Here is a 57671-nt window from a genome sequence, read left to right as displayed (position 1 = left end):
CCTGCACTTCGGGCCGCTCGCTGCTGCGCGGGCCTTGCAGCAGCCAGTACGACAGGGGCGAGGCCAGGCGACGCTCGGGCAATACCTCGATCAGGGTGCCGGCCGCCAGTGCATCGGCCACCAGCGGCAGACGCGCGATGGCCAGACCCTGGCCCGCCAGCGCGGCCTGCACGATCTGGTGGGCGTAGTTGAAGTACAGCCAGCGCGGCGGCTGCAGCTGGTCGCAGCCGTTGGCGGCAAACCAGCGCTGCCAGCTCAGCCACTCCAGCTGGGGCATGCGGTGCACGTCGCCGGTTTCAATCAAGGTGTAGCGGGCCGCATCGGCGGGGCTGTGCACGGCGGGGCCGCTCCTGAGCAGGGCTGGGCTTGCGACCAGCACCAGTTCTTCGCCAAACAGGGCCTTTGCCGAAGCATCGGCGACGCCGGCGCTGTAGCGTATGGCCAGGTCCACATCGGTGGTCTCCAGATCCACCACGGCGTCGCCCGTGTCTATGCGAATGTCGATATCGGGATAGGCGCGCTGGAAAGCCTCCAGACGCGGAATCAGCCACATGGCGGCAAAGCTGGCCCAGGTGGTGATGGCCACGCTCTTGCGGCCCACGGTCTGGCGGATCTGGCGCACGGTGGCGTCGATCGACTCCAATGCAGGCTGCACGGCATGCAGCAGCTGGGCGCCGGCACCCGTCAATTCCACGGCGCGCGAATGGCGCAGAAACAGCGGGATGCCCACCTCGTCTTCCAGCGACTGGATCTGGCGGCTGACGGCAGACTGGGTCAGTGCCAGCTCGTCCGCCGCGGCTCGAAAGTTCAGGTGCCGGGCCACGGCCAGAAAGGCGCGCAGATGGCCGGCACCGATGGCGCGGGTGCGAAGCAGCGGAGTGGGGCTGGTGGTGGCATGAGGCATGGCAGGGCAAGCATAAGGTGTTTGCGGCGACTGTTGCCTGCGCTTGCAGTTGCCGACCGCGGCTATGGGTCGATAATCAGGCGGTTTTCATCCTATAAATCAATATGACTGCACCTCTGGACATCGTCGTCATGGCTGCCGGCAAAGGCACCCGCATGAAAAGCCGCCATCCCAAGGTGCTGCAAAAGCTGGCCGGTCGTGCCCTGTTGCAGCATGTGCTGGATACCGCTGCGCAACTCAAGGCGCGCTCGGCCGTGGTGGTGACGGGTCATGGCGCAGCGGAAGTGGAAGCGGCCATCGCCGCTGCCAATGGCGCAGATGGCGCGGATGGCACCCATGGTGCAATGGACCTGAAGTTTGTGCGCCAGGAGCCCCAGCTGGGAACCGGCCATGCCGTGCAGCAGGCCGTGCCTGCGCTCAAGGAAGATGGCTTGGTCGTGGTGCTGTCGGGTGATGTGCCGCTGACCCAGGCCGACACGCTGCAAGGTCTGCTCGATGCCGCAGGCAGCGACAAGATGGCGCTGCTGACCGTGACCATGCCCGATCCCACGGGCTATGGCCGCATCGTGCGAAACGATGCAGGCACGGTGCAGCGCATCGTCGAGCAGAAAGATGCCAGCGAGGCCGAGCGCGCCATCACCGAGATCTACAGCGGCATCATGGCCGTGCCAGCCAGGCATCTGACGGCCTGGCTTGCCAAGCTCGACAACAACAATGCCCAGGGCGAGTACTACCTGACCGATATCGTCGCCATGGCCGTGGCCGACGGCGTGCCCGTGGTGGGCCACCGCATTGCCGATGTCCTGCAGGTGGCGGGCGTCAACAGCCCGCTGCAACTGGCAGAGCTGGAGCGCGCTCACCAGTTGCGCCAGGCGCGCGAGTTGATGGAGCAGGGCGTGCGCATGGCCGATCCTGCGCGCTTCGACCTGCGTGACGATGCGCGCGGCACCAAGGCCAGCCTGAGCTGCGGCCAGGATGTGGAAATCGACGTGAACTGCATCTTTGCCGGCAAGGTGACGATTGGCGCCGGCGCGAGGATCGGGGCCAACTGCCATCTCAGCAATGTGAGCATTGCCGAAGATGCCGTGATCCACCCCTTCACGCACATCGATGGCGAGAAGGCCGGCGTGGAAGTGGGCCAGGGCGCGCTGGTCGGCCCGTTTGCCCGCCTGCGCCCCGGCGCCAAGCTGGGCCGCGAAGTGCATATCGGCAACTTCGTGGAAGTGAAGAACTCCGTCCTGGCCGATGGCGCCAAGGCCAATCACCTGGCCTATCTGGGCGATGCCACGGTGGGTGAGCGCGTGAACTATGGTGCAGGCAGCATCACTGCCAACTATGACGGCGTGAACAAGCACCGTACCGTGATCGAGGCCGATGTGCATATCGGCAGCAACTGCGTGCTGGTGGCTCCGGTGACGATTGCCGCCGGCGGCACCGTGGGCGGTGGCTCCACCGTGACCAAGAATACGGAGGCTGGTGCCTTGACGGTAGGACGTGGCAGGCAGGTCAGCATCAGCAACTGGAAGCGCCCTGAAAAGCTGCCAAAAGCCTGATGGAACAAGCGCAGCAAGCTTTGGAGAGCATGGCGCCTCAGTCCCTGGGCGAAGCGCTGGCGCTGCTGGCCAGGCGCGAGGCCGAACTGTCCGCTTTGCGCACGGCCCAGCAGGAATGGATGCATGCCGTCTCGCATGATTTGCGGGCGCCGCTGCGCCATCTGCTGGCTTTCAATCCGCTGGTTGCCGAGCTGCTGCAGTCCGCCAGTCCCGGTGCCGAAGACCTGGAGGAAGCACGCAGCTTCCTCCAGACCATGGATCAGTCCGCCCAGCGCATGGCGGCCATGTTCGACGGCTTGCTGAAGCTGAATCGGGCCCAGAGCCATGTGCTGAAGCCGCAGCCCGTGGACTTGCTGGCCTTGCTGGGAAGTCTGAGCCAGCGTCTGCAGGCAGGCGCGCAAGGCCGACGCATAGAGTGGTGTCTGCCTGCCGCAGCCCCCATGCTGCAGGCGGATCCGCATCTGCTGGAGCAGGCTTTGGATGCAGCTCTCGCCAATGCCGTCAAGTTCACGCGGGCCGTGCCGCTGGCGCGCATCCAGGTCGATGTGCAGCGTGACGGGCAGGGGGGCTGCTTCATCACCGTGGCCGACAACGGCGCCGGCTTCGAGCAGGCGCGGTCAGGCAAGCTGTTTGGCGTCTTTCAGCGCATGCATCGCGAGGCCGAGTTCGAGGGCCTAGGCATCGGCTTGGCGCTGGTGCGCGATATCTGCCGCCGCCATGGCGGCGAGGCGGAAATCCAGGCCCAGCTCAATGCAGGATGCCAGTTGCAGATGCATTGGCCCACCTGCCTGCCCTGAGTGCTCAGACCACGTTGCGGTCCAGGCTTTCCTGCTCGGCGCTCGCCGGGCTGATTCGCGTGGATTCCGGTCGCATGGGCATGGTCGATGGACTGTGCTGCCGCTCGGGTTGCTGCGTGGCATCCATCACCTGGTCGCGCCCGCCGCTCTTGGCGCTGTAAAGCGCACTGTCGGCTGCTTTTATCCACTCGGACACCGAGCCAAAACCTTCATCGGCTGCAGCAACGCCGATACTCGCACTGATGTGCAGCTGTGGATATTCGCGAATGCGTATCTGAGCAATTTTTTCGCAAATACGCATGGCGACCGAATATGCCTCCTTGGCCGTGGTGTGCTTGCAAAGCACGGTGAATTCATCACCGCCGTAGCGCCCAGCAATATCGTTGCTGCGCAGGCTGTTTCTAATCGCCAGCCCGATCATTTTCAAAACATCGTCGCCCACAATATGGCCGTACAGATCATTCACGCTTTTGAAACGGTCAATGTCAATCACCAGCAGGCAGGTCTGCTCCTTGACGGTGCGGTGCTGATGCAGCGCGGCACGGGCTTTTTTCCACCAGTAATCGCGGCTGTATACCGTGGTCAGAGGGTCAATGCGTCCCAGTAACTTGAGCTGCAGGTTCTGCCTGGCCAGAGTCTTGAGCATTCGGCTGTTGGACCAGCTTGCATAGGCGCTGTGCAGGATGATCAGCGGCAGCAGGCTGAGCTGTACCGCCAGTGGCGCGCCCCATTGCGGGGTGGGCGTTATGGCGATGCTCATGAAAAGCATGCCGCACAGCAGCGCGATCAGGGAGGGCAGCCAGCGGCGCTTCAAACCGGTATAGAAGCGGTCCGCCACGCCGATGGCCAGAATGCAGATGCTGGGCAGCAGGCTCCAGTGCATCAGAGAAATCCAGCAGCCGACGATCAGCGCATCTATCAGAGAATTGAAATACTCCGCATGGAACTGATCCTGTTGCCGGCTTGAATGCAAAAAAGCAATATGCGGCCATACCAGCGCACTGACCGTCGTGAATGCCCACCAGGCGAGATTGGTCGGGAGATATGACAGGCTCGCAGCCACCACCGCTCCGCCCAGTGCCATATAAGAGGCGCGCAGAGGGTAGGTCCGGCGGTGAATATCTCGATGCAAGGGCATCTGGTGGAATTGGCTTAAGTCAAGGTTGCGAGAATAATCTAATTAATACAATTTGTATCAAATACTGAGGGGCTTGCGCGGCATCCGCACCACACATGGCGGTTCAAAAATAAAGGCGTGCAAGTCCCTAATGATTGGGGGCTGGCAAGGGCAGTTCGGTACTGAATTTGGCGCGCTTGATGCTGAAGAAGGCTTTGACATTGCGCACATTGGCATCCTGAGTGAACAGCTTCTGGCTCAATGCCAGGTAGGCAGGCATATCGATGGTGGCAATGACGAGGATGAAGTCGGGGCCGGGAGAGACGCGCCAGCATTGCTGCACGCCGGGTTCGGCCACGGCTTTGTGCTCGAATTGCAGCAGTGAGCTGCTGTCCTGCCGGTCCAGCGAGACTTCCACAATGGCCTGCAGGCCATGGCCGGTGAGGCGGGCGATGTGTTCGCTGCTCAGGATGGCGACTTGTTTCTCGATCAGACCCAGCTCCTGCAGGCGTTTGACACGACGCAGGCAGGTAGGGGCAGATAGCTCGAGATGCCGGGCCAGGGCCTGGTTGCTCAGGCTGGCATCCAGCTGCAATTGCTGCAGCAGTTGCAAGTCGGTGTTATCCAGATTGATGGAATTTTCATTCATTTATATGAATTTTATTGAATAAATAATCAATATTCCGATTCGATGAAATTTTCAGTCATTTAGTTGTTTTTATTGATTGAAAATTTTTTATTGCAACCGTTAGCATGCTCGCTCAAACAACCTAAGGTGTACCTCTATGTGTGGCATTGTTGCTGCGGTGTCTCATCGCAATATCGTTCCGGTTCTGGTCCAGGGTCTGCAGCGACTGGAGTATCGCGGCTATGACTCCTGTGGTGTGGCTGTACAGGCCGCGGATGCCAGCGGCTTGAGCCTGGGATTGCAGCGTGCGCGCTCTACAGCCCGCGTGGCCGAGCTGATGGAGCAGGTCAAGACCGAGCATGTGGAAGGTTTCACCGGTATTGCCCATACCCGCTGGGCCACTCACGGCGAGCCAGCCGTACGCAATGCCCATCCCCACTTCAGCCATGGTCCTGGCATCTCGCCCGTGGCCGATGCCGATGCGCCGGCCCGCGTGGCCCTGGTGCACAACGGCATCATCGAGAACTACGAAGCCCTGCGTGCCGAGCTGCAGGCCAAGGGCTATGTATTTGCCAGCCAGACCGACACCGAGGTCATTGCTCACCTGGTGGACAGCCTCTACAACGGCGATCTTTTCGAAGCCGTGCAAGCCGCGACGGCTCGCCTGCATGGCGCCTACGCGATTGGCGTGATGCACCGGGATGAACCTCGCCGTGTGGTGGGCGCTCGTGCTGGCTCGCCACTGATTCTGGGTGTGGGCAAGGACGGCGCGGAACATTTCCTGGCCAGCGATGCAATGGCGCTGGCGGGTGTGACCGACCAGATCGTGTACCTGGAAGAGGGCGATCTGATCGATCTGCAGCCGGGACGCTACTGGGTCATCAGCAAGAGCGGCGAGCGCCTGACAGAGCAGCAGCGCCCGGTCAAAACCGTGATGGCGCACAGCGGCGCAGCCGAACTGGGCCCTTATCGCCACTACATGCAAAAGGAAATCTTCGAGCAGCCGCGCGCTTTGGGCGATACGCTGGAAGGCCTGAAGAACATTGCCCCCGAGCTGTTTGACGGGGTCACTTCGGAAGGCAAGACCGGCGCGGCGGCCTGGCGAGTATTCAAGGAGATCGACCGGGTCCTGATCCTGGCCTGCGGCACCAGCTATTACAGCGGCTGCACGGCCAAGTACTGGATAGAGGCGATTGCCGGCATCCCCTGCAATGTGGAGGTGGCCAGCGAGTACCGCTATCGCACCAGCGTGCCCGATCCCAAGACACTGATTGTGACCATCAGCCAGTCGGGCGAGACGGCCGATACATTGGCGGCCCTGCGCCATGCCCAGAGCCTGGGCATGAAGCACAGCCTGACCATCTGCAATGTGGCCACCAGCGCCATGGTGCGCGAGTGCGAGCTGGCCTATATCACGCGCGCCGGCGTGGAAATCGGCGTGGCATCGACCAAGGCCTTCACGACGCAGCTTGCGGGTCTGTTCCTGCTGACGCTGGCGCTGGCTCAGTCCAAGGGATGTCTCACGGAAGAGAAGGAGCAGCAATATCTGACAGCCATGCGCCACCTTCCCGTGGCCCTGCAATCCGTGCTGGCGCTGGAGCCGCAGATCATCAGCTGGGCCGAAGACTTTGCGAAGAAGGAAAACGCACTGTTCCTGGGTCGCGGCATTCACTATCCCATCGCACTGGAAGGTGCACTCAAGCTCAAGGAGATCAGCTACATCCACGCAGAGGCCTATCCTGCCGGCGAGCTCAAGCATGGCCCGCTGGCGCTGGTGGACAGCCAGATGCCTGTGGTCACCGTGGCGCCCAACGACGAACTGCTGGAAAAGCTCAAGAGCAATATGCAGGAAGTGCGTGCCCGCGGCGGCGTCCTTTATGTGCTGGCCGATGCCAAGACCAATATCGAAAGCAGCGAAGGCATGCATGTGATTCGCATGCCCGAGAACTATGGTGCCCTGAGCCCCATCCTGCACGTGGTGCCGCTGCAGCTGCTGGCCTATCACACGGCGGTGGCACGCGGCACCGATGTGGACAAGCCGCGCAACCTGGCCAAGTCGGTCACAGTGGAATAAGCCGGTTGCTTCGTGCCACGAAAAAGCGCTCCATGTGAGCGCTTTTTCGTTTTTGGCATGGCAGGTGGATGGCTGGCTTCAGCGCTGGCTAGACTCCTGCCGCTTTGAAGACCCGGCGCAGTACCTGCATGGGCAGAAACTTCACGCGGCGGCGTTTGAGTTCATGTCGGTAGAGGCGCTCCCTCTCAATGAAGTTGATTTTTTCTTTCATTGCGATGTGTCTGGATGGCTAACCCGACTAATCTAACAGTGTAGTGAGCATTTTTCGTAACACCCTGTCAGATGGATGCGGCATCAACATCCCGGCGTTGAAGCCCGCATGTCCTGGCATGCATGCAGCCATCTTGGCTCGCCTATGAAAAACGCCCCTTGCGGGGCGTTCGAGCAGAGCGATTTTGCTTACATATTATTGGGCAGCACGGTCACGATCTGCGGGAAGAACCACAGTATGACCAGTGCCAGCACCATCAGCAGGAAGTACGGTGCGCAGACGCGGGCCAAATAGGTGATCTGCTTGCCCGTCATGCCCTGCAGCACGAACAGGTTGAAGCCCACCGGTGGCGTGATCTGAGCGGTCTCCACCGTGATCACGAGGAAGATGCCGAACCACAGGGGGTCTATGCCTGCGGCCTGGATGATGGGCAGAACCACGCCGGAGGTCAGCACAATGGTGGAGATACCGTCCAGAAAACAGCCGATGAGAATGTAGAACAGGCCCAGCACCGCAATCAGCATGGCGGGCGACAGGTTCAGGCTGCCCACGTATTCAGCCAGCTGGCGTGGCAGTCCGATATAGCCCATGGACAAGGTCATGAAGGCTGCACCGGCGAGGATCAGCGCAATCATGCAGTAAAGCCGGGTGGCTCCGAACAGCGATTCCTTGAAGTTCTTCCAGCTCAGTGCACCTTGCAGGGCCGACAGAATCAGCGCTCCCATCACGCCTATGCCGGCAGCTTCGGTCGCCGTGGCAATGCCGCTGTAGATGCTGGCAATCACGCCCGAGATCAGCAGCACGACGGGGATCAGGTGGCGCGACTCGTAGACTTTCTGCTTGAAGCTCATGGTGCTGTCGGCCTTGGGCACCTTGTCCGGGTTCATCAGGGCCCAGACCACGATCCAGCCGCTGAACATCAGTGCCAGCATGATGCCTGGCAGCACGCCTGCCATGAAGAGCTTGGAAATCGACAGCTCGGCAGATACGCCGTAGACGATCAAGATGATGGAGGGCGGGATCAGGAGGCCCAGTGTGGCGGGGCCACCCAGCGAGCCGATCACCATGTTCTCGGGATAGCCGCGTTTGCGCAGCTCGGGCACATTCATCTTGCCCACGGTGGCGCAGGTGGCGGCCGAGGAGCCGGACACTGCCGCAAAAATCGTGCAGCCTATGACATTGGTGTGCAGCAGGCGGCCCGGCAGCGCATTGACCCAGGGCGCCAGACCACGAAACATGCTCTCGGACAGATTGGTGCGGTAGAGAATCTCGCCCATCCAGACAAACAGGGGCAAGGCCGTCAAGGTCCAGCTGCTGGCAGAGCCCCAGATGGTTATGGCCATGGCATCGCCTGCTGCGCGCGCGGTGAAGAATTCCATGCCGAACCAGGCAACGCCTGCCAGCGTCAGACCGACCCAGACACCGCCACCAAGCAGGGCCAGCAGCACCACGATCAGTGCAATGCTTGCGGTGATTTCATTCATGAGGGGTTCCCTCCTTCTCTACCGCCTTGCGTTTGCCCAGCAGCTCCAGCACCAGCTCGTCGCAGAACGCGATGAAGAAAACAATCGTGCCCAGAGCCATGAAGATCTGAGGAATCCACAGCGGTGTGGCGTCTATGCCCACGGAGATGTCTTCGATCTCCCAGGACTGCCAGACCAGGCGCGTGGAATAGAAAGCCAGAAAGGCCGAAAGAATGGTGGCGATGCCCAGGGCGGTCAGTTCCAGGGCCTTGTAGGCCTTGCCCTTGAGCGCACCCAGCAGCAGGGTGACGCGGATATGTTCACCTTTCTTCAAGGTGCTGGCCAGGGCCATGAAGCCGGCGCCCGCCATGGCGTAGCCTGCGTAGGCATCGGTGCCCGGGGCGCTGAAGCCAAAGAGTCTGCTGGTGATGGTCAGCAGCACCATCGCCAGCACGCCGATCATGGCGATGCCGGCAAGCCAGGCACTGCCGTCATAGAGGCCGTTGAGTAACTTGCGCATGCTTGTCTTCCTGAGAGGATGAGGTCATCGGCCACCCGCCCCGAATGACGGGGTCGGGCGAGTCGATGCAATCTGCGCCTTACTTGCCAGCCTTGTAGCCGTCGAGAATGGCCTGGCCGTCAGCGCCGGCCTTGTCCGTCCATTCCTTGATCACGGTCGCGCCGATCTTGCCCAGGTCTGCCTTGAGCTGGGCGGAGGGCTGCTCGACCTGCATGCCGCCTTGCTTGAGGGCGGCAATCGAGCGTGCATCCACTTCCCTGGACTCTTTCCAGCCGCGCTGCTCGGCAGCGGCGGCGGCCTTGAGCACGGCCTCCTGCGTGCTCTTGTCCAGCGCGCCAAAGGCCTTCTTGCTCACGGTCACGGCATTCTTGGGAATCCAGGCCTGCACGTTGTAGTAGTACTTCAGGCTTTCAAACAGCTTGTTGTCGGCACCGGTTGCGCTGGAGGTGATCAGGCCATCCACCACGCCGGTCGCCAGAGCCTGGGACAGCTCGGCCTCCTGCACGGTCACGGGCTGGGCGCCAATCAGTTCGCCAATGCGGGCGGTAGTGGGGGAGTACACGCGCCACTTCATGCCCTTGAGGTCGGCCGCGGAATTGACGGGCTTTTTGGTGTAGATCCCCTGGGGAGGCCAGGCCACGGAATACAGCAGCACCTGTCCCTGCTTGTCCAGCAGCTTTTGCAGCGCGGGTTTCTGAGCCTGATAGAGCTTGTAGGCCTCGTCATAGTTGCTCACGAGGAACGGGAGCCCGTCGGCGCCGAAGATCTGCGACTCGTTCTGGAAGCTCACCAGAAAGAATTCGCCCATCTGTGCATTGCCGGTCTGCACGGCACGCTTGATTTCGGGCATCTTGAACAGCGACGCACCAAAGTGCGGCGTGATCTTGAGCTTGCCGCCCGTGGCGGCATCCACATCCTTCACGAACAGTTCGTTGTTCTTGGAGTGAAAGTTTCCAGGCCCGTATGCGGTGGCGAAATCCCACTTGGTTTGTGCCATGGCATGACCGGCAATGCCGATGCCGGCGAGCAAGGTTGCTGTGGCGCAGAAAATGCGACGCTTCATGAGAACTCCTCGGATAAGAGATGCAGACGAATGAACTCAGGCAAGAGTTGTGCCAAAAGTAGCATTTGTCTCAACAAACATCCATGAGGGATTTCAACGAGTTTCAAAAAAACGTAGGGTGTTTTATTGCTTTGTTTCTATTGAAAATGGCATTTTGTTGAACAAGATCCCTCAAGGGGCCTTGATCCCTGCCTCTGCCAGACGCCGGGCATAGGCGGCCAGAATGATGCGCTCGGAATGCACCAGGTAGGCACTGAGCTCCTGTGCCGCCTCCGCAGGCCTGCCGGCTTCGAAGATCTGCAGAATCTTCAGGTTCATGCCCACATAGGGTGCATGCAGAAAATGCGGGTCGCGCAGCAGGCCGAAGGCCAGACGCAGCTCCGCCAGCAGATGCGAGAACATCTCGTTGAGGCGTTCGCTGTCGGCCAGGGCCACGATGGCTTTGTGAAACGCCATATTGGCTGTGCCCACCTCGGACCAGTCCTCCGCCTCGCTGTGTCGCTGGCCGCTTTCCACGGCCTCGCGCATCCGCGTCAGTGCAGGGTGCATGGGGTAAGCCTGTGCAAGGGCCTGGCACTCGATCATGCGCCGCACGCGATAGATGTCGATGATGGACGCCATGCTGGGCACGGCCACCGATACGCCCTTGTTGGGCTCGTGTACCAGCAGACCTTCCTTGGTCAGCATGCGGAACACCTCGCGCAAGGTGTTGCGCGAAATATCCAGCGCTTCGCTGAGTGCCGCTTCGGATAGTCGCTGGCCCGGGCTCAGCACGCCCTTGACCAGCTGGCTGCGTATTTCCTCGGCGATGCGTTCGGTCAGGTTCTGGACCTCTGCTGCGACTTTCATGGCGTTCCCTTTTGGCTGTCGCCAGAGTGTAGCCATCGTTCTGTTGACTCAGAGAAGTCCAAAAGAGTGGTGCGACCTAGGGTTTGCTCTATTACAAAGTCTATTTGTTCTGCAAACAATTTCATTTGTGGAATCAATCTAAATAGATTGTTCAACAATTTGAGGAATGAAGCAGATCTGAAACAGAGCTGATCAGCCTTCTTCAAAAGAGCTGGGCGGGGTTGCCGATAGCGTTCCCGTCTTTGGTAGAGCCCGCCGCGCAGCGGATCAGGGCGTGATTTCCGGAGGCTTCCATGCCTGTAGACGTAAACCTGTGGCCGCTGATCGGCGTGCTCATCATCATTGCCGGCTTCGCGCTGCGCTTTAATCCCATGCTGGTGGTCATCGTGACCGCCATCGGCACAGCCTTTGCGGCGGGCTTTCCGCTGGACAAGGTTCTGGCCGCCATCGGGACCGGCTTCATCAAGACCCGCAACCTGCCGCTCATCATCTTGCTGCCGCTGGCCGTGATCGGCCTGCTGGAGCGCCATGGCCTGCGTCAGCACGCACAGAACTGGATCAGCTCCATCAAGTCGGCCACAGCCGGCCGCCTGCTGATCGTCTACCTGGCCGCGCGTCAGCTCACGGCAGCCATCGGCCTGACCAGCCTCGGTGGGCATCCCCAGATGGTGCGTCCGCTGCTGGCTCCCATGGCCGAAGGCGCGACGGAAAACCGCTACGGCAAGCTGTCGGGCAAGGTGCGCGAGAAGCTGCGCGCCATGTCTGCTGCCACGGACAACGTGGGCCTGTTCTTTGGTGAAGACATCTTCGTGGCCTTCGGTGCGATCGTGCTGATGACCACCTTCCTGAAGGAGGCGGGTATCGAGGTCGAGCCGATTCATGTCGCGCTGTGGGGCATTCCTACGGCCATCTCGGCCTTTGCCATCCATGCCTTCCGCCTGCATCGCCTGGACAAGCAGCTGGCGCGTGAAATTGCTGCGGAAAAGAAAGTTGCCCAGGGAGAGTCGGCATGACCATCACCATTCAATACCTGTACTACCTCGTCGGCCTGGTGCTGGCGGTGACGGCCGTGATGACGCTGCGCGACGGCAGCAACCCGCGCCGTTTCTCGGCGGGCCTGTTCTGGGCGCTGTATGCGCTGGTGTTCCTCGTCGGTGATCTGCTGCCGCCCGTATGGGTGGGAGCGGTCGCGGTCGTCATGGCCCTGATTGCGGGCTTCGGCGGCGTGATGGGCGGCAAGCATCAGCCACGCACCGATGCGCAATACCTGGAAAGTGCCAAGCGCCTGGGCAACAGACTGTTCGTGCCGGCGCTGGCCATTCCGCTGATCACCATGGTGGGCACGCTGTCGGCCAAGCATCTGGTCTTTGGCGGCACTCCCTTGATCGACCCCAAGAACAGCACGCTGGTCAGTCTGGGCATAGGCTGCGTGATTGCGCTGGTGCTGGCCTGCAAGATGACACGCGAGACTCCCGTGCAGGGCCTGCGCGAGTCGCACCGCCTGATCGACGCACTGGGCTGGGCCCTGGTGCTGCCCCAGATGCTGGGCATGCTGGGTCTGGTGTTCTCGGATGCCGGCGTGGGCAAGGCCGTGGCCTATGTGACCACCACCTACATCAACATGGATGTGCGCTTTGTGGCCGTGGCAGTGTACGTGATCGGCATGGCGCTGTTCACGGTCATCATGGGCAATGGCTTTGCAGCCTTTCCGGTGATGACGGGCGGTGTGGGCGTGCCCGTGCTGGTTGGCGTCTACCATGGTGATCCGGCAGTGATGGCGGCAGTCGGCATGCTGTCGGGCTACTGCGGCACCTTGCTCACGCCCATGGCGGCCAACTTCAACCTGGTGCCCGCAGCACTGCTGGAAATTGACAAAAATGCCGTCATCCGTGCGCAGGTTCCCACGGCCATCACCTTGCTGATCGTGAATGTGTTCCTGCTCAACTTCCTGATGTTCCGTTAAGAGAGAGTTGCCATGACTGAGGCTGCCCACCGAATCCTGCTGACCGGCTTCGAGCCCTTCGACAAAGACAGCGTCAACCCCTCGTGGGAAGTGGCGCGCGCGCTGGACGGCGAGCTGATTGCGGACGGTGTGGTGCATGCCGTGCAACTGCCCTGCGTGTTCGGCGCGGCCATGGTGGTGCTCGACGAGGCGCTGGCCCGGCTGCAGCCCTCGCTCATCATCAGCCTGGGGCTGGCTGGCGGGCGCAGCGAAATCACGCCGGAGCGCGTGGCCATCAATATCGACGATGCCCGCATTCCCGACAACGCGGGCCATCAGCCCGTCGATCAGTCCGTGGTGCGCGATGCGCCCGCGGCCTACTTCTCGACCCTGCCCATCAAGGCCATGGTGCGCCATCTGCGCGATGCGGGCATTCCTGCTTCGGTATCGAACACGGCGGGTACTTTTGTCTGCAACCATGTGTTCTATGCCCTGATGCACAGGCTGTCTCGCCGTGCGGGCCCCGGCGTGCGCGGCGGCTTTATTCACATACCCGCGCTGCCGCAGCAGGCGGCACGCCAGCCTGGCATGGCCAGCATGGCGCTGGAAACGCAGATTCAGGGCATACGCACAGCCATTCATACGGCCATGACGGTGCAGCAGGATTTGCAGGAACACGCAGGTCAGCTGCATTGAGGCTGACCGGGAGACGAATGATGAAAATGGATTTGAACAGCGATCTGGGCGAGAGCTTCGGCGCCTGGCGCATGGGCGACGATGCAGCCATGCTGGACATCGTCAGCAGCGCCAATGTGGCTTGCGGCTTTCATGCCGGCGACCCGGCCGGGATGCTGGCCACGCTCAGGGCTGCCAAGGCGCGCGGCGTGGTCGTCGGCGCACATGTGGCCTACCGCGACCTGTCGGGTTTCGGGCGTCGCAACATGGATGTGGCCAGCGGCGATCTGGTGGCCGACGTGATCTACCAGATCGGCGCCCTGCAAGGTCTGGCGCAGGCGGCCGGCACCAGCGTCCAGTATGTCAAGCCGCACGGCGCGCTCTACAACACCATTGCCCAGGACAAGCGCCAGGCCATGGATGTGATCAATGCCATCAAGGCCATCAATCCCAAGCTGGTGCTGATGGCTCTGGCAGGTGCGCCCCTGATAGCCTGGGCCCGCGATGCGGGCCTCTGCGTGGTGGCCGAGGCCTTTGCCGATCGCGGCTATACGCCCGACGGCGCCCTGGTCTCGCGCCGCGAACCCGGTGCCGTGCTGCACGACGAAAACCTGATCGCCCAGCGCATGCTGACCCTGGTGCGCGAGGGCGTGATTGAGGCCGTGGACGGCAGCCTGGTGCGCGTGGAGGCAGACTCCATCTGTGTGCACGGCGACAGTCCCGGTGCCGTGGCCATTGCGCGCAACATCCGCCAGCGTTTCGAGCAGGAGGGTGTGCAGATCGCTTCCTTTGTGGAAACAGCACCATGAGTTCCATGCGCTTTTTGCCCGTTAACCGCCAGGCCATTCTGGTGGAGCTGGCCGACCTGCAGCAGACGCTGGTGCTGCTGGGTGCCTTGCAGGCCCAGCCCATAGAAGGCGTGCAGGAGCTGGTGCCTGCCGCGCGTACCATTCTTGTGCAGTTTGCGCCCCATATCATCGGCGCGGCGCAACTGGTGAGGCGCATTGCCGACTGCGATCTCAGCGGCAGCGTGCAGCGCTCGGATGTGCTGGTGCAGATTCCCGTGCGCTATGACGGCGAAGATCTGGCCGAAGTCGCGCAGATACTGGGCATCACGGCCGAGGAAGTGGTGCGCCGCCACACCGGCAGCGAATGGTCGGTGGCCTTTACCGGCTTCGCGCCGGGCTTTGCCTATCTGAGCGGCGGTGACCCCGTCTTCAACGTGCCACGCCGTGCCACGCCGCGAACCAAGGTTCCGGCCGGTGCGGTGGCGCTGGCCGGCAGCTTCAGCGCAGTCTATCCACAGGCCAGCCCGGGCGGCTGGCAGATCATTGGCGTCACCGATGCCGCGATGTGGGATCTGGCGCGCGATCTGCCGGCTTTGCTGCAGCCCGGCTACCGCGTGCAGTTTGTCGATGCTGCTACTCAAAAAGTAGCTGCTGGCGATTTATCTGGTTCGATTTCAGATAGAAAAGTATCTGAGATCAAGAGCGAACAGGCGCAAGCAGCTACGAGTTTCAATGGCTGCGCCTTGCGTGTGCGCGCCACGGGTCTGCTCACGCTGTTCCAGGACATGGGTCGCCACGGCCAGGCCGGGCAGGGCGTTTCTGCCTCCGGTGCCATGGATCAGGCCGCGTTCAAGATGGCCAACCGGCTTGTCGGCAATGCCAGCCAGCTGCCGGTGCTGGAGACAGTAGGTGGCGGCCTGTCGCTGCAAAGCGTGGGCGAGAACGTCGTTGCAGTGACGGGCGCGGATGCGCCCATCAGCATCACCACGGCCGACGGACGCCGCTGGTCTGCGCCACGCCATGCCGCGATTGCACTGGCCGATGGCGACACGCTGAGCCTTGGCCAGCCCGTGGCCGGTGCCCGCTGCTATGTGGCGGTGCGCGGCGGCTATGAGGTGGCGCCCGTGCTGGGCAGCGCTTCGACGGACACCCTGGCCCATGTCGGCCCGCCTGCTCTGCACAGCGGCCAGTTGCTGGCGGTGCAGCCGGCACGCCATGCCGTGGTGGCCGAGCTGGCCCTGCCTGCGCAGGATCTGCCAGCCCCGGACGGTGAGGTGGTGCTGGATGTCGAACTGGGCCCGCGCACCGACTGGTTCACGCCCGAAGCCGTGGCCTTGCTGGCGGCCCAGCGCTGGCAGGTCACGCCCCAGTCCAATCGCGTGGGCTTGCGCCTTGCCGGCGAGCAGGCGCTGACGCGCGCCGTGACCAGCGAGCTGCCCAGCGAAGGCACGCCGCTGGGGGCCATCCAGGTTCCCGCCAGCGGCCAACCCGTGCTGTTTCTGGCCGACCACCCCTTGACCGGCGGCTATCCCGTCATCGGTTGCGTGGCACCCCATCATCTGGATCTTGCGGGGCAGATTCCCGTAGGTGCCTGGATTCGTTTTAACCCCATCCGCGCCTTTGCAGAGCTGGTGCCTGCAAGCGCGCAATGAGGAGTGAGTTGATGAAAAAAGTTCTGATTGCCAACCGTGGAGAGATCGCCGTGCGCATCGCGCGAGCCTGCGCGGATTACGGAGTGAAGTCCGTCGCCGTCTATGCCGATGCCGATATCGATGCCCTGCATGTGCGCCGCGCCGATGAAGCCTACGGCCTCGATGGCGACAAGCCCGCCGACACCTATCTGAACATCGCCAAGCTGATTGCGATCGCCAGGCGTTCGGGTGCCGACGCCGTCCATCCCGGCTATGGCTTTCTGTCCGAGAGCGAAGCCTTTGCACAGGCCGTGCTGGATGCGGGTCTGATCTGGATCGGCCCGCGCCCCGACACCATTGCCAAGCTGGGCGACAAGGTCGAGGCGCGCAAGATTGCGCTGCAGGTCGGAGCGCCGCTGGTGGCTGGCACGCCGGATCCCGTCAAGGATGCCGACGAAGTGCTGGCCTTTGCCCAGCAGCATGGCCTGCCCATCATCATCAAGGCTGCTTTTGGTGGCGGTGGCCGTGGCATGAAGATCGCCTGGCGCATGGACGAAGTGGCCGAGCTGTATGCCTCTGCCGTGCGCGAGGCCGTGACGGCTTTCGGCCGTGGCGAATGCTTTGTGGAGCAGTTCCTCGACAAGCCGCGCCATATCGAGGCGCAGGTGATTGCCGACACGCATGGCAATGTGGTGGTGCTGGGCACGCGCGACTGTTCGCTGCAGCGCCGCAACCAGAAGCTGGTGGAAGAAGCGCCCGCACCCTTCATCACCGAGGCGCAACGTGAACGCATTCACAGCGCAGCCAGAGCCATCTGTGCGCAGGCAGGCTATATCAGCGCCGGAACCGTGGAATTCCTGCTCAGCGGCAATGGCGCCATCTCCTTCCTTGAGGTCAATACCCGCTTGCAGGTCGAGCACACCGTGACCGAGGAAACCACGGGCATCGATCTGGTGCAAGAACAGCTGCGTGTGGCCGACGGCTTGCCGCTGTCTTTCACGCAGACTCCGGCACCACGGGCCCATTCCATCGAGTTCCGCATCAATGCCGAAGATGTGGGGCGCGGCTTTCTGCCCACACCGGGTCTGATCACGCGCTTTGCCCCTCCTTCGGGGCCGGGCGTGCGACTCGATTCGGGCGTCGAAACCGGCTCGGTGATCCCCGGCACGTTCGACTCCATGATGGCCAAGCTCATCGTCACCGGGGCCACGCGTGAGCAGGCCCTGGCCCGTGCTCGACGTGCGCTGGCCGAGTTCCGCATCGAGGGCGTGGCTTCGGTGCTGCCTTTCCACAAGGCCGTGCTGAATCAGGCCGACTTTGTGGGGACTGCGGGCTTCAATGTCCACACCCGCTGGATCGAGACCGAGTTTGCCGAGCCGCTGGCAGCGGCTGCTCGCGCCGAACCTGTGGCTGATACCAGCCTGCTGCGCACGGCCATCGAGATCGACGGCCGCCGCGTGCAGCTGGGCCTGCCCGCCATGCTGCTGCAAGGTCTGTCCGCGCCGACGACTGGCGTGTCTCAGGCAGCCGCGCAGCAAAGCGTGGACCCTGAGGCGGTCATCTCGCCGATTGCCGGCAATCTGCATGCCTGGAAGGTCGCCGATGGCGACGAGGTCAAGGAAGGCGATGTGATCGCCGTGATGGAAGCCATGAAAATGGAAATGCAGGTCTCGGCCCACAAGAGCGGTCGTGTCACATTGGCCGCGCAGGCAGGCTCTGCACAGACCTTGGGCGCCGTGATCGCGCATATCCGATAGGCATAGCCAGCCCCGCTCGAAGCGCGACCTCTGTGTCGCGCTTTGTTTTTCTAGCCTCGCTTCACGCAGCTCATGGCCATGGCCACCAGTGCGTCGAGAAACTCGGGTGAGCGGGCCTGCTGCGGCACATCGTGCACGGCACTGTGAATGATCTCGCGCAGGCCCTGGCCCAGCAGATAGGCAGCCAGTGGCAGGTTGTCGGTCTGTACCTGCGAGCCATGCATCTGCAGCAGTGGCAGCCAGGTGGTGTTGATGAATTCCTCCCGGCTGGCCTGCGGTGCATGCCACAGGCCCAGATGCAAGGCCGTGCGATAGCGCGTGTGGAAAGCATGGCTGAGCTGATGCAGGCGCTGCTCGACCCGAATCATGTTCGCAAAGACCTGGCGCAATATGGCTTCGAGCGACAGGCCCTGCAACTGCTCGCGCATCTGGAAAAGCTGCTCGGATTCCTGATCGAGCAGGCGTTCATACACTGCCGCAATCATGGACTCCTTGTTGGGAAAGTATTGGTAGATGGAGCCCACGGCAGCACCCGACACCTCTGCAATGCGATTGACCGTGAGAGCGTCCTCGCCCTCTTTTTCGAGAAGGCGCAGACAGGCTTCGGCAATGGCATCGACCAGCGCTCTGGAGCGTGCCTGCACAGGCTGTTTGCGCGGTTGCGGCAACTGGTCCTTGGGGCGTGGGGTGGTGGGCGCTTCCATGAAATGCAAGTCCTGTCTTCGGTTTATCTGTTGGCGCTGATTTTTTCTTTTTCTATCAATGACTTGCGACGTCTTTGAGGGGGCTGGAATGCGAGTGGAAAAACGCACTCCCTCTGCCTAGACTTTGTACCAGGCAGCTCACCATCCTAGCGCTAATGAGCGGCCCGACAGAGCCTGAGGCAGACGCGGTGGAGGAGACAGAAGCGCTGCACTCGGGCAAGACATTGCATAGAGGAGAAAGCCCATGTCATCCCCCATCTCGGTTCGGATTCTCGGCCCGCGCATCGGTGCCGAAGTGCTGAAGCTGGACCTGGCAGACCCGTTGTCTGCGCAAACCTTGCAGGAGTTGGAAGCCGCCCTGCTCAGACATGAAGCACTGGTGCTGCATGTGCCCGATATGACGCCCGACCAGCATCTGGCGATTGCCCGGCATTTTGGCGAGGCCGAAGTCCATACCTTCTATCCCAATCTGGGCCAGGGCTATGAGCAGATCACAGTCATAGACTCCAAGCTCGGCGACCGCGCCGATATGTGGCACCACGACGAAAGCTTTCTGCCCAGTCCGCCCATCGTCACCATGACCCATGCGCGCATCCTGCCGCCCACGGGTGGAGATACCTGCTGGATCAGCATGACCAGTGCCTACGATGCGCTGTCGCCGCAGATGAAGCAGTACCTCGATGGTCTGAGTGCCTGGCATGACATGAACAGCCCCATGACGGCGGCGCTGCAGCATGGAATCTGCACGCATGAGCGCTATGTGGAAGTGGTCGCGCAAAACCGTCGCCAGTTGCACCCCATGGTGAGCGTGCATCCGCTCACGGGGCGCAAGGCGCTCTACGTCAGCCCCACCTATGTCACGCATATAGATGGTCTGCCACAGGCTGAAAGCCGTGCCATCCTGGCCTATCTGCATGCGCACTGCATGCAGGTGGAGTTCCTGTTCAAGCACCGCTGGGTACTGGGAGATATGGTGATCTGGGACAACCGCAGCGTGGTGCACAACGCCATCATGGACTATGCGCCGCACCAGCGTCGCATGCACCGTGCATCGGTGTTTGCACGCCAGGGCGCTGCCGCCCAGAAGCACAACGAACAGGAGGCAGCATGCGCCACGACGGACTGAACCGGGAACTGCTGTCCAGATACGCGCCGCGCCCGGGCCGCAAGCCGCTGCTGCCCTCGCTCGGTGATCGCCAGCAGCTTGCGCTGCTGTGCCGCGTGCTCTCGCGCGAAGGCTATAACGACCATATCGCGGGCCACATCACGCTGCGCCTGGATAACGGCAGCTATCTGGCCAATCCCTGGGAGCTGACCTGGAGCGAGCTGACGGCATCGGACATCCTGCGGCTGGATGCACAAGGCCAGGTGATCGAGGGCGACTGGAACATCACTCCGGCCATCCGGCTGCACATGGACGTGCATGAAAAGCGCCACGATGTGCGCGTGGTCATCCACAACCATCCCGAATGGAGCTCGGTCTGGTCGGCCACGGGCAAGGTGCCGCCGGTGTATGACCAGACCTCGGCCCTGGTCGATACCGACCCCGTGGTCTATGACGAATACCGGGGCACGGTGGAGCAGCGTGAGCTGGGCAATGCCGTGGCCAGCGCACTGGGCCAGAGTAAATGGGCGCTGCTGGCCAATCATGGTGCGCTGGTGGTGGGCGAGAGCATTCGACAGGCGCATCTGCGTGCCATCACGCTGGAGTGGCGCTGCCGCCTGGCCTGGCGGGTGCAGGCGCTCGGTGGCGGCACCCCCTTGAGCGATGCCGTGATCCAGGCGACCGGAGCGCGCACCGACCTCAACGGCTTTCCCTTCCTCTGGGAAGCCATGTGCCGCGAGGAAATCCGCCGAGACCCCCGCGTGCTGGACTAAGCCCGCTCTGGCTTCCCGCTCGCTGAGAGTGGGAAGCCAGGACTGCATCGATCTGCCGAAAGCTCTCTTATGTCCATTCATGAATCACCGCTCCCGCAGCGTCCCCGGCTGCTGCTGCACACGGCGCTGACGCCAGCCATGCGCGAGAGACTGCAGCTGCAGTTCGAGCTGCTTGACGCGGCTGCGCTTGATAGCTCCCGCAGCAGCTCGCTGTCTGGCCAGGTGCGCGCAATGCTGTGCAATGCGCAGTCCGTCATCGGCAGCGAGCAGTTGCTGCAGTGGCCTGCACTGGAGCTGATCGTGATCATTGGCGTGGGCATGGACGGCATCGATCTCGACGCCGCAGAGCAGATGGGCATCCAGGTGCGCAACACGCCAGCTATCTCTGCCGAAGATATCGCCGATCACACGCTGGCTTTGCTGCTGGCTGCCACGCGCGAGATTGTGCAGGCCAATGAGTTTGTGCGGCACGGTCGCTGGTTGCGGGGACGGTATCCACCCACCTTGCGTTTTTCGGGGCAGCGCATGGGCATCGTTGGCCTGGGGCGCATCGGCCGTGCTGTGGCCAGGCGGTCGCAGGCCTTTGATATGTCGATTGCCTATACGGGGCGTGCTCCCAAGAACGATGTGCCGTACCGCTGGTGCGGCAGTGTGCTGGAGCTGGCCGCAGATGTGGATTTTCTCGTGCTGTGCGCCAGCGGCGGGCCTGCAACCCGGGGGCTGATCGATGCCGAAGTGCTGCAGGCCCTGGGCCCGCAAGGCGTGCTGGTGAATGTGGGGCGTGGCTCCATCGTGGATGAAAAGGCGCTTCGGCAGGCGTTGCAGGAACGCACGATTGCGGCTGCGGCGCTCGATGTGTTCGTGCATGAGCCGCAAGTGCCCGAAGCCTTGATGGATCTGCCCAATACGGTGCTGACGCCGCACATGGCAAGTTCCACACGGCATGGCCTGCAGGCCATGCTTGCGCAGGCCGAGGTATGCCTGCTGCAGCACTTCGGACTGCCCGAAATCACAGATTGAACCGCCGCATGTTTGCACCCTGCGGGTAGAGGTTTTTGCCGGGGGGGTTGACCTTTACATGATGTCAATCTCTACAGTGGCCTTCAACGTGAATGGAGAACGCGATGAATGCACTGACCAAAAGCGGAGCCTTTGAGCTGTCTGTCGAAGGAATGACCTGCGCATCCTGCGTGGGCCGGGTGGAGCGGGCGCTCAAGAAAGTGCCCGGTGTGCAGGAGGCCGTGGTGAATCTGGCCACGGAAAAAGCCAGCCTCACCATGGCCGATCCGGCGCAGGCTGTGGCCATCCTGCCGCAGGCCGTGGCGGCGATTGAAAAAGCAGGTTATGCGGTACCCGCGCAAAGCGTGGACTTGCAGGTGGGCGGCATGACCTGCGCGTCCTGTGTGGGCCGCGTGGAGCGGGCGCTCAAGAAAGTGCCCGGAGTGCAGGATGCGGTGGTGAATCTTGCGACCGAGCGAGCCAGCGTGCAGCTGCAGGGCAGCGTGGATGTGAGCAGCTTGATTGCAGCGATAGAAAAGGCCGGCTATGAAGCCCAACCCGTGCTGCACAACGTTGCCGCAACCGGGGAGGACGCCGCAGCCCAGCGCCAGGCGCAGGAGCGCGAGTCGCTCAAGCGCTCGCTGATCTTTGCGACCGTGTTCGCACTGCCCGTGTTTCTGCTGGAAATGGGCGGTCACATGGTGCCCGCATTCCACCACTGGATTGCGGGCAGCATCGGCACACAGAACAGCTGGTACATCCAGTTTGCGCTGACGGCCGTGGTGCTGTTCGGGCCGGGTCGGCGCTTCTTCGATAAAGGCGTGCCCGCCCTGCTGCGCGCTGCGCCCGATATGAATTCGCTGGTCGCCGTGGGCACCTCGGCGGCGTTTGCCTATTCGGTGGTCGCGACCTTTGTGCCGCAATGGCTGCCCGCAGGCACCGTGAATGTGTACTTCGAAGCCGCGGCCGTTATCGTGGCGCTGATCCTGCTGGGCCGCTTCCTGGAGGCGCGTGCCAAGGGCAATACCTCGGAGGCCATTCGCCGTCTGGTGCAGTTGCAGGCCAAGACCGCGCGCGTGCGCCGCGATGGCCAGGTCCAGGAAGTCGATATCGCCCAGGTGCGTGCCGGCGATCTGATCGAAGTGCGCCCCGGCGAGCGTATTCCCGTCGATGGCGAGGTCATCGAAGGCCGCAGCTTTGTCGACGAATCCATGATCAGCGGCGAGCCCGTTCCGGTCGAGAAGGCGGAAGGCGCCGAAGTGGTGGGCGGCACGGTCAATCAGAATGGCGCGTTGGCTTTCAGAGCCACCAAGGTGGGCGCCGATACGCTGCTGGCGCAGATCATCCGCATGGTGGAGCAGGCCCAGGGCAGCAAGCTGCCGATCCAGGCGCTGGTGGACAAGATCACCATGTGGTTTGTGCCGGCCGTCATGGCGGCGGCCCTGCTGACTTTTGTGATCTGGCTGATCTGGGGCCCCGATCCCGCGCTGAGCTTTGCCCTGGTCAATGCCGTGGCCGTGCTCATCATTGCCTGCCCCTGCGCCATGGGGCTGGCCACGCCGACTTCCATCATGGTGGGAACCGGGCGTGCCGCGCAAATGGGAGTGTTGCTGCGCAAGGGCGAGGCACTGCAGCAACTCAAGGATGCCAGGGTGGTGGCGGTGGACAAGACCGGCACGCTGACCCGTGGCCGTCCCGAGCTGACCGACCTGGTGCTGGCCGATGGCTTTGAGCGCGGCGCGGTGCTGGCGCAGGTGGCTGCCGTGGAGGATCGCAGCGAGCACCCGATTGCGCGTGCCATTGTCGATGCGGCCAAAGCCGAGGGGCTGGAGGTTCCGGCCATCAGCGACTTCGCATCGGTGACCGGTTTCGGCGTGCGTGCCCTGGTGCTTGGCGACCAGGTGGAGATCGGTGCAGACCGCTTCATGCGCGAACTCGGCCTGAGCGTTGAGGGCTTTGCGGCCGAGGCCGAGCGCCTGGGCAGCGAAGGCAAGACGCCGCTGTATGCCGCCATCGGCGGCAAGGTGGCAGCCATGATTGCCGTAGCCGATCCCATCAAGCCCAGCACCAAGCCCGCGATCGATGCCCTGCACGCACTGGGCCTGAAGGTGGCCATGATTACCGGCGACAACCGCCACACGGCCGAGGCGATTGCCCGGCAGCTGGGCATTGACGAGGTGGTGGCCGAGGTCCTGCCAGGCGGCAAGGTCGAGAGCGTGAAGCGCCTCAAGGCCGAACATGGCACGCTGGCCTATGTGGGCGACGGCATCAACGACGCGCCGGCCCTGGCCGAGGCCGATGTGGGCATCGCCATAGGCACGGGCACCGATATCGCGATCGAGGCGGCCGATGTGGTGCTGATGTCGGGCGATCTTTCGGGCGTGCCGAATGCGATTGCGCTGTCCAAGGCCACCATGAAGAACATCGGCGAGAACCTGTTCTGGGCCTTTGCCTACAACGTGGCGCTGATACCGGTGGCGGCAGGTCTGCTCTATCCGTTCAACGGCATGTTGCTGTCGCCGGTGTTTGCGGCCGGAGCCATGGCGCTTTCGAGCGTATTCGTGCTCTCCAACGCGCTGCGGCTCAAGCGCTTCAAACCGGCTCTCTGAAAAGAGGGCATGGGGTGGGCGCCGGAAGATATTCTGACGCTTGCCCCTGACCCGGGGCTATTGCTTGGGCAGTTGCGGCACGTCCACGAAATCGTCGAGGCTCAGGCCTTTTTCCTGCAGCAGGGCTTCGAGCACGGGCTTGAGCCGGCCCAGGCTGGCTTCCACGGTTTCGCGCACGGTATCGACCACCACCTGGGTGCTGCGCTCGATCTCGATATTGACCAGATCGCCGACCTTTTTGTCGCCGAACACCGTCATGCGCAGGGTTTCGGGAATCAGCCAGACCTCGAACCAGCCCTCCTTGCGATTCACCTCGGCCACCGTCAGGCTGGCGCCGTTGACGGCGATATAGCCCTTGGCAAACACATAGGGGCGGAAGGCCTCGGGAATGCCGAAGCGGATCTTGTGATTGGTCTCGGTCTGCATCAGCTCCAGCAGCGGCGCCGTGAAGTCCACATGGCCCGACAGGGGGTGGCCGCCAATCTCGGCGCCATCCCTGGCGGCGCGCTCCACGTTGAGCGTGTCGCCGGCCTTGTAGCTGCCCAGCGTTGTGATGTTCAGGCTTTGCAGCATCACGTCAAAGCTGGCGCTGGTGGGCGAGAGGTTTTCGGTCACCGTCAGGCAGACGCCGTCGTGCGAGACGCTGGCACCAATGGCCAGATCCTGGCAGAAGCCTTCGGGAAACTCCATGATGAAGGTGCGCAGGCCGTCCTGGTCGCGCAGCGCGGCAATCTTTGCCACGGCCTGAATGATGCCGGTAAACACGGGGCAGACTCTCTTATCAACAGGCGGGCGCCGGGCGCCAGCCTTGGGTCAAAACGGCTATTTTGCCTGTTTGCCCGGTAACCCGGCCAGCGTCTAGGCGAAGGTCGGCCGGCCTTCCCAGAAGCCGCTGATCAGCGCCTCGGGCTTTTTGAGCGCACGCACCCAGGCGCAGTCGGGCCAGGCTTGCATCTGTACATTCATGCCGGCAAACACTCCATAGCCCGGGCCGGCCGCGATCTCGCCATCGGCCTGCAGGGTCTCGCCGCTGCGGATGCTGCAGGTCGCGCGGATATCGCCCTGTGCCTTGATGCCCCAGCCGGCCTGAATATGGTTGCCGCACAGAATGCCGTCGTTGCCGGCAATGCCATGACCTACATCGAGCAGACCCTGCACCTCGATGGCGCCGCCTGCCTTCAGGCCCTTGCCGCAGTGCATATCGCCTTGCACCTGCACTTCCTGGCCGATATGGGCATTGCCCTTGAGCTTCACATGGCCGCCGACGCTCAGCTCCCAGCCGCAGCGCAGGTCTTCGGCGCGCAGCTCGCCTTCGACTTCCACGCTCCAGGCCGCCTTGATGCTGCCGCCGGCCTGCAGCAGCTCAGCCGCGAAGATGGCGCCGCCGCATTGAATCTCTTCGCCCGCTTCGAGCTTGCCGGCGCGTATGCCGCCGCCCGCCTGCAGGCTGCGGCCCACCAGCAGCTGGCCGGGCACGCGCACATCGCCGTGCACGATCAGGGTGCCGGCATAGACGAAGTTGTCGGCCTCCAGGTGCTCGAGCTCCAGCACGCTGTTGGTGGAGCCGAAGTTCTCCAGCAGCCAGCGCGCATCTTCCACGCGGCCTGCGGCCACCTGGGTGTCCATGGCGGCCTGGTAGTCGCCGCCGGCCAGGTTGTTGCGCACAAACCAGCGGTAGCCCATGGCACATGGGTTTTTGCCGCGCAAGAAATTTTGAGTGAGTTCCATGTCCATAGCTGACCTCCGGATCGTCCTTTGAGCAAGATGCGGTGCGCGTGACGGTACGGACGCCTTAGACGTGGACGTACCTCTCCCATGCACCAGGGAAATGCTGTTTGGGAAGGCCGTGCGGAGGATGTGAGCTGTGTGCTTCAAGCCATCCGCACGGCGGCGGAAAGCATGGCCGTGACACCGCTCAGGCTCACGAATGCGGTGGGAATGCCATGGCGGCGTGTGTGCAGCGCACGCAGCACGCAGGCACGCGCGGGCAGCTCTGCGGCAAGGGCAGAGCGGCGCAGGCGGGCAGCGGTGGACAGGTGCAGGCAGGCCATGGGTAAGAAGATGTCTGAGCCCCGATTATGCCGCGCGGCCCGGGCCGGTGCAGATGACCCCCTGCTTGTCCGTTGTCTCATGGCGCTGTGCATGGCCGGGCGCCGCGCAAGGGCCGCCCCGCAGCGTCGGTGCCGTCCCCCTCCGGCGAAGCCAGAGAGGGGGAAGACGCGAAGCGGCACAGAGGGTGCTTTATCTCAGCGGCTTTGCGCTGCGGCCTGGCACAAGCGCTCCACGGCCTGCGCGATCTGCGGCACCTCGGGCGCGGCAAACGACATGCGCAGCGTGTGCAGGTCGGGATCGGCAGGATAGAAGGCCTTGCCAGGCACATAGATCACGCCCCGGGCCACGGCGGCGTCGAAGAGCTTTTGCGGATCTATGCGGCGGTCCAGCTCGGCCCAGACGAACATGCCGCCCGCGGGGCGCGAGCAGCGTATGCCGCTGTCGGGCGCCGCGTCCAGGCCCTGGACCAGGGCCTGCATGCGGCGCTGGTATTCCTGGCGCGCGCGCTGCACGGTGGCCGGGTAGCGGCCGCTGGCCAGATAGCAGGCAGCGACCGACTGCGTCAGCGGCGAGGTGCACAGATCGGCCGTCTGCTTGGCCACCGTGCAGCGGCGCAGCAGCGGTGCGTCGGCCAGCATCCAGCCCACGCGCAGCGCGGGGGCCACGGTCTTGGACAGGCTGGACAGATAGATGACGGGGTTGGAGCCGGGCTCGGCCAGCCGTTCTCCAGCGGCGCGCACGGTGCCCGGCATGGCTTGGTGGATGCCGCTGGACTCGTCGAAGCGCAGCTCGCCATAGGGATCGTCCTCGACCACCCAGAAGCCGTGTTGCCGGGCCAGTTGCACCAGAGCCTCGCGGCGTTCCTGCGCCAGCAGCGTGCCGCGCGGGTTGGAGAAGTTCGGCACGGTGTAGAGCAGCTTGGGGCGCTGGCCGGCCGGCAGTGCGGCCAGCAAATCGGCCAGGGCCTCAGTCTGCAGGCCTTGCTCGTCCATGGGAATGGGCAGGATGCGCGCCTGGGCCAGACGCAGGGCCTGCAGCGTGGCGGGATAGGCCGGCACCTCGACCAGCACCGTGTCGCCGGGCTCGACGAGCACGCGCACCAGCAGGTCAAAGGCCTGCTGCGATCCGGTGGTCACGAGTATGTCGGCGGCCGTCGCCTGCATGCCGCGCTCGCGCGCCTGCTGCGCCAGGGCCTCGCGCAACTCGCCCAGGCCTTCGGTGGCGCCATATTGCAGCGCGCCCGGGCCCTGGGCCATGGCCTGCTGTGCAGCCTGGGCCAGGCCCTCGGCATCGAAGAGGCTGGGCGATGGATAGCCGCCGGCCAGCGAGATCACGCCGGGGCGCGAGAGATAGGGAAACAGCTCGCGTATCGGCGATCCCGCAGGCTCGGCAAACACCGCGGCAAAGGGAGCCAGTGCGCTGTCCCGACTCATGCTGTCGCTCCCGACAGCATTGCGAGAACCTGGGCCCTGGATTGCTGCTCGGAGGCCTCGTACAGAGCGATTTCATCATGCACGCGCGCGCCCAGCGCGCTTTCGAAGACCTGCTGCGCGGCATGGGCCTGGTATTGCTTTTGCTCCTCGCCGCCGAGGTTGGACTGGAAGATGCCGGCCGCGCTCACGGGTAGAAAATCTTCATAGGTAATCGGCTCGGCCTGCACCAGACCCCGGTCGATCAGTGCTTCCAGGTCTGCACCGGCAGGGCTTTGGGCAAGCGAGGCCTGAGCCTGCCCGGTCAGGCGGTAGCGGTAGAAGGCCAGGCCCTGGCGGCGCAATTGTTCGTGCGTATCGGGAAACTGCGTGAAGACCTGCTGCAGGCGGTGTGCATAGTCGGGCGCGGCGCTGCCCGCGCTGTCTATGCCGCGCACCAGGCCCAGCAGCTCGTCGTACAGGGCGCGGCCCTTGCGTGTCAGCGCGACACCGCGCTGCTCGATCTCGCCAAAGCGCGCGGTATGGGCGCCGGAACTGTCCGCGTTGGCGTCGGCATCGGTAAAGCGCACGGCCTCCTTGAGTGCCTTGAAGCTGGTCTGGCGCAGCAGGATGGGGCAGGCGCGCTGTGGCGGGCCTTCGACCACGTCCTTGGCATCCATGCCGCGCGTGGGCATATCGGCCTGGGCCATGTCTATGTCCAGCGTGCGTGGCGTCAGATGGTTGATGTGCGGGCCCTTGAAGCACACCACATCGGCCACCAGGCGGTGGGCTTGCTGCAGGGCCTTGTAGGTGGCGGCATCCACGGTGGCGTCGCTGTGCCAGCGGAAGGTCTCCAGGGCCTGCTGCACAAAGGCGTCGGCGTCGCTGCTGTCCAGGCCTCCGTCACGCTCGGCCTGGGCAATGAGCTCCAGTGCGCGCGGCGTGAAGATGCGACGGCGCTCGAGGATCTCGGCGGCCTGCGCGCGCAGCGCTGCATCGGCAATCAGCTCCAGGCGCAGCAGCGAGGTGAAGACGCGAAACGGGTTGGCCAGCAGCGCCTCGTCGTGCACGGGGCGAAAGGCCGTGGAGTGCACGGGAACGCCAGCCACCGAGAGGTCGTAATAGCCCACGGGCTCCATGCCCATCACGGCGAACAGGCGGCGCAGCGTGGCCAGCTCCTCGGCCGTTCCCACGCGGATGGCGCCATGGCGCTCCACATCCAGGCGCTCGAGCTCGCCGCTGCTGTTCATGCGCTGGCGCAGCTCGGGGTCGGCCTGCAGCGCCACGGCGTTGATATCGGCCACAAGGTCGATCAGGGTGCCGTACTGCGGCACTTCCTTGCGGTACATCTCGGACATGGCACGCGAGAAGCGCGTGCGGATCTCGTCGACGCTGACAAAGCGGGCTGCGGTGGAAGAGGCGTGGGGCGTGGCGCTCATGACAAAACAGAAGGGCAGGGGTTCGTGGGATGGCCGCGCCGCTGGCGGGGCCGCAGGAATATGCAGCATGTTCTGCGTCGTCATGACTTTGGTCAAACGATAATCCGGCCTGCAGGTCATACCCGGACGGAATGAACCTGCATCCGAATCCCTCCCACATCCTTGCCGCCATGCAGTTATCCCGTCGCTTTCTGCCCCCCATGTCCCTGCTCTGCGCCTTCGAGGCCTCGGCGCGGCACCAGAGCTTTACCGCGGCGGCCGCCGAGCTGCATCTGACGCAAAGCGCCGTCAGCCGCCAGATCCGCGCGCTGGAGGAGCGCCTGGGCACCGAGCTGTTCGTGCGCGAGCGCCAGACCGTGCGCCTGAGCGCTGCGGGCCAGGCCTATGCGCAGGAGATACGCGCTGCCCTGGCGCGCATCTCCAATGCCACGCTGGGCTTTCGCACCAATCCGCAGGGCGGCAGCCTGAACCTGGCCATCCTGCCGACCTTCGGCACGCGCTGGCTGGCGCCACGGCTGCCGCAGTTCTTCAGCGCTCATCCGGGCATCACCATCAATCTGACAACGCGGCTGTCGCAGTTCGATTTCCAGCTCGAGGCCGTCGATGCGGCCATTCATTTCGGCTTGCCGAACTGGCCGGGCGCGGAGCTGGAGTTCCTCATGAGCGAGACCGTGGTGCCGGCCTGCAGCCCCGATGTGGCGGCCCGCCATGGCTTTGCCCGGCCCGAGGATCTGTTGCGCGCACCCCTGCTGCATCTGGCTTCGCGTCCCGACGCCTGGCAGCGCTGGTTCGGCAGCCAGGGCTGCCAGGGCGGCGATATGCAGGGCATGCTGTTCGATCAGTTCGCCACGGCGGCCCAGGCCGCGATCGCCGGCGTGGGCGTGGCGCTGCTGCCCAAGTTTCTGATCCTGCGCGAGCTGCAGGCCGGCGATCTGGTCCAGGCTCTGCCGCAACTGCCCGAGGTGCAAAGCGCCGAGCGCTACTACCTGGCCTGGCCGACCAGCCGCTCGGCCTATCCGCCGTTGCAGGCCTTCCAGGGCTGGCTCAAGCAGGTCGCGCAGGAGTTTGCTTCTTCTGCGCCGCTGTAATGAAAAAAGGAGCTGCCAGCGCAGCTCCTTCAATGAGTTCAGCAATGAATATGCCTGAAATGATTGCTCAAAAAGCGCAACCAGCTATCAATAAAGCATGACTCCAGGCGCAGGCTTGCGGTCGTTTCAGCTGTTGTAGGCTTCCAGCGGCTTGTCATTGGGCGCTTGCAGCAGCTGCTTGAGCGTCTCGCTCATGGGCAGGTTCAGCGGCATTTCCTTGGGCGGAATGGGCTGCATAAACCACTTGTCGTAGATCTTCGCCACCTCGCCGGACTTCATCATGCGCACCAGGGCATCGTCCACGGCCTTCTTGAAGCCGGGATCGTCCTTGCGCATCAGCAGCGCGATGGGCTCCGACCCCAGCGCCTCGCCCACGATCTTGTAGCCCCTGGGGTCCTTGGAGTTGGCGATCACGCCGGCCAGCAGATTGTCGTCAAGCACAAAAGCATCCGCGCGGCCCGACTCCAGCATCAGAAAACTCTCGAAATGGTCCTTGCCCAGCTGGGTCGGCAGCTTGACATTGTTGTCATGGCTGTATTTGCGCAGCAGCTGCACGGCGGTGGTCCCCGCCGAAGCTGCCACGGTCTTGCCGTCCAGCTGCTTGAACGAGGTCACGGGCGAGTCTGCGCGCACGGCCATGCGCACCTGGCTGACATAGGTGGTGACGGCAAACGAGACCTGCTTCTGGCGGCTGAGGTTGTTGGTCGTGGGGCCGCAGCCCAGATCCACCGTGCCGTTTTGCACCAGAGGCATGGTGTTCTGCGCGGTGATGGCCATGTATTCGATCTTGGCGCTGGGCGCGATCTGGGCCAGCACCTTTTCGCACAACTCCACGTGGTAGCCGGTGAAGCGGTGGTTGGCGCCTATGGCATAGGCCATGGGGGCCGAGCTTTCGCGCACGCCTATGACCACCTTGCCGGTCTTTTGCAGCTTTTCCAGCGTGCTGCCGGAGGCGGTCTGGGCCTGGACGCCGGAGGCGGCCATGGCGGCTACAAGGGCGGTACATGCCAGCGTTATGTTCGCGGTCATCAGGCGCATGGGGGGAAGTCTCCTCGGGAAGTGGGCGTATCGAAAACGCAATGCAATTGTTGTGCGCTCGTCCATGGTGCCGCGCATTGCCTGCAGCCCATGAATCGGCAAGACCCGTTGCCGGGGCGGCCTGTTTGTCAAGATCCTGCATCAACTATCCGGCAAATGGCAGAGGTTTCATAACGATGAAACGGAAGAAGGTCATGCTTGCGGCGTATGACCCGGCAGCGCGTGTCCAGGTGCGGCAGCCGGCTCGGCAAAGCCATAGCGGGACGGCTGACCGGGCTTTTTGGGTAATATCTGCGCCTGTTGCACAGGCCCGCGCGCATCGTTTGCGGCGCGTCCAGCCTTGTGCCGCCAGGGCCGGCCGTGTCGCTGCCGCCTGGTCCGGCTCCGTTTTCGGTTCGCGCAGCGCAGCCCGCAAGGGCGCCACAGAATGACTCTGCATGCGTGAACCTGTTTTGAGACAGACTCCATGACTGCCAATACCCCCCCCTCATTCCTGAGCCGCATCGCCATCGCGATCGGCAGTTTCTTTGCCATTCTCGGTAACGGTCGCCTGGCCGCCGACGTGAGTCGTGTGCGCGCCGGTGAGGCTTTTGCCGCCGACGTCGCCCCCAGGGAAGTACGCGTGGAAGTGCCGGTCGAGAAGATCGTCGAGGTTCGCGTCGAAGTGCCGGTCGAAAAAATCGTGGAAAAGACCGTTGAGAAGCGCGTCGAGGTTCCGGTCGAGAAGCTGATCGAAAAAACCGTCGAAGTGGAAAAGCTCGTCGCCACCGACAGCGCCGCCCTGCAACTGCTGGGCCTGATGCAGCGCGAGGCCCGTTTTGTGGACTTCATCCAGGAAGACGTCACGCCCTATACCGATGCCGAAATCGGCGCGGCCGCGCGCGTGGTGCATGAAGGCTGCCGCAAGGTGCTGCGCGAGCATTTCACGCTCTCCCCCGTTTGCAGCGAAGCCGAAGGCTCGCGCATCACTTTGCAGGCCGGTTTTGACGCTGCTGCCGTGCGACTGACGGGCAATGTGGTCGGCCAGCCGCCGTTTACCGGCACGCTGTCCCATCGCGGCTGGCTGGTGATGCAGGTCAAGCTGCCCCAGCTCACCGACATTCAGGCCGCCAAGGTCATCGCCCAAGCCGAAGTGGAGCTGTGATCCATGAATATGTTTGCCTCCATCGCCGCATCGGGTGCGGCCAGTCAAGCTGCGAGCACTCCTGATTCCGTGGCTGCCGCTGCTCAGCCACAAAGCCCTGCAGGCCAGGCCGACGCCCCGTCTGCCGGCGCTAGCTACAGCATCGGCATCGATCTGGGCACCACCCACTGCGCGCTGTCCTATGTGAACAAGACCGCCAGCGATGGCGAGAAGGTGGTGCAGGGCGTGCTGGACATTCCCCAGCTCACGGCTCCCGGCAGTGTCGAGGCCAGGCCACTGCTGCCGTCCTTTCTCTATCTGCCGCACGAAAGCGAGCTGACCGAAGCCGAGCGCAGCTTGCCCGGTGCACCCGGCGACTTCATCACCGGCGAATTCGCCCGCAGCCGCGGCGCAGCCACGCCCATCCGTCTGGTCAGCAGCGCCAAGAGCTGGCTCTGCCACCCCGGCGTCGATCGCCGCGCAGGCATTCTCCCCGCCGATGCACCCGAGGAAGTCAGCCGCATTTCGCCGCTGACCGCTTCAACCCGCTATCTCGAGCATCTGCGCCGCGCCTGGGAGCAGGCCCATCCCGAGGCCCCGTTTGCCCAGCAGGACATCACCGTCACCATCCCCGCATCGTTCGACCCCGCCGCGCGCGAGTTGACGGCCGAGGCCTGCAGGGCTGCTGGCTTTGCCAGGCTGACACTGCTCGAAGAACCTCAGGCCGCGCTTTACAGCTGGATCCAGGCCAGTGGCGGCCAGTGGCGCAAGCAGGTCAAGCATGGCGACATCATCCTCGTCGTGGACGTGGGTGGCGGCACCACCGACCTCTCGCTGATCGCCGTGCTGGAGCGCGATGGCAATCTGGAGCTGCAGCGCATTGCCGTGGGCGAACACATTCTGCTGGGCGGCGACAACATGGATCTGGCCCTGGCCTACGGCGTTGCACGCAAGCTGGCGGCCGAAGGCAAGCAGCTCGATGCCTGGCAAACCCGGGCGCTGGCCCATGGCTGCCGCGCAGCCAAGGAGCAATTGCTGGCCGACGCCAATTTGCAGGCCGTGCCCGTGGTTGTGCCCAGCCGGGGCAGCAAGCTCATCGGCGGCAGCATCCGTACCGAAGTCACGCGTGATGAAGTGCTGGCCGTGCTGGTCGAGGGCTTTTTCCCCAAGGTGGCCGTCAGCGACAAGCCCAAGACCCGTGCGCGCGGCGCGCTCACGCAGCTGGGCCTGCCCTATGCGCAGGACGCTGCCGTCACGCGCCACCTGGCGGCCTTTCTGAGCCGCCAGGTTCATGCGCTGGCCGAGATCGAGGGCCTGAACGGCGATCAGATCGACGGCTCCACCTTTTTGCATCCCACGGCCATCCTGTTCAACGGCGGCGTGCTCAAGGCGCCCCAGATCGAGCAGCGCATCCTGGAAGTCATCAACGGCTGGCTGGACGACGAGGCCTGCGAGCCTGCGCGTCTGCTGGACGGCGCCAACCTCGATCTGGCCGTGGCCCGCGGTGCGGCCTATTACGGCCATATCGCCACCAGCGGCCGCGGCGTGCGCATTCGCGGCGGCACGGCTCAGTCCTATTACGTGGGTGTGGAGAGCAATATGCCCGCCATCCCCGGCATGGAACCGCCCCTGTCCGCCCTGTGCCTGGCACCGTTCGGCATGGAGGAGGGCACGGAAGTCGCTCTGCCTGACGAGGAGTTCGGCCTGGTCGTGGGCGAGCCCGTGCGTCTGCGCTTCTTTGGCTCGTCCGTGCGCCGCACCGACCAGGTCGGCACCATGCTGGACTTCTGGTCGCCCGAAGAGCTGGTGGAGCTGCAGGAGATCGAGCTGAATCTGCCCGCCGCCGGCCGCGCTGCCGGCGAGGTGGTGCCCGTGACCCTGGCGGCGCGCGTGACCGATATCGGCACGCTGGAGCTCAATGCCGTGCCCGTGGGTGGAAGCGAGCGCTGGAAAGTGGAGTTCGATGTGCGCGCGGAAACCTCTGCGGAGGCCGCCGAATAAGGCCGCTGAGTTGCTTGACTGCGAAAGCCCGCTGGCCGATTGGTTGGCGGGCTTTTTTGTTCTCTCTTTTGTTCTCTTGTTTGCGGCTGCACTTCCGGCTGAGACCCGCCCTCTGTCCGTGACAAAGGCATGCCACAAAAAGGCTCAGGCCCAATCACGCCAGGCGCAAGATCATGAAGCCCTTCTTTTGAGAAGCAGGGCGCGCACCATGCCCACCAGCAACATGCCACGCGCCCCACTCAAGCAGAGGTCTAGAACGCGTGGCGCAGACCCACGCTCAGGCTGCTGGCATCCTGCCCATATCCCACGCCACCCTTGAAGTTGTAGCCATAGGCCACGCCGGATCCGTTGTCGATGCGTGTGTAGGCAGCGTAGAGCTTGGTGCGTTTGCTCAGGTGGTGGTTGTAGCCAAGAATCCACTGGCGCGCGCTGCTGCCGGGCACATGGCTCCATCGGCTCGCCCAGCCGTAGCCCAGGGCAAGCTCCGAAGCGCCAACCCGGTAGGCCGCAGTCACGCGCGCAGCGTCACGCGTGCCGCAGCCGGCACCGCCATTGCTGCACAGCGAGCCCGAGCCGTTGTCCGAGCGCTGGTAGTAGGCACCGATCTGCAGCGCATTCCAGATGTAGTGGCCGCGCAGGGCAAACTGCCTGTCGTCGCCCAGCTGGGTAAAGCCCGCGCCCAGGGCCAAGGGGCCGCGTTCCCAGTTGGCATAGAGGTCGTAGCCGTTCTTCTGCACGGCACCTGTCGTCTTTTCGTGTAGCGATGCCTGAGCCTCCAATGTCAGCCCGGCCATCACAGGGCTGCGATAGGCGATCTTGTTGGTGTTGCGCATCACGTAGTCGTAGAGCGCATCGGCGATGGAGCCGGTATCGTGGTTTGGCTCATCCAGTGCACCATAGTCGGCAATGCCGAAATAGGTGGCGGCACCAAAACGGCCCAGACGCAGCTTGCCCAGACTGCCCGAGAGGTTGACTTCGCTCTGGCGCTGAAAGGCCAGGGCGCCGGTGCTGCCGGTACCGGCGCCGGTATCGGATTCGAAGCCGGATTCGAGCTGGAAGCCGGCCTTGAGGCCGCCGCCCAGGTCTTCGCTGCCTACAAAGCCGAAGCGCGAGTTGTTGTTGAAGAGCCCGGTCAGGCTGCTGCCTCCGACCTTCTGATGCTCGAGCGAGGTATTGAGGCGGCCATAGATCTGCACGCTGCTTTGTGCGAGCGCGACGGAAGCTCCGGCGGTGGCCAGAGCGGCGAGGAGGACACGAGACACAGTTGTTGTTTTGACTGGCATGTAGCGACTAGCCTTCGATCTTTGCTATGAAACTTGCGCGAATCTGCGCGCTTGTTACAAGGCAAATCCCGTGCCAGCCACCGTGCACTGCTTTGGACAGCTGTCGTCGCCGCAGCAGCTCATCCCGGCAGGCGGTTCGGGCATCCGGCTCTTGTTACGATCGGCGACAGAGTTTTACGTGTTTCCGCCTCAGCCCATGCATTCATCTCGCCCCACCTACGCCGTCGGCATCGACCTGGGCACCAGTCACACGGTCGTGGCAAGCGTTGCGCTGGACGCTGCGACAAGCGATATCGCGCTGCTCGATATTGCCCAGCGCAGCACGGCAGGCGAGGTCGTGGCCCAGCCGCTGCTGCCTTCGGTGCGTTACCAGGCCGCCCAGGGCGAGCTGGGCGAGGCCTGGCGCCAGCCCTGGCCGCCGCAGGGCGCGGATGAAGCGGTGCCTGCCGTCATCGGCCGCTGGGCGCGAGATCTGGGCGCTGCCGTGCCGGGGCGGCTGGTGGCCAGTGCCAAAAGCTGGCTCTCGCATACCGGCGTGGATCGCACGGCCGCCATCCTGCCCTGGGGGGCTGGCGAGGACGTGGCCAAGGTATCGCCGCTGGCGGCCTCAAGCTCCTACCTGGCCCATGTGAAAGCGGCATGGGACCAGGCCCGTCCCGAAGCGCCACTGCACCAGCAAAGCGTGGTGCTGACGGTACCAGCCTCGTTCGACGAAGGTGCACGTGCACTGACGCTGGAGGCCGCGCAGATGGCGGGTCTGCCGCGCGTGCAGCTGCTGGAGGAGCCCAAGGCCGCGTTTCACGACTGGCTGGTGCTGCAGGGCGATGAGCTGGCTGCGCAACTGGCGGACAGCCGCCTGGTGCTGGTGGTGGATGTGGGCGGGGGAACTACCGATCTGACGCTGATTCGCTTGGATGCATCGGCCGATGGCAGCCTGCCCACGCTGACGCGCACGGCCGTCGGCGAGCACCTGATGCTGGGCGGCGACAACATGGACCTGGCGCTGGCCCATCAGCTTGAGCCGGCTTTTGCGCACAAGGCGCCAGACCAGGGGCAGAGGCTGTCCGCACAGCGCTTTGCCCAGCTAGTGCAGCGCTGCCGCATGGCCAAGGAGCAGTTGCTGGTGCAGAACGCGCCCGAGCAGATCGGCATCACCTTGCTCGGGGGCGGCAGCAAGCTGATGGCGGCGACTCAAAGCGTCACGCTGACTCGTGAGCAGGTGCTGCAGTCGGTGGTCGAGGGCTTTTTGCCGGTCGCGCAGATCAGCGATATGCCCGCCAGGCGGCAAGGCGCGCTGCGCGGCTTTGGCCTGCCCTATCCGGCCGATGCGGCCATCAGTCGTCATCTGGCACATTTTCTCGCCCAGCATGCGAGTGGGGGCCTGCCCGATACCGTGCTGCTCAACGGCGGCGTGTTCCATGCCCATGCAATGGTTCAGCGTCTGACGCAATTGCTTGGCCGCTGGCGCGGCAGCCCGGTGCGCGTGCTGCACAACCCGCACCCGGACTGGGCCGTGGCGCGCGGTGCGGCAGCCTACGGGCTGGCACGCCATCAGGCCGAGCTGGCGGTGGCACAGATTGCTACGCCCAACCTGCCCGAAGCACAGGCCGGGCAGGCGTCGGCAGCGATCAAGACCATGGTGCCGCGCATTGGTGGCGGTTCGGCACGCAGCTACTGGCTGCTGCTGCCGGGCAAGAAGGGCGAGGCGCCCCAAGGCCTGTGCCTGCTGCCGCGTGGCACGGAGGAGGGCGTGCGCATGGTGCTCTCTGGCCGGCGCTTTGCGCTCAAGCTGGGCCAGGCCGTGCGCTTCAATGTATTGGCCAACAGCCTGAGCCATGTGCCAGCTCAGGCCGGCCAGATTGCACCTTTGATCGGCGAGGGCTGGGTGGAGCTACCGCCCCTGGCCACGGTGCTGCCCGCGCCCGAAGGCCGGGCCGCAGCCCAGGTCGAGGTGCAGCTGCAAGCCTGCATGAGCGAGGTCGGCACGCTGGAAGTGCGCTGCGTGGCAGTGCAGGATGCGGGCCAGTCCTGGCTGCTGCCCTTTGCTGTACGCGGTGCTTCGGCTTCGGAACCCATAGCTGACAGCGCCGGTGAACAAAGCGCTGAAGGCCCAAAACAGTCTAATTCTTTGGCAGCCAGGCTGCCCGAAGCCGTGGCCCTGGTGGAGCGCATCTTCGGCACGCAGGCGCAGGAAGTGACGGCCCGGGAAGTGCGCCAGCTGCGCCAGTCGCTCGAAAGAATCCTCGGCCCGCGCGAGGACTGGGAGCTGGGCCTGCTGCGAGCCCTGTTCGATGCGCTGCTGGCCCGCTCCAGGCGCCGCCGCCGCACGGCCGACCATGAGCGCGTCTGGCTCAATCTCGCAGGCTGGTGTCTGCGCCCCGGCGTAGGGGCGCAGCTCGATGGCTGGCGCATAGACCAGGTCTGGGCCTTGTATGGCCAGGGTCTGGGTCATGCCAAAGAGGCCGCCAACTGGACGGAGTGGTGGGTGTTCTGGCGTCGCGTGGCTGCGGGTCTGAACGAGGCCCGGCAGATGGAGCTGCTCGAAGACGTGGCCGGCCATATGCACAAGGCCGTGCAGCAGAACGCGCGCGGCAAATCCAGTCATGGCAGCTATGACGACATGCTGCGCCTGTTCGCGGCCATGGAGGCCGTGCCCTGGCAGTACCGCCAGGAAATGGGGCAGTGGATGCTGCAGCGCCTCAGGCGCGAGGATGAAACCGTGCAGACCTGGTGGGCCATAGGTCGCCTGGCGGCACGCCAATCGCTGGCCGCCAACGCCCATCTGGTGATGCCGCCCGACGCGGCGCTGGAGTTCCTGAACGCCACGTTGGCCCAGGACTGGCGCAAGAACGAAACCGCGATGTTTGCCGCCGTGCAGATGGCCCGCATGACGGGCGACCGTGCGCGCGATCTGCCCGATGCCGTCAGGGCGCAGGTGCTGGAGAAGATGCGCAGCAGCGGTGCGCCAGAGCGCTGGATGGCCATGGTCGAGCAGGTGGTGCAGATGGAGGCAGAGGATCACAGGCGCAGTCTGGGCGACAGTCTGCCGCCGGGGCTGGTGCTGCTGTGAAGAGGCTGTGCGGCTGCGGCCAGGCTTTTGGTCACTGCATTTGCAGGAGGCAGCCCCTGCCAAAGACGATGGCCGAACAGTGAGTGCTGTTCAGGCCGCCCGGCGAGCGATGCAAGAATGACCTGTTGCATGGTGCGACAGGCCGGCGTGGAGGGCTGGCAGCATCCATGTCCACCACCACAGGAAGTTATTGCCATGAAGTTTGAAGAAGCTGCGCGCACCGAGATGGCGCGAAACGCTGTTTTTATCTCTGCAAACCAACGCCGCTCGCTGCTGTTGGCAGCGGTGGCTGCCGTGGTGATGGCGGCTCCTCTGACGCAAGCACTGGCGCAGGGCGGCAACTGGCCTGCCAAGCCGATTACCTTTGTCGTGCCCCAGGCACCGGGCGGTGCCAACGATGTGATTGCGCGTGCCGTGGCGCAGGGGCTGGAGAATTCGCTGGGCCAGCCCGTCATCGTGGAAAACCGCGCCGGCGCCAACGGCAACCTGGGCACCGGGCAGGTGGCGCGCAGCGCGGCCGACGGCTACACCTTTCTCGTGACGGCGCAAAGCGCCTACACCATCAATCCGGCGCTGTATTCCAGGGTGCCGTTCGATCCCATCAAGGACTTCACTCCCGTGATGCAGCTGGCCGTCGCGCCTTATCTGCTGGTGGTGAATCCGAACTTCCCCGCCAGGAATCTGGACGAACTGGTGGCCTATGCCAAGGCGCATCCGGGCAAGGTTGAATACGCTTCTGCCGGCAACGGCACGCTCAACCATCTGCTGGGCGAGATGCTGAAAAAGCAGAAGAACCTGAGCCTGCTGCATGTGCCTTACAAGGGGGCATCGGCCGCCGCCACCGATGTGGTGGCCGGCCAGTTGCCGGTGACCTTTGGCAGCTTTCCCGGCGTGATGCCTTTTGTCAGCAGCGGCAAGCTGCGCGTGCTGGGTGTGGCGTCCGACAGGCCCACATCACTGGCGCCCGAGATCCCCGTGCTGGGCAAGGGCCTGGCCGTGACCAGCTGGTACGGCTTGTTTGCACCGGCCGGTACGCCGCAGCCGGTGGTGGACAAGCTTTATCAGGCCGTCAAGACCGTGCTGGCCAGGCCCGAGATGGCCGAACGCCTCAAGACTCTGGGCGCAGAGCGCGTGGAGTCCACGCCGCAAAGCTTCAAGGCCATGCTGCCGGCCGAGCTGGCGTACTGGAAGCAGGTGGTCAAGGACTCCGGCGCGCATATCGACTGAAGGGGACGACAGCTTGTTGATACATCCGGCCGCTGCCGGGCCCTTGCGTCGCTCACGGGCGGGCTTGACCCTGCTCATTGCGGCGGTCATTGCCATCGGGCTGGCCTCACGCCGGGGCTATGTGCCCTTTCCCGCCGTGCTGGGCAATTATCCGGGCGATGCGCTCTGGGCCTGGGTGGTGCTGCTGTGCGTGGCCTGGCTGCGGCCGGCCATCACGCGCGGCAAGCTCATGGCCTGTTCCCTGGTCATCGCCTTTGCCATCGAGTTCCTGCAGCTCTATCGGGCCCCCTGGATGCAGGCCCTGCGCGCCAACAAGCTGGCCTATCTGGTTCTGGGCAATGGCTTCGATCCCCTGGATTTGCTGGCCTATGTCGTGGGCATCGGTGTGGGCGCCATGATGGACTGGCTCTGGCAGAGGCGGCAGCGTCGCCTTGCCTGAGATGGCATGAATCGTGCTCGTCGTTCATGGCATCAACATGACGACAAGCACTACCCCATGAAAACGCCTCTGCACTATCTGGTGGCTGCAAGGCAAAGCGAGATTGCCGAGCTGGAGCAGATCAGCCGCGCCAGCAGCCTGGTGGCGAGCGTGTCCGAGCTCGTTCATGCGCTGCAGAAAGAGCGCGGTCTCTCGAATATCTTTCTGGTCAGCGGTGGAGCACAGGCGCAGCAGAGCCTGCTCGATCATGGCCGGCATGTGGACCGGGTCATGGAGCGAGTCTGCCTGGCGCTTGAAGAGCTGGGTGCGCGGGCGCCGGGTGCGCATGGCGCTCGCCTGTTCAACGCGATCGCCAATGCGCTGCAAGGCTTTGAAGCCCTGCCGCTGCTGCGCCGCCGGCGCGATGCGCTGCAGCTGAGTGCCGAGGATTGCACGCAGGCGTTGATCCGCATGATTGCGGCCTGCCTGACCGTGGTGTTCGAGGCGGCGGACAGCGCTTGCGATCCCGATATCGCGAAATTGCTGGTGGCGCTGTTTCATTTCATGCAGGGCAAGGAGCTGGCGGGTCAGGAGCGCGCCACGGGGGTTGCGGCGTTTACCGTAGGGGGCGGCAAGTCGGAGCGTCAGCGCCATTGGCTGCATCTGATCGAGTCTCAGGAGCGCTGCTTTCAGGTGTTTGCAGACTTCGCCAGTCCCTCGGGGATGGAGCGCTGGCAGCAGCAATGCGGGGCCTGCCCCGATATGACGGTGATCGAGAGGCTGCGTCGAATGGGCTGCACGGCGGGGGACGGCGTGCTGCTGGACCGTAGCCTGAGCTCGCCGTGGTTCGAGGCCTGTTCCAGCCGGCTCGATGCCATGCACCAGATTGAGGCATTTCTGGCCCATGAGCTGCAGGAGCAATGCCTGTGCAAGCTTGAGCAGGCCCGTACAGCGCTCTGCCAGCAACTGGCGCTGCTGGAGATGCAGCCGCAGCCTGGGACTCGTGCCGAAGCGGCTGCGGCCTTTCTGGGGGCCACGCAGTCAGCCGCCTCCTTGCCTGCGGAGGGTGCGTACGGGTTGCAGCTCGAGAAAAGCATTGTCTTGCTGGTGCAGGAGCAGTCCATGCGCTTGCAGGACATGCAGACCGAGATCGACAAGGCGCGCGCCACGCTCAAGGAGCGCAAGACTATAGAGCGGGCCAAGGGCGTGCTCATGAACTACCGCCAGCTCAGTGAGGGCGATGCCTACAAGCTGATCCGCCAGACGGCCATGAACCAGAACCGGCGCATGCTGGATGTGGCCGAGGCCATTCTGGCCACGGTGGACTTGCTGCCGGGTAGCACCAATTCATAGCCTTGGCCGCGCGGTGTTTGTTGCGCTGCACCAAATATGAGCCAAAACCGGAGGCGCAAAGCCTGCTCCGTCTCTGATCAAGGTCTGGCATGGTTTGTGCATGACTGTTGATGTCAAGCAGACCAAAGGCGGTCGCGCTTAAAGCGTTATTACGAGTGACCTGGGACAACGGCGTCCTTTTCTCCTCACACCCGAGGAGGGAAGGGCGCCTTTTTGTTTTCCGGATCGCCTTCACCACGATTCTTGATGGAGTTTTCTCATGAGCCAGCGCCTTTCTTCGACTACTGTTCCCGTACCGGAGCCCGTATCTGCCGGTGGCCGGCGTGAGTTTCTGCGCGTGGCCGGTGCTGCCGCCCTCTATGGCACGCTGGGACACCATGGCGCCTGGGCCGCAGGCTCCGACGCACCGGAGAAGAAAGAAGTCAAGATAGGCTTCATCCCGCTGACCGATTGCGCCAGCGTGGTCATGGCCTCGGTGCTGGGCTTCGATCAGAAATACGGCGTGAAGATCGTCCCCAGCAAGGAGGCGAGCTGGGCCGGTGTGCGCGACAAGCTGGTCAATGGCGAGCTGGACTTCGCCCATGTGCTCTACGGCCTGGTCTACGGCCTGCATCTGGGTGTGGGGGGGCCAAAGAAGGACATGGCCGTGCTCATGAGCCTGAACAACAACGGCCAGGCGATCACGCTGTCCAAGGCCCTTGCCGACAAGGGCGCGGTCGACGGAGCCAGTCTGGCCAAGGTCATGGCCAGGGAAAAGCGCGAATACACGTTTGCCGGTACCTTCCCCACCGGTACCCACGCCATGTGGATGCATTACTGGCTGGCGGCTGCGGGCATCAATCCGTTATCCGAGGCCAAGCTGATCACCGTGCCGCCGCCCCAGATGGTGGCCAATATGCGCGTGGGCAATATGGATGGCTTCTGCGTGGGGGAACCCTGGAACCATCGCGCCATCATGGACGGCATCGGTATTACGGCCAACACCACGCAGGACATCTGGAAGGATCACCCCGAGAAGGTGCTGGGCACCACGGGCGAGTTCGCGCAGAAGAATCCCAACACCTGCCGCGCCGTGATGATGGCGATTCTTGAGGCCGGCCGCTGGATTGACGCCAGCCTGCAGAACAAGACGAAGATGGCCGAGACCGTGGCCCAGAAGTCGTACATCAACACCAGTGTGGACGCCATCAACCAGCGCATTCTGGGCCGCTACCAGAACGGCCTGGGCAAGACCTGGGACGACCCCAACCACATGAAGTTCTTCAACGACGGGGCCGTGAACTTCCCGTATCTGTCGGACGGCATGTGGTTTCTCACCCAGCACAAGCGCTGGGGTCTGCTCAAGGCCCATCCCGACTATCTGGCCGTGGCCAGGCAGATCAACCGCATCGACCTCTACCAGCAGGCGGCAAGCCAGCTCAAGGTCAGCGTGCCCAAGGATGTGCTGCGCACCAGCAAGCTGATCGACGGCGTGGTCTGGGACGGCAAGAACCCTGCCCAGTACGCCGACAGCTTCAAGATCAAGGCCTGAGGCCGCCATCCGACAGGAGAACCATCATGGTCAGTGCCGTACTTCACGCGCCGCTCGAACTCGATCCCCCGCACGATCCGCAACTGGCAGCCCAGGCGGCCAATGATGCGCTGCTCGAAACCTCAAAAGAGATAGCTGCTGGCGCAGAACTTGTAAAGGCTGAAGTGCAAAAAGATATCAAACCCCAAGCGATGGTCACGGCTCCGGTTGCGGTGGCACCCAGCCGCTTGCGCCAATGGGCTGAACAGCTATTTGCTCAGGTCCTGCCGCCGCTGCTGGGGCTGGCGCTGCTGGTCGGGCTGTGGTCGCTGGTATCGAGCAGCACAGGCAAGAGCATTCCGACCCCGGCCGAGACCTGGGAGCAGGCCCTGCAGGTGTTCAGCGATCCCTTCTACCGCAACGGGCCCAACGACCAGGGCGTGGGCTGGAATGTGCTGTCCTCGCTACAGCGTGTGGCCCTGGGCTTCGGTCTGGCGGCACTGGTCGGCATTCCTTTGGGCTTTGTGATCGGGCGCTTCGGCTTTCTGTCGCGCATGTTCAATCCCTTGATCAGTCTGCTGCGCCCGGTCTCGCCGCTGGCCTGGCTGCCGATCGGCCTGCTGGTGTTCAAGGGAGCCAATCCGGCAGCCATCTGGACCATCTTCATCTGCTCGATCTGGCCCATGGTCATCAACACCGCGGTAGGCGTGCAGCGTGTGCCCCAGGACTATATGAATGTGGCGCGCGTGCTCAATCTGTCGGAGTGGAAGATCGCCACCACCATTCTGTTTCCTGCCGTACTGCCCTATATGTTGACGGGCGTGCGCCTGGCCGTGGGCACGGCCTGGCTGGTGATCGTGGCCGCCGAGATGCTGACGGGCGGCGTGGGCATAGGTTTCTGGGTCTGGGACGAGTGGAACAACCTCAACGTCAAGAACATCATCATCGCCATCTTCGTGATCGGCATCGTGGGCCTGGTGCTGGAGTGGGTCCTGGTCAAGCTGGCTTCGGCCTTTACGTTTGAAGAGGTCAAGACTTAACCCACCCCTGAGCCGCGCCTTCGGGCGCGTCACCCCCCCTCAAGGGGGGCACCACCGGTGGCCCGGCAAAGCCGGCGCCACGGCGGCCTCGGAAAAAAGCAAGGAGTACCTCATGCATACATCTCTCAGCACCAAGTACATCGAGATCCACGGGGTGGAGCAGACCTTCAAGACCGCCAAGGGCCTGTTTCCCGCGCTGCGTGACATCAATCTGAACATTGCCAAGGGCGAGTTCGTCAGCCTCATCGGGCATTCGGGCTGCGGCAAGTCGACGCTGCTCAATCTGATTGCCGGCCTGACCATTCCTACGGGCGGTGCATTGCTGTGCGCCAACAAGGAAATCAAGGGCCCTGGCCCCGAGCGTGCGGTGGTCTTCCAGAACCATTCGCTGCTGCCCTGGCTGAGCTGCTGGGGCAATGTGCACCTGGCCGTGGAGCGTGTCTTCGGCAAGCGCGAAAGCAAGGCACAGCTGGCGCAGCGCACCGATGCGGCGCTGGCCATGGTGGGTCTCAGCCATGCGGCGCAAAAGCGCCCCGGCGAAATCTCGGGCGGCATGAAGCAGCGCGTGGGCATTGCGCGTGCCCTGTCCATGGAGCCCCAGGTGCTGCTCATGGACGAGCCCTTCGGTGCCCTCGATGCCCTGACACGTGCCAAGCTGCAGGAAGAGTTGCTGGAGATCGTGGCTCGGACCCAGAGCACCGTGGTGATGGTCACGCACGATGTGGACGAGGCCGTACTGCTGTCCGACAAGATCGTGATGATGACCAACGGTCCCGCTGCCACGATTGGCGAGGTGCTGCATGTGGCACTGCCACGCCCGCGCAGCCGGGTGGAGCTGGCCGAGGATGCCCAGTATCAAAGCTACCGCAAGGCGGTGATCGACTTCCTCTACACGCGCCAGGGCCACGTGGAGAAGGCGGCCTGAGTCCTGGCCTCGATGTCTGCTGCATGGCGCCTTGGGGCGCCATGTTTGTTTGGTGCACAGCAAAGCGGCAAACAGGCACAAAGATGGTGCATCTCTTTCTTGCCTGCCGCATTCCGCGAGACGACAGAGCTGGCACGGCAATTGCATGTTCTCAATCGTGGCCAAGGTCGGCCACAGGGTGATGGTGCAAGGCTGGACCAGAACCCAAAAGACAAAGACGTCTACATGCTCATGCAAGTCATGAAGCATGCAGACGTCTTTTTTGTTGCCGGGCCGTTTCAGGACACAAGCGCCTTTTTGGAGGTGCTGCTGCCAAATGCAGCGGTTCTGCGCGGAAGGCCTTTTTCGCAAGCCCACGGGGACTCAGATGAAAAAATCCAAACTGGTCATGATTGGTAACGGAATGGCGGGCGTGCGCGCGCTGGAAGAGCTGCTGGCCATTGCCCCCGATCTGTACGACATCACGGTCTTCGGCGCCGAGCCGCATCCCAACTACAACCGCATTCTGCTGTCGCCAGTGCTCGCCGGCGAGCAGACGCTCGGCGATATCGTGCTCAACGACTGGTCCTGGTACCAGGACCACCATATCCTGCTGCACGCCGGCTATACCGTGACGGCCGTGGACCGAGCCCGGCGCATGGTACATGCGGTCAATGCCCTGGGTGAGACCGCCAGCGCCGAGTACGACCGCCTGATCATGGCGACAGGCTCCAAGCCCTTCATCCTGCCCATTCCCGGCAAGGACCTGGAGGGCGTGCTGGCCTACCGCGACATCGCCGATACCGAGGCCATGATCGAGGCGGCCAAGACGCTCAAGCATGCGGTGGTGATCGGCGGTGGCCTGCTAGGACTGGAAGCGGCCAACGGCCTCATGAAGCGCGGCATGCAGGTCACCGTGGTGCATGTCGGCGACTGGCTGATGGAGCGCCAGCTCGACGATCAGGCGGGCCGCATGCTGCAGAAATCGCTGGCCGAGCGCGGCATGCAGTTCTGCATGCAGGCGCAGACCAAGGAGCTGCTGGGTGATGCAGACGGCCGCGTGCGTGCCGTGCGTTTCAAGGACGGCAGCGAGATCCCGGCCGAACTGGTGGTGATGGCCGTGGGCATTCGCCCCAGCACCGAACTGGCCGAGTCCATGCATCTGCATGTGAACCGCGGCATCGTGGTCAGCGATACGCTGCAGACCGTGACCGATCCTCGCATCTATGCCGTGGGCGAATGCGCGGCACACCGAGGCATTGCCTACGGGCTGGTGGCGCCCTTGTTCGAGCAGGGCAAGGTGCTGGCCAACCATCTGGCGGAGTTCGGCATCGGCCGCTACCTGGGTTCGCTGACCTCGACCAAGCTCAAGGTCACGGGCATCGATCTGTTCTCTGCAGGCGATTTCCAGGGCGGCGGCGATACCGAGGAAATTCTCATGAGCGACCCCTATGCGGGGGTCTACAAAAAGCTGGTCATCAAGGACGACAAGCTGGTCGGTGCCTGCCTGTACGGCGACACGGTGGACGGCAGCTGGTACTTCAAGCTGCTGCGCGAGGGCCGCAGCGTGGCCGATATCCGCGACAAGCTGATGTTTGGCGAATCCAATCTCGGCGACACCGGCCACCAGGGGCAGAGCAAAGCTGCGGCCATGGCCGACGGCGACGAGGTCTGCGGCTGCAATGGCGTGACCAAGGGCGCGATCTGCAAGGCCATCAAGGACAAGGGCCTGTTCACGCTCGATGATGTGCGAAAGCACACCAAGGCCAGTGCCAGTTGCGGCTCCTGCACGGGACTGGTGGAGCAGATCATCATGTTCACGGCCGGCGGCGACTACTCGGCGGCCCCCAAGACCAAGGCCATGTGCGGCTGCACCGACCACGGGCACCAGGCCGTGCGCGACGCGATCGCTGAGCACAAGCTGCTGAGCACCGATGCGGTGTTCCGCTTCATGGAGTGGCGCACGCCCAATGGCTGTGCCTCCTGCCGCCCGGCCGTCAACTACTATCTTGTAAGCACCTGGCCCAAGGAAGCCAGGGACGACCCGCAAAGCCGCTTCATCAACGAACGCAGCCACGCCAACATCCAGAAAGATGGAACCTACAGCGTGATTCCGCGCATGTGGGGCGGCGAGACCACGGCCTCCGAGCTGCGCCGCATTGCCGATGTGGTGGACAAATACCAGATCCCTACCGTGAAGGTCACGGGCGGTCAGCGCATCGATCTGCTGGGCGTGAAGAAGGAGGATCTGCAGGCCGTCTGGAACGATATAGGCATGCCCTGCGGCCATGCCTATGCCAAGGCGCTGCGCACGGTCAAGACCTGCGTGGGCAGCGAATGGTGCCGCATGGGCACGCAGGACAGCACCCAGATGGGCAAGGACCTGGAGCGCGCCATGTGGCGCATGTACGCCCCGCACAAGGTGAAGTTCGCCGTCAGCGGCTGCCCGCGCAACTGCGCGGAGTCCGGCATCAAGGATGTGGGAATCATCGGTGTGGACTCTGGCTGGGAGATGTATGTGGGCGGCAACGGCGGCATCAAGACCGAGGTGGCGCATTTCTTCACCAAGCTCAAGACCGCCGAAGAGGTGATGGAGTACACGGGCGCCTTCATGCAGCTGTACCGGCTGGAAGGCTGGTATCTGGAGCGCACGGTGCACTACATCAATCGCGTGGGTCTGGACTATGTCAAGCGCCGCATCCTTGACGATGCCGAGGGCCGCAGGGCGCTGTGGGAGCAGCTGCAGTTTGCACTGGACGGCGAGCCCGATCCCTGGTTCGAAACCGACAAGGCGTCCGTGGATACGCGCCAGTTTCAGGCTCTGCCTGCTGATGTGTCAGTTGTTGCCTGAAACCGAGAACCTCTTTCAATTTTTCAGCAATTTACGAACCTGGCGCGGCATAGCCAAGGGACGGCGAGCAAGGGCCGCCCCGTAGTGAGGCCGTCGTCCCCCTCCCGCGAAGCGAGAGAGGGGGAAGCCGCAAAGCGGCTCAGGGGGAGCTTAGGAGATGTAAATGAGCGAATGGATTTCTATCTGCACGATGGACGACATCCCCGTGCTGGGGGCCCGCCGCGTGGCGCGGGCCAAAGGTCTGGATGTGGCAGTGTTCCGCAATGCCGACGACGAGGTGTTCGCGCTGCTGGACCGCTGCCCGCACAAGGGCGGACCGCTGTCGCAAGGCATTGTGTTCGGGCGCAGCGTGGCCTGCCCGCTGCACAACTGGACGATTGCGCTCAGCACCGGCGAGGCGGCGGCGCCCGATGAGGGCTGCACGCCTTATTTCAGCGTGCGTGTGCAGGACGGCGAGGTGCAGCTGCGCGCCGACGAACTGGCCAGCCGTGCCCTGGAGCAGACCCGCCCGCATGCCGGTCCTGCGCATTGCGCAGCCAGGTCCGGCTGTGCTGCGGCCTAGCGTCTGATAGTTATGAATCGAGTAGCAGCATGCGCTTGATAGCCGGGCGCTGCGGCGCAATTTCACTGAAAGTCTGCCATGCGTGAGACCCGATCCACCTGTCCCTATTGCGGCGTCGGCTGCGGACTCGCCTTCGGCGGTCCGCGTAGGAGTGAACATGAACGCCGCCGCCTCTCTCTGGTGACGCCATGAAAGAAACCAAGTCCACATGTCCCTATTGCGGTGTCGGCTGCGGCGTGGTCATCGAGTCCGATGGCCTGCAGATTACCGGCGTGCGCGGCGACCCCGAGCATCCTGCCAACTTGGGCCGTCTGTGCACCAAGGGCAGCACCCTGCATCTGACGGCCGCGCCCGCCTATGCCCAGCAGGCCCGTCTGCTGCAGCCCATGCGCAGGCTGCAGCGGACATCCGCGCCGCAGGTCGCGAGCTGGCATCAGGCCCTGGACGAGCTGGCGGCGCGCATTGCCGGCATTCGCGCCGCCCATGGGCCCGATGCACTGGGCTTCTATCTCAGTGGCCAGTTGCTGACCGAGGACTACTACGTCTTCAACAAGCTGGTCAAAGGCTTGTTGGGCACCAACAATCTCGACACCAATTCGCGCCTGTGCATGAGCAGCGCCGTGGCTGGCTACAAGGCCACGCTGGGCTCCGATGCACCACCGGCCTGCTATGAGGACATAGATCTGGCCGGCTGCCTGTTCATCACGGGCAGCAATATGGCCTGGGCGCATCCCATCCTGTTCCGGCGTGTGGAGGAGGCCAGGGCCCGCAATCCGCAGCTCAGGATCATCGTGGCCGATCCGCGCCGCACCGAGACCGCAGAGCTGGCTGATCTTTATCTGCCGCTGCAGCCGGGCAGCGATGTGATGCTGTTTCATGGCCTGCTGCACATCATGCTGTGGGAGGGCTGGACGGACAGCGCCTTCATCGCGCAGCACACCAGCGGCTTTGCACAGCTCAAGGAGCTGGTGCGCGAAGCCACGCCAGAGAAGGTCGCCGCCGTCTGCGGCCTGCCCGTGGCGGACCTGTACCGGGCGGCGAGCTGGATGGCACTGGGTGGTGCCGAGGAGCCGACGGACGCGCGTCGTCCATCGCTCAGCCTGTACTGCCAGGGCCTGAACCAGAGCCGCAGCGGCACGGCCAATAATGCTGCGCTGATCAATCTGCATCTGGCGACAGGCCAGATCGGCAGGCCTGGCGCGGGGCCTCTGTCGTTGACGGGCCAGCCCAATGCCATGGGCGGGCGCGAGGTGGGCGGACTGTCCAATCTGCTGAGCGCGCATCGCGATCTTTCCAACGCAGGGCACAGGGCCGAAGTGGCGCAGCTATGGGGTGTGGAGTCGATTCCCGCGCAGCCCGGCAAGTCCGCGCTGGAGATGTTCGAGGCTGCCGCCGACGGGCAGATCAAGGCCTTGTGGATTGCCTGCACCAATCCCGCGCAGAGCATGCCCGAACAGGCCATGGTGCGCAGGGCGCTGGAGCGCGCCGAGCTGGTGGTGGTGCAGGAGGCTTTTGCAGCGACCGAGACCACGGCCTATGCCGACTGGCTGCTGCCGGCCTCCACCTGGGGCGAGAAGCTGGGCACGGTCACGAACAGCGAGCGGCGCATCTCGCGGGTGCGCGCTGCCGTGGTCGCGCCGGGGGCGGCACGCCATGACTGGCAGATAGGCGTGGAGCTGGCGTGGCGCCTGGAGCAGCATCTGCGGCCCTCGCTGCCAACCCTGTTTCCCTATGACACTGCGAATGCCGACGCGGGTGCCGAAGCCATCTGGAACGAGCATCGCGAGTCCACACGCGGGCGCGATCTGGATATCACGGGTCTGAGCTGGCCGTTGCTGGAGGTCAAGGGACCCCAGCAATGGCCCATGCCCCAAGGCGCCAGCCAGGGCCGTCAGCGTCTGTATGGCGACGCAGTCTTTGCAACCGATGACGGGCGCGCACGTTTTGATGCCCAGCCCTGGCAGGCGCCGGCCGTGCCGCGCGATGCGCGACATCCGTTCAGTCTCAACACCGGTCGCCTGCGTGATCAATGGCATGGCATGACGCGCACCGGCCAGCTGGGGCGCCTGTTTGCCCATGTCAGCGAACCGCAGCTGCAGGTCGGCCCTCAGGACATGCAGCGCCTGCAACTGAAGGATGGCGATCTGGTCCATGTCTCCAACCGCTATGGCGCCATCGTGCTGCCCGTGCAGGCAGATCCGGGGCTGCAGCCCGCACAGCTCTATCTGCCCATGCACTGGGGCAGCATGTACCTGAGCGGCATGGGCTCCAAGGGGCAGCGGCTTGCGGGCGTCAACGCCCTGACCACGCCCGAGAGCTGCCCGCGCTCCAAGCAGCCCGAGCTCAAGCATGTGGCCGTCAAGCTGCTCAAGGCCGAGCTGCCCTGGACTTGTCTGGGCATGGCATGGCTGGATGAACAGCAGGTGCAGTCGGTTCGCCAGGCTTTGACCGAATTGATGGCTGAGTTCGACTTCGCCAGCTGCGTGCTGTTCGGGCGCGCCGTGCCGCTGGAAAAAGCGGATCAGGGCCGCACCGGCGTGCAGTTCCGCGCGGCGGCCTATGCGCAGCCCAGCGCCGAGGTGCTGGCGCGGCTGCATGGTCTGCTGCAGCTCGATGGCCCGCAGGCCATGCGCTATGCCGACGCGCGTCGCCAATGCAGCCGGGCCATGGCGATAGGCCGGCAGACCGAGGAGCCCAGGCTCGATGCATTTTTGCTCTGTGGTGACGCCAGCGCCGGCCGCTGGCTGGGGCCGGTACTGCGCGACGAACAATCGGTGCAAAGCTATGGGCGCCTGCTGCTGTCCTCGGGTGCCAGGCCACCAGCCGCCATGCCGGCCCGGTCGCTGCAGATCTGTGCCTGCATGAATGTGGATGAGGCCAGCATCAGCTCGGCGCTGGCCATCTGCGAGGGCTCCGCCGACGAGCGGCTCGCGCAGCTCAAGTCTTCTCTGGGTTGCGGCACGCGCTGCGGCTCCTGTATTCCCAAAATCAAACAACTGGTACATGCGACGTCTGCACCGCAGTCGGCAGCCCTGCCGGTTGCCTCCTAGATTTTGATGTCCGGCAATGCATATGAAAGGCCAGCCATGACAAACAGCCATGCCACTTCCCTGCCGCCCGTGGGCCGCTGCTATCTGGTCGGTGCCGGCCCCGGTGATCCGGAGCTGCTCACGCTCAAGGCGCTGAGACTGATCCAGTCCGCCACGCTGCTGCTGGCCGACGACCTGGTGTCTGCCGACATCGTGAAGCTTGCCAGCGCTAGCGCCCGCGTCGTCCATGTGGGCAAGCGCGGCGGGCGCGAGAGCACCTCGCAGGAGTTCATCGAAAAGCTCATGATCATGGCGGCCCGCCAGGGTGAGCTGGTGGTGCGCCTCAAGGGCGGCGATCCCTTCATCTTTGGCCGTGGCGGTGAGGAGGTCGAGCATCTGCGCCGGGCCGGAATCGCCGTGGAAGTGGTCAACGGGATCACCGCAGGGCTGGCCGCTGCCACCAGCCTGGGCGTTGCTCTGACCCATCGTGACCATGCCCATGGTGTGGTGTTCATCACCGGTCACGCCAAGCCAGGCAGTGCCGGCCATGACTGGCAGTTGCTGGCCGGCACGGCACGGATGCTGGGGCTGACGCTGGTGATCTACATGGGCGTTGCCACTGCCGCCCTCATCCAGCAGCAGCTGCTGGCCGGCGGACTGCCGGCATCTACTCCGGTGGCCCTGGTCCAGAACGCCAGCCTGCCCGCACAGCAACAGATACTGACCGATCTGGGGCAGATGACGCAGGCGCTGGCTGCCAGCGGACTGGGCAGTCCCTGCGTGTTCGTGGTGGGCGAGGTGGTCGGCCTGGCCGCATCGTCGGCAGCCGGCCTTGACGGTCTGCTGGAGCAGGTGCAGCTGCGCCGCGCCGTGGGGGCATAAAGGCCGATTGCTGACAGCTGTCTCCCTTTTGTCTGAGTGCCGAGCCTGCATGACTAGAATTTGTCCGGTAACCCCTGAACATTTGTCACACCCGGCCTCGTCAGTCTGCAGGGGGATAGCGGCGGCCGACACCTATGAGTCATGCGATGAGCACTGCATATCCTGATACCCAGCTTTTGATCGACGGTCAGTGGCAGGACGCTGCCAGCGGCAAGAAAATTGATGTGCGCAACCCGGCAAGCGGCGAAGTGATTGGCCGCGTGGCCCATGCGGATATCGCCGATCTGGACCGCGCCCTGGCGGCGGCAGACAAGGGCTTTCAGGTCTGGCGCAAGGTATCTGCCCATGAGCGCGGCGCCATCATGCGCCGTGCCGCGGCCCTGCTGAAGGAGCGTGCCGACGAGATCGCCGCGCTGCTGACGCAGGAGCAGGGCAAGCCGCTGGCCGAGGCCAAGGTGGAAATCATTGCCGGCGCCGGCATCATCGAATGGTTTGCCGACGAGGCTCTGCGTGTCTATGGCCGCATCGTGCCTTCGCGTCGCCCCGAGCAGCAGCAGTTGGTGATCAAGGAGCCCGTGGGGCCCGTGGCTGCCTTCACGCCCTGGAACTTCCCCGTCAACCAGATCGTGCGCAAGATCGGCGCGGCCCTGGCTTCGGGCTGCTCCTTCCTGGTCAAGGCGCCTGAGGAGACGCCGGCCTCGCCCGCAGCCCTGCTCAAGTGCTTCGTCGATGCCGGAATTCCTGCCGGTGTTGTGGGCCTGGTCTATGGCAACCCCGCACAGATTTCCGAATATCTGATTGCCCACCCCGTAATCCGCAAGGTGACCTTCACGGGCTCCACGGCCGTGGGCAAGCAGCTGGCGGCGCTGGCCGGCCAGCACATGAAGCGCTCCACCATGGAGCTCGGCGGCCATGCCCCCGTGATCGTGGCCGAGGATGCCGATGTGCAGCTGGCCGTCAAGGCCGCGGGTGCGGCCAAGTTCCGCAACGCTGGCCAGGTCTGCATCTCGCCCACGCGCTTTCTGGTGCACAACAGCGTGCGCGAGGAGTTCACGCGTGCCATGGTGGCCCATGCCGAGGCATTGAAGGTCGGCAACGGCCTGGAGCAGGGCACGCAGATGGGCCCGCTGGCCAATCCGCGCCGCGTGACGGCGCTGACCCAGCTGATCCAGAACGCCGAGCAAAGCGGTGCCAAGCTGATGACGGGCGGCGCATCCTTTGGCTCTGCCGGCAACTTCTTTGCGCCCACGGTGCTGGCCGACGTGCCTTTGACGGCCGATATCTTCAACCAGGAGCCCTTCGGCCCCGTGGCGGCGATTCGCGGCTTCGACAGGATCGAAGACGCCATTCAGGAGGCCAATCGCCTGTCCTATGGCCTGGCGGCCTATGCCTTCACGCGCTCGCTCAAAACGACCCACCAGCTGTCGCAGGATGTGGAAGCCGGCATGCTGTGGATCAACCAGCCGGCACTGCCGTCTGCCGAGCTGCCCTTTGGCGGCATCAAGGATTCGGGCTATGGCTCCGAAGGCGGCCCGGAGGCGCTGGAGGCCTACCTGGTGGCCAAGGCCGTGGCGATCAGCTGCGTTTGAATCTGCAAGGCATTTGATGCAAGGCCACCCTCGGGTGGCCTTTTTCATGGGAGGTGTATGCCGTGGGGCTTATAGAGACTGTTAGTCGATCGTTATTCCATAAATGAATAGCGGTGGCTAGAATCGACGGTTTTTTACATTCGACAACAAATTCCAGCCCGCGCCATGCCATTGCACTCCACGGTTTCCCAGATCCATCCTCCAAGTTTTGTTCTTCGCCGCAGCTGGTTGTGGGGCGCGCTGGCCATCGTGCCCATGGGCACGGCCTGGGCCCAGGTGGCAGCTGCGGGCGCAGCCGAAGCCGCCAGCCAGACTTTCACGCTGGGGACGGTGGAAGTCAGCGCGCGGCGCGAGGCCGAGGAGCTCGGGGCCGGCGATATGCAGCGCGTGGGCAGTGCCGAGATGGAGCGCAGCAACGCCAGCACCGTGGCCGATGCCGTGCGCAATCTCCCCGGCGTGAGCCTGTCGCGCAACAACCGCAACGAGGAAATGATCAGCCTGCGCGGCTTCGACTCGCGCCAGGTGCCCATCTTTGTGGATGGCGTGCCGCTGTACGTGCCCTATGACGGCTATGTGGATCTGGGCCGCTTCACCACCTTCGACCTGGCCGAGATCAATGTGGCCAAGGCCGGTGCCTCGCTGCTGTACGGTCCCAATACGCTGGGCGGTGCCGTGAATCTGGTCACGCGCAAACCGGTCAAGCCCTTCGAGGGCGATGTACGCCTGGGTGTGGGCAGCGGCGGCGAGCGAAGGGCGAGCTTCAACCTGGGCGGTAATCAGGGCAGTTGGTACTACCAGCTGGGTGCCTCCTACCTGGATGCCGACAGCTTTCCTCTGCCCCGGGGCTTCAGGGATTACAAAAAGCAGCCCACCGATACCGGCAGCAAGCGCGAGAACGCGGGCCGCACCGACAAGCGCCTGTCCTTCAAGCTGGGACTCACGCCCAATGCCACGGACGAATACGCCATCGGCTATGTGCGCCAGGAAGGCGAGAAGGGCAATCCCGTCTACACCGGCCAGTCCACGCAGAAGAACGCCGTGCGCTACTGGCGCTGGCCCTACTGGGACAAGGACAGCCTGTATTTCCTGAGCACCACCCGTCTGAACGGCAGCAATGTGCTCAAGACGCGCCTCTACCACGACACCTACAAAAACGGTCTCGACATGTACAAGGACGCCAGCTACACGGCCCACGATCCGACCAGCAGCTACAAGGATGTGAGCAAGGGGGCCAGCGTGGAGTGGGTCAACTACGCCTTCTCCGGCCACGAGCTGCATGCGGCCTTCCACTACAAGCAGGACGAGCACACCGACGCGGCCTCGGGCAAGGACCCGCAGAAGCACTACCGCGATGTGACCACCTCGCTGGTGCTCGAGGATCACATCGCCATGGCCGAGCGCTGGCGCCTGACGCTGGGCCTGAGTCATGACCAGCGCGACGCCAAGCAGGTCTACCAGTGGCCCACGGGCTCGACCAGCGCCACCAACGGCCTGGCACGCCTGAGCTATGCGCTCACGGCCCAGGGCGACGAGGTCTATCTGATTGCCTCGCACAAGACCCGCTTTGCGACCATCAAGGACCGCTATTCGGCACGCATGGGCACGGCCCTGGCCAACCCCGACCTCAAGCCCGAGGTGGCCAACCATCTGGAGTTGGGCCTGAGCGGCAAGCCCTGGCAGGGCGGCAAGGGCCAGGCGGCGCTGTTCTACAGCCGGGTGCGCGACCAGATCCAGACCATGGTCGTTGACTCCACGGCCTGCGGCGGCAAGACCTGCAACCAGGCGCAGAACGTGGGACGCACGCGCAATGCCGGTTTTGAGGTGTCGCTGGCGCAGCAACTGTCGGCCCAATGGGCTCTGCATGCGGGCTACACCTATCTGAGCCGCACCAATCTCAGCGACCGCAGCATCACGCTGACGGACACGCCGCGTCAGCGTCTGACGGCGGCCCTGCAATGGAATCCGCAGGCCCAGTGGCAGCTGCGCGCCGAGCTGGAGGCAGAACAGGGCCGCAAGGTGCCGCTGTCGGCCAGCGGCCAGGCCCAGGTCTATCAGATGGCCGGCTACGGCGTGGCCAATCTGCGCGCGCGCTATCTGCCGCGTCCGGACACCACGCTGGACTTCGGCGTGGCCAATCTGGGCGACAAGTGGTATCAGCTGGCCGACGGCTTGCCCATGCCGGGGCGCAGCTGGTATGTGAATCTGGGCTACCGGTTCTGACGGTCATGCAAAACCTGCTTCGGACATCTCTGGCACGGCGTGACTGGCTGCGCAGTCTGGCTGCCCTGGGCATGGCGGCCGGTGGCCCGGCCCAGGCGGTGGCGGTGGCGGTGGCGGTGGCGGTGGCGGTGGGGGCACAACCCGCTTCGGGCACCGGCGTGCAGGTGGCGGCCGTGGGCGGACTCGTGCTGTGCGGCGTGTGGCCGCGCGTGGCCGAGCAGGCCAGCCAGGCCCTGGCCATGCCGGTCACCACCGTGGCGGCCGCGCCCAAGGAGGGCGTGGTGCCCGCCTTCGCGCGCGGCGAGGCACAGATGCTGCTGATCCACGCCAGCGACGAAGCCATGGCACTGGAGGCCAGCGGCATGGCTGGCGCCGCGCGCGTCTGGGGCTGGAACGAGCATGTGATTGCCGGCCCCGCCGATGACCCCGCCGGCGTGCGTTCGGTCGCTGACGGCACGCAGGCGCTGCGGCGCATTGCCGAGACCGGCTCGCCCTTCATCGCGCTGCGCGACCCCGGCAGCTATACCGTGGTGCAGCGTCTGTGGCGGCGCGGCGGCATACGACCCGATGCGCGCTGGCTGCGCGCCGACACCGGCCCGAGATCACAGGCGGTGCTGGAGCTGGCGGCGCGCGAGCAGGCCTATGCCGTGGTCGGCCATATTCCCCTGGCCTTCGGCAAGATGGGCGCCCCCGGCATAGAACTTCTGCTGCATGGCGATCCGCTGATGCGCAGACCCTATGTGCTGCTCACGCCCGGCCCGCGCCATCCGGCCACGCAGGAGCAGCGCCGGGCGGCGGGCCTGCTGGCCGAGTACCTGCTGTCTGAGGCCGGCCAGCATGCGCTGGAAGCGGCCAGCGGCGCGGGCGGCCCCTGGGTGTTTGGGCGCGACAGCGTGCCCGCCGGCATGAGCGCCGGTGCCGATGGACAGACTTGAGCGAAGGAGCAGCATGAGCACCGCTATGACGCCGCCGCTGGCGGCATTGATTTACCCCGATGAGCAGCACGATATCGAGGACTTGCTCGAAGGCGTGGCGCGGCGGCTGCAACAGTCGGGCCGGCAGGTGGGCGGGCTGGTGCATCGCCAGAGTCGCTATGCCAATGGCAACAAGTGCATGCGCCTCGTGGATTTGCGCAGCGGCCAGCAGTTCGAGATGACCGAGGACCTGGGCGCGGCCTCGCAGGCCTGCAGCCTCAATCCGCAGGCCCTGGCCCGGGCCAGCGTGGTGCTGCGTCAGGCACTGGCCGATGGTGTGGAGCTGGCCGTCGTCAACTGCTTCGGCCAGCTCGAAGCCGCTGGCGGCGGTTTTGTCCAGGAGATCGCCGCTTTTGTCGAGGCCGGCATTCCCGTGATCACGGCCGTGGCGGCCCGCCACGAGGCCGGCTGGCAGAGCTTTACCGGCGGCGCCTTCGTGCGCCTGCT

General features: G+C 64.2%; 48 protein-coding genes (1 of these 48 running past the window's edge). 33 read left to right on the top strand and 15 right to left on the bottom strand.

What is annotated here, in order from left to right; translation table 11 throughout:
- Positions 1–904 carry the 5' portion of a LysR substrate-binding domain-containing protein gene (locus AAIL66_RS13815; RefSeq protein ID WP_343496965.1) on the bottom strand. The gene continues 77 nt to the left of window position 1, outside the view, so only the first 904 of its 981 coding nucleotides appear in the window; its start codon is at positions 902–904; the stop codon falls past the left edge of the window.
- 104 nt (positions 905–1008) lie between these two features.
- Here AAIL66_RS13815 and glmU point away from each other — a divergent pair, with 104 nt between their 5' ends.
- Together glmU and AAIL66_RS13805 are read left to right on the top strand one after the other, a co-directional pair.
- Positions 1009–2457, top strand: a complete 1449-nt coding sequence (glmU, locus tag AAIL66_RS13810) for a bifunctional UDP-N-acetylglucosamine diphosphorylase/glucosamine-1-phosphate N-acetyltransferase GlmU (RefSeq protein WP_343496964.1) — start codon at positions 1009–1011, stop codon at positions 2455–2457.
- Positions 2457–3254, top strand: coding sequence for a HAMP domain-containing sensor histidine kinase (locus AAIL66_RS13805; protein WP_343496963.1), 798 nt, complete (start codon positions 2457–2459; stop codon positions 3252–3254). Before glmU ends, AAIL66_RS13805 begins: the two co-directional genes overlap by 1 nt.
- 4 nt (positions 3255–3258) lie before the next feature.
- Here the strand turns inward: AAIL66_RS13805 and AAIL66_RS13800 are convergent, their stop codons facing one another.
- On the bottom strand, positions 3259–4392 hold the full coding sequence (locus AAIL66_RS13800) for a diguanylate cyclase AdrA (RefSeq protein ID WP_034357223.1): 1134 nt from the start codon (positions 4390–4392) through the stop codon (positions 3259–3261).
- A gap of 127 nt (positions 4393–4519) precedes the next feature.
- Positions 4520–5020 carry an Lrp/AsnC family transcriptional regulator gene (locus AAIL66_RS13795; protein ID WP_034390856.1) on the bottom strand — a complete coding sequence of 167 codons (501 nt, stop codon included), beginning with the start codon at positions 5018–5020 and terminating at the stop codon, positions 4520–4522.
- A gap of 136 nt (positions 5021–5156) precedes the next feature.
- Here AAIL66_RS13795 and glmS point away from each other — a divergent pair, with 136 nt between their 5' ends.
- Together glmS and AAIL66_RS13785 are read left to right on the top strand one after the other, a co-directional pair.
- The gene (gene glmS, locus AAIL66_RS13790; protein WP_343496962.1) at positions 5157–7073 is read left to right on the top strand and encodes a glutamine--fructose-6-phosphate transaminase (isomerizing); all 1917 of its coding nucleotides are present in this window, start codon (positions 5157–5159) and stop codon (positions 7071–7073) included.
- A 34-nt stretch (positions 7074–7107) separates the two neighbouring features.
- Positions 7108–7320, top strand: coding sequence for a hypothetical protein (locus tag AAIL66_RS13785; protein WP_343496961.1), 213 nt, complete (start codon positions 7108–7110; stop codon positions 7318–7320).
- A gap of 152 nt (positions 7321–7472) precedes the next feature.
- Here AAIL66_RS13785 and AAIL66_RS13780 read toward each other — a convergent pair whose 3' ends face one another.
- The 4 genes from AAIL66_RS13780 to AAIL66_RS13765 form a co-directional block, all read right to left on the bottom strand.
- The gene (locus AAIL66_RS13780; protein WP_343496960.1) at positions 7473–8768 is read right to left on the bottom strand and encodes a TRAP transporter large permease subunit; all 1296 of its coding nucleotides are present in this window, start codon (positions 8766–8768) and stop codon (positions 7473–7475) included.
- Positions 8761–9267 carry a TRAP transporter small permease subunit gene (locus tag AAIL66_RS13775; RefSeq protein WP_034357232.1) on the bottom strand — a complete coding sequence of 169 codons (507 nt, stop codon included), beginning with the start codon at positions 9265–9267 and terminating at the stop codon, positions 8761–8763. The genes AAIL66_RS13780 and AAIL66_RS13775 overlap by 8 nt, the downstream gene beginning before the upstream one ends.
- A 79-nt stretch (positions 9268–9346) precedes the next feature.
- Positions 9347–10330 carry a TRAP transporter substrate-binding protein gene (locus tag AAIL66_RS13770; RefSeq protein ID WP_012836943.1) on the bottom strand — a complete coding sequence of 328 codons (984 nt, stop codon included), beginning with the start codon at positions 10328–10330 and terminating at the stop codon, positions 9347–9349.
- 171 nt (positions 10331–10501) lie between these two features.
- A complete protein-coding gene (locus tag AAIL66_RS13765; RefSeq protein WP_003074324.1) occupies positions 10502–11179 on the bottom strand; it encodes a GntR family transcriptional regulator in 678 nt (225 codons plus the stop codon).
- Between the two features lie 293 nt (positions 11180–11472).
- Between AAIL66_RS13765 and AAIL66_RS13760 the strand changes: the two genes are divergently transcribed.
- The 6 genes from AAIL66_RS13760 to AAIL66_RS13735 are packed head-to-tail and all read left to right on the top strand — an operon-like array spanning position 11473 to position 17972.
- Positions 11473–12192: a DUF969 domain-containing protein gene (locus AAIL66_RS13760; RefSeq protein WP_034364184.1), complete on the top strand. Its 720-nt coding sequence runs from the start codon at positions 11473–11475 to the stop codon at positions 12190–12192.
- Positions 12189–13142 carry a DUF979 domain-containing protein gene (locus tag AAIL66_RS13755; protein WP_034357240.1) on the top strand — a complete coding sequence of 318 codons (954 nt, stop codon included), beginning with the start codon at positions 12189–12191 and terminating at the stop codon, positions 13140–13142. Before AAIL66_RS13760 ends, AAIL66_RS13755 begins: the two co-directional genes overlap by 4 nt.
- Positions 13143–13154: 12 nt before the next feature.
- Entirely contained in the window at positions 13155–13817 is a 663-nt protein-coding gene (pcp, locus tag AAIL66_RS13750; RefSeq protein ID WP_034381375.1) for a pyroglutamyl-peptidase I, read from the top strand.
- A 20-nt stretch (positions 13818–13837) separates the two neighbouring features.
- Complete coding sequence (locus AAIL66_RS13745) at positions 13838–14605, top strand: 5-oxoprolinase subunit PxpA (RefSeq protein ID WP_034357668.1); 768 nt, start codon at positions 13838–13840, stop codon at positions 14603–14605.
- 5 nt (positions 14606–14610) lie between these two features.
- A complete protein-coding gene (locus AAIL66_RS13740) occupies positions 14611–16236 on the top strand; it encodes an urea amidolyase family protein (protein WP_343497004.1) in 1626 nt (541 codons plus the stop codon).
- An 11-nt stretch (positions 16237–16247) separates the two neighbouring features.
- A complete protein-coding gene (locus AAIL66_RS13735; RefSeq protein ID WP_034357245.1) occupies positions 16248–17972 on the top strand; it encodes a biotin carboxylase N-terminal domain-containing protein in 1725 nt (574 codons plus the stop codon).
- A 50-nt stretch (positions 17973–18022) separates the two neighbouring features.
- Here AAIL66_RS13735 and AAIL66_RS13730 read toward each other — a convergent pair whose 3' ends face one another.
- On the bottom strand, positions 18023–18676 hold the full coding sequence (locus AAIL66_RS13730) for a TetR/AcrR family transcriptional regulator (RefSeq protein ID WP_034381378.1): 654 nt from the start codon (positions 18674–18676) through the stop codon (positions 18023–18025).
- Between the two features lie 244 nt (positions 18677–18920).
- Here AAIL66_RS13730 and AAIL66_RS13725 point away from each other — a divergent pair, with 244 nt between their 5' ends.
- The 4 genes from AAIL66_RS13725 to AAIL66_RS13710 all read left to right on the top strand — a co-directional run bounded on the left by AAIL66_RS13725 (position 18921) and on the right by AAIL66_RS13710 (position 24162).
- Positions 18921–19802, top strand: a complete 882-nt coding sequence (locus AAIL66_RS13725; RefSeq protein WP_343496959.1) for a TauD/TfdA family dioxygenase — start codon at positions 18921–18923, stop codon at positions 19800–19802.
- Positions 19784–20554, top strand: a complete 771-nt coding sequence (locus tag AAIL66_RS13720; RefSeq protein WP_343496958.1) for a class II aldolase/adducin family protein — start codon at positions 19784–19786, stop codon at positions 20552–20554. The genes AAIL66_RS13725 and AAIL66_RS13720 overlap by 19 nt, the downstream gene beginning before the upstream one ends.
- A gap of 69 nt (positions 20555–20623) precedes the next feature.
- Positions 20624–21574 carry a 2-hydroxyacid dehydrogenase gene (locus AAIL66_RS13715; RefSeq protein WP_343496957.1) on the top strand — a complete coding sequence of 317 codons (951 nt, stop codon included), beginning with the start codon at positions 20624–20626 and terminating at the stop codon, positions 21572–21574.
- A 104-nt stretch (positions 21575–21678) separates the two neighbouring features.
- Positions 21679–24162: a heavy metal translocating P-type ATPase gene (locus tag AAIL66_RS13710; RefSeq protein ID WP_343496956.1), complete on the top strand. Its 2484-nt coding sequence runs from the start codon at positions 21679–21681 to the stop codon at positions 24160–24162.
- A 57-nt stretch (positions 24163–24219) separates the two neighbouring features.
- On the opposite strand, the gene AAIL66_RS13705 is transcribed toward AAIL66_RS13710, so the two are convergent.
- From AAIL66_RS13705 to AAIL66_RS13685, 5 genes are all read right to left on the bottom strand, one after another.
- Positions 24220–24927, bottom strand: a complete 708-nt coding sequence (locus AAIL66_RS13705) for a riboflavin synthase (protein ID WP_003061796.1) — start codon at positions 24925–24927, stop codon at positions 24220–24222.
- 93 nt (positions 24928–25020) lie between these two features.
- Positions 25021–25890, bottom strand: coding sequence for a hypothetical protein (locus AAIL66_RS13700; protein ID WP_343496955.1), 870 nt, complete (start codon positions 25888–25890; stop codon positions 25021–25023).
- 143 nt (positions 25891–26033) lie between these two features.
- Positions 26034–26213, bottom strand: coding sequence for a hypothetical protein (locus AAIL66_RS13695; RefSeq protein ID WP_012836954.1), 180 nt, complete (start codon positions 26211–26213; stop codon positions 26034–26036).
- Positions 26214–26408: 195 nt separating this feature from the next.
- The gene (locus AAIL66_RS13690; RefSeq protein WP_343496954.1) at positions 26409–27647 is read right to left on the bottom strand and encodes a PLP-dependent aminotransferase family protein; all 1239 of its coding nucleotides are present in this window, start codon (positions 27645–27647) and stop codon (positions 26409–26411) included.
- The gene (locus AAIL66_RS13685; protein WP_343497003.1) at positions 27644–29062 is read right to left on the bottom strand and encodes a VOC family protein; all 1419 of its coding nucleotides are present in this window, start codon (positions 29060–29062) and stop codon (positions 27644–27646) included. Before AAIL66_RS13685 ends, AAIL66_RS13690 begins: the two co-directional genes overlap by 4 nt.
- A gap of 170 nt (positions 29063–29232) precedes the next feature.
- Here AAIL66_RS13685 and AAIL66_RS13680 point away from each other — a divergent pair, with 170 nt between their 5' ends.
- Positions 29233–30150 (top strand): LysR family transcriptional regulator, encoded by a 918-nt coding sequence (locus AAIL66_RS13680; RefSeq protein WP_343496953.1) that lies wholly within the window; start codon positions 29233–29235, stop codon positions 30148–30150.
- Positions 30151–30276: 126 nt separating this feature from the next.
- Here AAIL66_RS13680 and AAIL66_RS13675 read toward each other — a convergent pair whose 3' ends face one another.
- Positions 30277–31188 (bottom strand): transporter substrate-binding domain-containing protein, encoded by a 912-nt coding sequence (locus AAIL66_RS13675; protein ID WP_012836958.1) that lies wholly within the window; start codon positions 31186–31188, stop codon positions 30277–30279.
- A 466-nt stretch (positions 31189–31654) separates the two neighbouring features.
- Here AAIL66_RS13675 and AAIL66_RS13670 point away from each other — a divergent pair, with 466 nt between their 5' ends.
- Positions 31655–32332 (top strand): DUF2760 domain-containing protein, encoded by a 678-nt coding sequence (locus AAIL66_RS13670; protein ID WP_224649700.1) that lies wholly within the window; start codon positions 31655–31657, stop codon positions 32330–32332.
- Positions 32333–32335: 3 nt separating this feature from the next.
- Complete coding sequence (locus tag AAIL66_RS13665) at positions 32336–34312, top strand: Hsp70 family protein (protein ID WP_343496952.1); 1977 nt, start codon at positions 32336–32338, stop codon at positions 34310–34312.
- A 251-nt stretch (positions 34313–34563) separates the two neighbouring features.
- On the opposite strand, the gene AAIL66_RS13660 is transcribed toward AAIL66_RS13665, so the two are convergent.
- Positions 34564–35595 (bottom strand): porin, encoded by a 1032-nt coding sequence (locus AAIL66_RS13660; RefSeq protein ID WP_343496951.1) that lies wholly within the window; start codon positions 35593–35595, stop codon positions 34564–34566.
- A 196-nt stretch (positions 35596–35791) separates the two neighbouring features.
- On the opposite strand from AAIL66_RS13660, the gene AAIL66_RS13655 reads away from it, so the two are divergent.
- The 16 genes from AAIL66_RS13655 to AAIL66_RS13580 form a co-directional block, all read left to right on the top strand.
- A complete protein-coding gene (locus AAIL66_RS13655) occupies positions 35792–38665 on the top strand; it encodes an Hsp70 family protein (protein WP_343496950.1) in 2874 nt (957 codons plus the stop codon).
- 195 nt (positions 38666–38860) lie between these two features.
- Positions 38861–39892, top strand: coding sequence for a tripartite tricarboxylate transporter substrate binding protein (locus tag AAIL66_RS13650; RefSeq protein WP_343496949.1), 1032 nt, complete (start codon positions 38861–38863; stop codon positions 39890–39892).
- A gap of 13 nt (positions 39893–39905) precedes the next feature.
- Positions 39906–40331: a DUF2809 domain-containing protein gene (locus tag AAIL66_RS13645; RefSeq protein ID WP_343496948.1), complete on the top strand. Its 426-nt coding sequence runs from the start codon at positions 39906–39908 to the stop codon at positions 40329–40331.
- Positions 40332–40388: 57 nt separating this feature from the next.
- Complete coding sequence (locus AAIL66_RS13640) at positions 40389–41663, top strand: nitrate- and nitrite sensing domain-containing protein (protein WP_343497002.1); 1275 nt, start codon at positions 40389–40391, stop codon at positions 41661–41663.
- 259 nt (positions 41664–41922) lie between these two features.
- Positions 41923–43194 (top strand): CmpA/NrtA family ABC transporter substrate-binding protein, encoded by a 1272-nt coding sequence (locus tag AAIL66_RS13635; protein ID WP_343496947.1) that lies wholly within the window; start codon positions 41923–41925, stop codon positions 43192–43194.
- A gap of 26 nt (positions 43195–43220) precedes the next feature.
- On the top strand, positions 43221–44213 hold the full coding sequence (gene ntrB, locus AAIL66_RS13630; RefSeq protein WP_343496946.1) for a nitrate ABC transporter permease: 993 nt from the start codon (positions 43221–43223) through the stop codon (positions 44211–44213).
- A 112-nt stretch (positions 44214–44325) separates the two neighbouring features.
- Complete coding sequence (locus AAIL66_RS13625) at positions 44326–45138, top strand: ABC transporter ATP-binding protein (RefSeq protein WP_343496945.1); 813 nt, start codon at positions 44326–44328, stop codon at positions 45136–45138.
- Between the two features lie 12 nt (positions 45139–45150).
- Positions 45151–45537: a hypothetical protein gene (locus tag AAIL66_RS13620; RefSeq protein ID WP_139032043.1), complete on the top strand. Its 387-nt coding sequence runs from the start codon at positions 45151–45153 to the stop codon at positions 45535–45537.
- Positions 45506–47968 carry a nitrite reductase large subunit NirB gene (nirB, locus tag AAIL66_RS13615; protein ID WP_343496944.1) on the top strand — a complete coding sequence of 821 codons (2463 nt, stop codon included), beginning with the start codon at positions 45506–45508 and terminating at the stop codon, positions 47966–47968. Before AAIL66_RS13620 ends, nirB begins: the two co-directional genes overlap by 32 nt.
- 163 nt (positions 47969–48131) lie before the next feature.
- A complete protein-coding gene (nirD, locus tag AAIL66_RS13610) occupies positions 48132–48530 on the top strand; it encodes a nitrite reductase small subunit NirD (protein ID WP_034381424.1) in 399 nt (132 codons plus the stop codon).
- A gap of 188 nt (positions 48531–48718) precedes the next feature.
- The gene (locus tag AAIL66_RS13605; RefSeq protein WP_343496943.1) at positions 48719–51580 is read left to right on the top strand and encodes a molybdopterin-dependent oxidoreductase; all 2862 of its coding nucleotides are present in this window, start codon (positions 48719–48721) and stop codon (positions 51578–51580) included.
- Between the two features lie 36 nt (positions 51581–51616).
- The gene (cobA, locus tag AAIL66_RS13600) at positions 51617–52441 is read left to right on the top strand and encodes a uroporphyrinogen-III C-methyltransferase (protein WP_045838492.1); all 825 of its coding nucleotides are present in this window, start codon (positions 51617–51619) and stop codon (positions 52439–52441) included.
- A 146-nt stretch (positions 52442–52587) separates the two neighbouring features.
- The gene (locus AAIL66_RS13595) at positions 52588–54030 is read left to right on the top strand and encodes an NAD-dependent succinate-semialdehyde dehydrogenase (RefSeq protein WP_034409001.1); all 1443 of its coding nucleotides are present in this window, start codon (positions 52588–52590) and stop codon (positions 54028–54030) included.
- A gap of 255 nt (positions 54031–54285) precedes the next feature.
- Complete coding sequence (locus tag AAIL66_RS13590) at positions 54286–56250, top strand: TonB-dependent receptor (protein WP_343497001.1); 1965 nt, start codon at positions 54286–54288, stop codon at positions 56248–56250.
- Between the two features lie 5 nt (positions 56251–56255).
- Complete coding sequence (locus tag AAIL66_RS13585) at positions 56256–57185, top strand: substrate-binding domain-containing protein (RefSeq protein ID WP_343496942.1); 930 nt, start codon at positions 56256–56258, stop codon at positions 57183–57185.
- A 25-nt stretch (positions 57186–57210) separates the two neighbouring features.
- Positions 57211–57671: DUF2478 domain-containing protein (locus AAIL66_RS13580; protein ID WP_343497000.1), on the top strand; the 461-nt coding region annotated here is incomplete at its 3' end.

Origin of the sequence: Comamonas sp. F1-6, assembly GCF_039581415.1 — a bacterium.
Taxonomy (GTDB): domain Bacteria; phylum Pseudomonadota; class Gammaproteobacteria; order Burkholderiales; family Burkholderiaceae_C; genus Comamonas; species Comamonas thiooxydans.
The sequence above is the reverse complement of the archived record's forward strand: the minus strand, read 5'-3'. Positions and strand labels throughout refer to the sequence as shown.

Excerpts from the sequence above, each read along its gene's own strand:
- cobA (WP_045838492.1), top strand. The coding sequence starts at position 51,617 with ATGACAAACAGCCATGCCACTTCCCTGCCGCCCGTGGGCCGCTGCTAT.
- AAIL66_RS13735 (WP_034357245.1), top strand. The coding sequence starts at position 16,248 with ATGAAAAAAGTTCTGATTGCCAACCGTGGAGAGATCGCCGTGCGCATC.
- AAIL66_RS13640 (WP_343497002.1), top strand. The coding sequence starts at position 40,389 with ATGAAAACGCCTCTGCACTATCTGGTGGCTGCAAGGCAAAGCGAGATT.
- AAIL66_RS13770 (WP_012836943.1), bottom strand. The coding sequence starts at position 10,330 with ATGAAGCGTCGCATTTTCTGCGCCACAGCAACCTTGCTCGCCGGCATC.
- nirD (WP_034381424.1), top strand. The coding sequence starts at position 48,132 with ATGAGCGAATGGATTTCTATCTGCACGATGGACGACATCCCCGTGCTG.
- glmS (WP_343496962.1), top strand. The coding sequence starts at position 5,157 with ATGTGTGGCATTGTTGCTGCGGTGTCTCATCGCAATATCGTTCCGGTT.
- AAIL66_RS13655 (WP_343496950.1), top strand. The coding sequence starts at position 35,792 with ATGCATTCATCTCGCCCCACCTACGCCGTCGGCATCGACCTGGGCACC.
- AAIL66_RS13720 (WP_343496958.1), top strand. The coding sequence starts at position 19,784 with ATGCGCCACGACGGACTGAACCGGGAACTGCTGTCCAGATACGCGCCG.
- AAIL66_RS13740 (WP_343497004.1), top strand. The coding sequence starts at position 14,611 with ATGCGCTTTTTGCCCGTTAACCGCCAGGCCATTCTGGTGGAGCTGGCC.
- AAIL66_RS13660 (WP_343496951.1), bottom strand. The coding sequence starts at position 35,595 with ATGCCAGTCAAAACAACAACTGTGTCTCGTGTCCTCCTCGCCGCTCTG.
- AAIL66_RS13725 (WP_343496959.1), top strand. The coding sequence starts at position 18,921 with ATGTCATCCCCCATCTCGGTTCGGATTCTCGGCCCGCGCATCGGTGCC.
- nirB (WP_343496944.1), top strand. The coding sequence starts at position 45,506 with ATGAAAAAATCCAAACTGGTCATGATTGGTAACGGAATGGCGGGCGTG.
- AAIL66_RS13710 (WP_343496956.1), top strand. The coding sequence starts at position 21,679 with ATGAATGCACTGACCAAAAGCGGAGCCTTTGAGCTGTCTGTCGAAGGA.
- AAIL66_RS13795 (WP_034390856.1), bottom strand. The coding sequence starts at position 5,020 with ATGAATGAAAATTCCATCAATCTGGATAACACCGACTTGCAACTGCTG.
- AAIL66_RS13745 (WP_034357668.1), top strand. The coding sequence starts at position 13,838 with ATGAAAATGGATTTGAACAGCGATCTGGGCGAGAGCTTCGGCGCCTGG.
- AAIL66_RS13755 (WP_034357240.1), top strand. The coding sequence starts at position 12,189 with ATGACCATCACCATTCAATACCTGTACTACCTCGTCGGCCTGGTGCTG.
- AAIL66_RS13595 (WP_034409001.1), top strand. The coding sequence starts at position 52,588 with ATGAGCACTGCATATCCTGATACCCAGCTTTTGATCGACGGTCAGTGG.
- AAIL66_RS13675 (WP_012836958.1), bottom strand. The coding sequence starts at position 31,188 with ATGCGCCTGATGACCGCGAACATAACGCTGGCATGTACCGCCCTTGTA.
- ntrB (WP_343496946.1), top strand. The coding sequence starts at position 43,221 with ATGGTCAGTGCCGTACTTCACGCGCCGCTCGAACTCGATCCCCCGCAC.
- AAIL66_RS13625 (WP_343496945.1), top strand. The coding sequence starts at position 44,326 with ATGCATACATCTCTCAGCACCAAGTACATCGAGATCCACGGGGTGGAG.
- AAIL66_RS13800 (WP_034357223.1), bottom strand. The coding sequence starts at position 4,392 with ATGCCCTTGCATCGAGATATTCACCGCCGGACCTACCCTCTGCGCGCC.
- AAIL66_RS13685 (WP_343497003.1), bottom strand. The coding sequence starts at position 29,062 with ATGAGCGCCACGCCCCACGCCTCTTCCACCGCAGCCCGCTTTGTCAGC.
- AAIL66_RS13780 (WP_343496960.1), bottom strand. The coding sequence starts at position 8,768 with ATGAATGAAATCACCGCAAGCATTGCACTGATCGTGGTGCTGCTGGCC.
- AAIL66_RS13730 (WP_034381378.1), bottom strand. The coding sequence starts at position 18,676 with ATGGAAGCGCCCACCACCCCACGCCCCAAGGACCAGTTGCCGCAACCG.
- AAIL66_RS13590 (WP_343497001.1), top strand. The coding sequence starts at position 54,286 with ATGGGCACGGCCTGGGCCCAGGTGGCAGCTGCGGGCGCAGCCGAAGCC.
- AAIL66_RS13690 (WP_343496954.1), bottom strand. The coding sequence starts at position 27,647 with ATGAGTCGGGACAGCGCACTGGCTCCCTTTGCCGCGGTGTTTGCCGAG.
- AAIL66_RS13765 (WP_003074324.1), bottom strand. The coding sequence starts at position 11,179 with ATGAAAGTCGCAGCAGAGGTCCAGAACCTGACCGAACGCATCGCCGAG.
- AAIL66_RS13665 (WP_343496952.1), top strand. The coding sequence starts at position 32,336 with ATGAATATGTTTGCCTCCATCGCCGCATCGGGTGCGGCCAGTCAAGCT.
- AAIL66_RS13695 (WP_012836954.1), bottom strand. The coding sequence starts at position 26,213 with ATGGCCTGCCTGCACCTGTCCACCGCTGCCCGCCTGCGCCGCTCTGCC.
- AAIL66_RS13650 (WP_343496949.1), top strand. The coding sequence starts at position 38,861 with ATGAAGTTTGAAGAAGCTGCGCGCACCGAGATGGCGCGAAACGCTGTT.
- AAIL66_RS13620 (WP_139032043.1), top strand. The coding sequence starts at position 45,151 with ATGTCTGCTGCATGGCGCCTTGGGGCGCCATGTTTGTTTGGTGCACAG.
- AAIL66_RS13805 (WP_343496963.1), top strand. The coding sequence starts at position 2,457 with ATGGAACAAGCGCAGCAAGCTTTGGAGAGCATGGCGCCTCAGTCCCTG.
- AAIL66_RS13715 (WP_343496957.1), top strand. The coding sequence starts at position 20,624 with ATGTCCATTCATGAATCACCGCTCCCGCAGCGTCCCCGGCTGCTGCTG.
- AAIL66_RS13700 (WP_343496955.1), bottom strand. The coding sequence starts at position 25,890 with ATGGAACTCACTCAAAATTTCTTGCGCGGCAAAAACCCATGTGCCATG.
- AAIL66_RS13775 (WP_034357232.1), bottom strand. The coding sequence starts at position 9,267 with ATGCGCAAGTTACTCAACGGCCTCTATGACGGCAGTGCCTGGCTTGCC.
- AAIL66_RS13680 (WP_343496953.1), top strand. The coding sequence starts at position 29,233 with ATGCAGTTATCCCGTCGCTTTCTGCCCCCCATGTCCCTGCTCTGCGCC.
- AAIL66_RS13635 (WP_343496947.1), top strand. The coding sequence starts at position 41,923 with ATGAGCCAGCGCCTTTCTTCGACTACTGTTCCCGTACCGGAGCCCGTA.
- AAIL66_RS13605 (WP_343496943.1), top strand. The coding sequence starts at position 48,719 with ATGAAAGAAACCAAGTCCACATGTCCCTATTGCGGTGTCGGCTGCGGC.
- glmU (WP_343496964.1), top strand. The coding sequence starts at position 1,009 with ATGACTGCACCTCTGGACATCGTCGTCATGGCTGCCGGCAAAGGCACC.
- AAIL66_RS13585 (WP_343496942.1), top strand. The coding sequence starts at position 56,256 with ATGCAAAACCTGCTTCGGACATCTCTGGCACGGCGTGACTGGCTGCGC.
- AAIL66_RS13670 (WP_224649700.1), top strand. The coding sequence starts at position 31,655 with ATGACTGCCAATACCCCCCCCTCATTCCTGAGCCGCATCGCCATCGCG.
- AAIL66_RS13760 (WP_034364184.1), top strand. The coding sequence starts at position 11,473 with ATGCCTGTAGACGTAAACCTGTGGCCGCTGATCGGCGTGCTCATCATC.
- pcp (WP_034381375.1), top strand. The coding sequence starts at position 13,155 with ATGACTGAGGCTGCCCACCGAATCCTGCTGACCGGCTTCGAGCCCTTC.